This window comes from Stenotrophomonas hibiscicola ATCC 19867 (assembly GCF_000382065.1).
Classification (GTDB): Bacteria; Pseudomonadota; Gammaproteobacteria; order Xanthomonadales; family Xanthomonadaceae; genus Stenotrophomonas; species Stenotrophomonas hibiscicola.
Genome location: NZ_KB907500.1, coordinates 343,933 through 401,191 on the forward strand (window position 1 = coordinate 343,933; position 57,259 = coordinate 401,191).

Here is a 57,259-nt window from a genome sequence, read left to right on the forward strand (position 1 = left end):
CAGCGAAGGCACCCCGCCCGCGCAGGCGCCGCTTCGCGTCCGCATGGACCGGCTGATCCTGCTCAACCGGCTGGGCCGCCATGCGCAGGTGCGCGAGGAAGCCCGCGCACTGCAGGCCGAAGGCCATGCCCTGCCCGACTATGTGCTGCCTGCGGTCGGCGATTCGCTGATGGGCACCCTGCATCCGGAAGAAGCCATACCGGTGCTGCAGGCGGCAGTGGCCGGCGACCCGACACGCGATGCTTCGCATTCGGAACTGGCCTATGCCTACCTGGAGAGCGAGCAGCAGGAAAAGGCGATCAACCTCCTGCAGGCCTGGCGTGACAAGGAGCCGGCGTGGCGCTGGAGCAACGGCAAGTCACCGTACGCGAACTGGTCACGTTACGAGGCCGACCTGAATCTGGCGATGGTACGCGCCTACAGCGGCGACCTGCGCACCGCACAGCATGACCTGGAATCGATGGTCGACATCGCACCGGGCAACGGCGGCCTGCAGAGCGCGCTGGGCAACGTGTACATGATGCGCGGATGGCCAAGCATGGCACTGCAGCGCCAGCAGATGGCACATGCGCTGGACCCTCGCGACATCGAGCCGCGGCTGGGGATGGAGGAGGCCTACGTCGCCCTGCAGCGCGATGACCTGGCAAGGCCACTGCACGACGATCTTGTCGCACGCTACCCGACCCAACCCGCCGTCGAACGCATGGACCAGGCCTGGCGGGCGCATCGCGGTTGGCAGCTGAAGGCATGGACCGACATTGGTCGCAGCTCCGGCGGTGGCGGCACCTCGCCGCTGGGCAACAACGACCGTCACTACGGCATCGAAGTGCAGACACCGGTGCTCGACGACCGCTGGCGGTTGTTCGCCTTGGCCGACAGGCGCTCGGTCGACTTCCAGGACCAGCGCATCGACCCGCTGTGGCTGGGCGCGGGCGTACGCTACCGCTTCGGCCAGCTGGATGCGGAAGCGGCGGTACTGCGCGCCAACGACCACATTGGCGATACCGGCCTGCGCATCGGCGTGGGTTGGCAGTTCAACGATTACTGGCATGCCGGGCTGGTGGCCGCACGCAATGACCCGGAAGCCTCGATGCAGGCGCGCGTGGCGGGCATCACCGCTGACAGCGTGAGCGCGCAGGTCGACTACCGGCGCAGCGAGCTGACCCACTGGATGTTCGGCGCCAGCCGCTTCCGCTACGACGACGGCAACCACCGCGAGCTGTTCAGCACCAGCATCGAACAGCGCCTGCTGACCCGCCCGCGCTGGTTGATCGACGGCCTGGCCAGTGCCTACACCAGCCGGGGCAGCCGCGACGACACGCCCTACTTCAACCCGAAGCGCGACCGCATGGTCGAGATCGGGCTGCGCATCGACCAGCAGCTGTGGCGGCACTACGAGCGCCACTTCCGGCACCGCCTGACGGTCTCGCTGGGTGACTACTGGCAGGACGGCTTCGGCAGCGCTCTGGTCCCTTCGGTGTCCTACATGCACGAATGGCAGCTGGGCCAGGGCCGCGTGTTCGAGTACGGCGTGCGCTGGTCGCGGCCGGTCTACGACGGCCACCGCGAGCGTCATATCGGCTTCGAAGCCGCACTGCGCTGGGGAGAGTGACATGGCCCGCATCCTGCGACTGATCGTGCTCCTGCTGCTGGCCGCCACGCCGCCGGCGTTCGCGCAGCAGGCCCTGCATCTCGATGCCACTGACAACGGCCTGCTGATCCTCAGCTACCACGACATCCGCGACCGGGTCGCGGCCAAGGGCGATGCCGATACCTATGCGGTGAGCACGCAGAACTTCGCCGCACACCTGGACTGGCTCGGCGCGCATGGTTATCACCCGGTCTCGCTGTCGCAGGTGATCGATGCCTCGCAGGGGCGGGCCACGCTGCCGCCCAAGCCTGTGCTGCTGACCTTCGATGACGGCCTGCGCAGCATCTACGACGAGGCCTTCCCATTGCTGCAGGCCTACCGCTACCCGGCGCTGGTGGCGGTGATCACCGATTACGTGGACATGGCTCCGGGCCGCACCATCGACTACGGCTACCGCCCGTTCGGCCGCGATGACTTCGTCACCTGGGCGCAGCTGAAGCAGATGCACGACAGCGGCCTGATCGAAGTGGCCAGCCACACCGACGACCTGCACCACGGAGTGCTTGCCAATCCGCAGGGCAATTCGACGCCAGCGGTGGTCACCCGCATCTACCGGCCGGCCACGCGCAGCTACGAGAGCGAGGCGCAGTACGAGCAGCGCCTGCGCGCCGATCTCGGCCGCAGCGTGCAGCGCATCCAGCAGCATCTGGGCGTGCGCCCGCGCGCCATTGTCTGGCCGTACGCCGCCTACAACCAGTTGAGCAACGACATCGCCGAACAGCTGGGCATGCCGGTGTCCTTCGATCTGGAAGGCCGCAGCACGCCAGTGACCAGCGACCTGCATGGGCTGGCGCGCTTCCTGGTCAGCGACAACCCGACCGTGGAGGGCCTGGCCTACGAGCTGCGCCGCGATGTCGCGCTCGATGGCATCCGTGCCCTGCAGATCGACCTGGATGATGTCTACGACGCAGACCCGGCGCAGCAGGCACGCAACCTCGATGTGCTGGTCGAGCGGGTCAAACGCATCTCGCCCACCCACGTCTACCTGCAGGCCTTCGCCGATCCCGACGGTAACAACACCGCCGATGCACTGTACTTCCCCAACCGGCACATGCCGATGCGTGCGGACCTGTTCAGCCGGGTCGCCTGGCAGCTGAAGTCGCGCGCGGGGGTGAAGGTCTACGCATGGCTGCCGGTGCTCGGCTTCGAGCTGCCCGAACCCGTGCAGCGCAAGGCACTGGCGATCCGCAACGGCGATCCCGATGGCATGTACCGGCTGGACTTCACCAATCCGAAGGCCCGCCAGATCATGCTCGACATCTACGAGGACTTGGCGGTCAACTCGTACTTCGAAGGCCTGCTCTTCCATGACGATGGCTATCTACGCGACACAGAACTGCCGACGCTGGCGGCCGGCGACGATGGCAGCGCTCGCACCCGGGCGCTGATCGACTTCACCCTGGCCCTGCGCGACAGTGCGCAGCGTTGGCGGCCGAAGCTGGCCACGGTGCGCAACCTGTACGCGGAGCCGGTGCTGCGTCCGCAGAGCGAGGCCTGGTTCGCGCAGCGCCTGGACCTGTTCAACAAGGCCTACGACCAGACCGCACTGATGGCGATGCCGTGGATGGAAGGCAGCAGGCATCCGGAACGCTGGCTCGACCAGCTGCTGGCCGCGGTGCGCGCGCACGATCCCCAGTTGCAGCACACCCTGTTCGAACTGCAGACCGTCGATTGGCGCAGCGGGCAACCGATTCCCGCCGAGCGGCTGCGCGCGCAGATCCGCCAGCTGCAGGCGCAGGGCGTGCACCACTTCGCCTGGTACCCGGATGACTTCATCGCCGGCCAGCCTTCCACCCATGATGCCCGCGCGGCGATGTCCGCCGGCAACTTCCCGTACCCGGAGAAGTGACATGGACATGCATCCGCTGCTGCAGGTCCTGTTCCAGTTCGCCTTCTACTACCCGATGGTGATGGCGTTCTTCTGGATGTCGGGCGGCCTGTATTACTACTTCCGGCGCGAACGCCATTCGCGCCCACGCAACGACCCGCCGCTGATGGTCGATCCACCGTTCGCGAGCCTGTTGATTCCCTGCCACAACGAGTCCGCGAACCTCGACGACACGCTCGGCGCGGCGCTGGCACAGCGCTATCCGGCCGACTACGAGGTGATCGCCATCGACGATGGCAGCAGTGATGACACCGGCGCCCGGCTCGACGTGCTGGCGGCGAAGCATCCGCGGCTGCGCGTGCTGCACCTTGACCGCAACCTCGGCAAGGCCAACGCGCTGCGCATGGGTGCGCTGGCGGCCCGCTCGGAGTACCTGGTGTGCATCGATGGCGATGCCATGCTGGAGGAACACGCCCTGCACTGGATGGTCTGGCACCTGGTCAGCGGCAACCGCGTCGGTGCGGTCACCGGCAACCCGCGCATCCGCAACCGTTCCACCCTGCTTGGACGCCTGCAGGTGGCCGAATTCTCCTCGATCATCGGCATGATCAAGCGCGCGCAGCGCGTGTACGGGCGCATCTTCACCATCTCCGGAGTGATCGCAGGCTTTCGCCGCACCGCCCTGCACCAGGTCGGCTGGTGGTCGGACGACATGGTGACCGAGGACATCGACATCAGCTGGCGCCTGCAGCGGGCGCATTGGGACATCCGCTACGAACCCAACGCGCTGTGCTTCATCCTGATGCCGGAAACGCTGAAGGGCCTGTGGCGGCAACGGCTGCGCTGGGCGCAGGGTGGCGTGGAAGTGATGCTGCGGCATGCGCGTTCACTGCTGCACTGGAAGGAGCGGCGCATGTGGGGCGTACTGCTGGAGTACGTGCTGAGCGTTATCTGGGCCTACACCATGTTGTTCATCGTGGTGCTGTGGGTGCTGGGCAAGCTCATCGACATGCCGCCGCAGCTGTACATCGCCAGCCTGCTGCCGCAATGGCATGGCGTGATCCTGGCCCTGGTCTGCCTGATGCAGTTCGCCAGCAGCCTGATCATCGACCGTCGTTACGAAACACAGATTGGACGCAACTACTTCTGGGTCATCTGGTACCCGATGGCGTACTGGCTGATCAGTCTTTCCACCACCCTGGTGGCGTTGCCGAAGACCCTGCTGCGCCGTCGCAGCAAGCGCGCCACCTGGACCAGTCCCGATCGGGGGATCCGATGAACGCACAACGCCCGTCCAACCGCTTCGACTCGCGGATGATCCGCAAGCCGCATCGCCAACCACGCTTCCAGCGCACCGCCTGGGGCTTCGTCACCCTCGCGTTCTGGGGGTTCTACTTCTACCTGTGGGCACCGTTGGTGACCCTGTTCTCGTGGCTGATCGGCGGCCAGCTGGCCTGGCAGCAGCTGTACGAACGGCAAAGCCACTTCGACCCCTATGTGCTGGTGGCACTGCCGCTGATGCTGCTGTGTGCCAGCGTGCTGCTGATCGGCTGGGCCGAGTACAACCGCGCGCGCTTCCGTGGCCACGAGCGACGCCTGCCGCGACCACTGGCCAGCCTCAATGAAGTCGCGGCCGATCTGGGTGCCAGCACCGGCCTTGCCGAGCGCCTGCTGGGCTGCAAGGCCGCCACGCTGCACATGGACGATCACGCGCGGCCGATCGGTATCCGCCGCGAGGTGGTGTGACGCCCCGGTAGTCGCCGACCCGGGTCGGCGCTTGCTTTGGTAGCTGCCGATCCTGGTCGGCGCTTGGGCCTGGTGGGCGCCGACCTTGGTCGGCACCGGGGTCTACCGCGAAGTGCATCCGCGCATCGCGTGGATCTACTTGCGCGTCTGCCCTTCGCCGCGCACGACAAATCGTTCGACGGTGAGTGCTTCCAGGCCCATTGGGCCGTACGCATGCAGGCGCGTGGTGGAAATGCCGATCTCGCTGCCCAGGCCCAGCTGGCCACCGTCGGAGAAGCGCGACGAGGCATTGACCATCACTACCGCCGAGCGCAGCGCGGTGACGAAGCGCTCGGCATGGCCGGCGTCTTCGGTGGCGATCACTTCGGTATGGTCGGAGGTATAGGCACGGATGTGCGCGATGGCCGCCTCGAGGTCATCAACCACGCGCACGGCCAGCACCAGGTCGAGGAACTCGGCAGCGTAGTCGTCTTCGCTGGCGGCGGTGCTGCCCGGCAGCAGCGGCTGCGCGTTCGTGTCGGCGCGCAGCTCCACGCCACGCTCACCGAGCGCCTGCGCCACGCGCGGCAGGAAGGCTTCGGCCACATCACGATGCACCAGCAGGGTTTCCAGCGAGTTGCAGGCCGACGGACGGCTGCACTTGCCGTCCACCAGAAGGTCGATGGCTTTGCCGAGGTCGGCGCTGGCATCCACGAACAGGTGGCAGACACCCTTGTAGTGCTTGATCACCGGCACCCGCGCATGCTCGGCAACGAAGCGGATCAGGCCTTCGCCGCCGCGCGGAATCGCCAGATCGATCAGTTCATGCAGCTGCAGCAGTTCCAGCATTGCTTCGCGGCGCAGGTCGGTCAGCACGGTCACTGCCGCCGCCGGTACGCCATTGGCCTGCAGGGCGCCGGCCAGCGCCTGGGCGATGGCGGTGTTGGAGTGGATCGCTTCGGAACCACCGCGCAGGATCACGCCATTGCCGGCCTTCAGGCACAGCGCGGCCGCTTCGGCGGTCACGTTCGGGCGCGCCTCGTAGATCATCGCGATCACGCCCAGCGGCACGCGCACCTTCTGCACGCGGATGCCGTTTGGACGCACATCGTCGCGGGTGATCTGGCCGACGGGATCGGGCAGCGCGGCGACCTCTCGCACGGCTTCGGCCATCGCGAACAGGCGTGCCGGGTCCAGCGCCAGGCGGTCGAGCATGGCACTGCCAATGCCTTTCTCGCGCGCAGCGGCAAGGTCGCGCGCATTACCGGCCAGGATCAGCCCGGCATTCACTTCCAGTGCCTGGGCCATCGCCAGCAGCAGCGTGCGGCGCGTCGCACTGTCGAGGCCGGCAACGGTCTGGGCCGCGTCACGGCAGGCACGCGCCTGCGCTTCGATGTCGCTCATCGGCGAGTCCTTCAATCCGGTCATGGCAGCACCAGGTCGTCTCGATGGACGACGCTACCGCCGTAGTTGTAGCCCAGCACGGCCTCGATGTCGCGCGAATGGCGGCCGGCGATCCGGCGCACATCATCGGCCGCGTACTGGCTGACTCCGCGCGCCACGCAGACGCGGCCCTGTGGCGCGTTCCAGCACACCTGCACCATGTCGCCACGGCGGAACATGCCCTCCGCGCCGGTGATGCCGCCGGGCAGCAGCGAGGCGCCCTTCTCGCGCATCGCCTGCGCCGCGCCGGCATCGATCACGATCGCACCCTCGACCAGCGGCGCGTGCCGCAGCCAGTGCTTGCGTGCCGCCTCGCGGCTGCGCGCAGCGTGAATGCGGGTGCCGAACAGGCGGTCCTGCGCCAGCGCGCGCACCACGTCACCGCTGCGGCCGTTGAACAGATAGGTTTCGATGCCAAGGCGCCCGGCCTTCGCCGCCGCCTCCAGCTTGGTCCGCATGCCGCCGGTACCAGCCCGTGAGCCGGCGCCACCGGCCATCGCCAGCACCTCGTCACTCAATTCCGGTACGTCGTGCAACGGCCGCGCGTCGGCCACGGTGCGCGGGTCGGCGCTGTACAGGCCGTCGATATCGGTGGCGATGAACAGTGCATCGGCATCGACCAGCGCCGCCACCGTCGCCGCCAGGTTGTCGTTGTCGCCAAGCTTGAGCTCGTCCACCGACACGGTGTCGTTCTCGTTGACCACCGGCAATGCTCCCAGCCGCAGCAGTTCGTTGAGCGTAGCGCGTGCGTTGAGGTAGCGGCGGCGGTTGCGCAGGTCGTCATGGGTCAGCAACACCTGCGCCACCGGACGCTCGAAGAAGCGCTGCCAGAGCCCGATCAGTTGGGCCTGGCCGAGCGCGGCCAGCGCCTGGCGCGCCGCCATCGCCGCACCGGGCTCATCGGCCCGCGGCAGGATCGCGCGCCCGGCCGCAACCGCACCGGACGACACGATCACCACCTCACGTCCGGCCAGTACATTGGCAGAAACGAACTGTGCCAGGCCCAGCGCGTGGCGGGGCGACAGGCCGCCGCCATCGGCGGCGAGCAGGCTGCTGCCCACTTTCAGCACCGCACGCCGCCACGGCGGCAGCGCCTGTTCCGGGAACGGCGAAGCGACGTGGCTGGCATGCAGAGTCATCAGTCAGGGCCTCAGCGGGTGTTCCATTCGTGCACGGTCAGGTCGGAGGCATGCATCGTCACCAGCGGATCGGTGGCGACGATGGCCTGCGCCTGCGCCAGGCTGTCCACGTTGCACAGCACATAGGCGCCACCACTGCCGTCGGCGAAACCACCAGTCAGCTGCAGCTTGCCCTGCGCCTGCAACGCATCGAGGAAATCGCGGTGCGGCTGCACCGCTGCATCGTTGAAGTCCGGCCGGCGCATCGCCATCACCAGGTAGACAGTGCCCGCCATCAGGACAGCGCCTGCCAGCGCGCGCGCAGTTCGTCCAGGCGCAGGTCGGCGGCCGAACCCGGCGACACGCGCGCGGCGAGGCTGCCTTCCGGGGTACGCCCCTGCCCTGCACTGTCGGCACCGGCAGCTGCGGCCTTGTAGGCCTCACGGAACGGCACGCCGGCCACGGCCGCTTCCACCGCCACGTCGGTGGCATACATGCCCGAATCGATGGCCGCACGCAGCTTGTCGTCACGCCATTCCAGATTGGCCAGCAGCGCCGGCAGCAGTTCCAGCGCGGCCAGGCCACGGCCGAAGCCGTGGAAGATGGCCCCCTTGGACGACTGCAGGTCGCGATGGTAGCCGGACGGCAGCGACAGCAGCTGCTCGATCTCGGTGCGCGCGGCGGCGACGCTGGCGTGGGTGGCACGCATCAGCTCGATCACATCCGGATTGCGCTTGTTGGGCATGATCGAACTGCCGGTGGTGTACTGCGCCGGCAGCGCGACGAAGCCGAACTCGGCGCTGGTGAACAGTGACAGGTCCCAGGCAATGCGGCGCAGGTCCAGCGTGGCGCCACCGAGCGCTTCCAGTGCAGCCAGCTCGAACTTGCCACGCGACAGCTGCGCATAGATCGGCGAGATCTGCATGCGCGCGAAGCCGAGCGCCGCCGTGGTGTGCTCGCGGTCCAGCGGCAGGTTCACGCCGTAGCCGGCAGCGGTACCCAACGGATTGGCGTCGACCAGCGCATGGGTATCGCGGGCGCGGATGGCGTTGTCGATGAAGGCCTCGGCCCAGCCCGCCCACCACATGCCGGCCGAGGACACTACGGCGCGCTGGATGTGGGTGTAGCCGGGAATCGGCAGGTTCTTCTCGGCCTGTGCGCGGTCCAGCGCAACCTTGGCCGCTTCGGCGCTGAGCTGTGCCACGCGCTGCAGCTTCTCCTTCAGCCAGAGGCGGGTGGCGACCAGGATCTGGTCGTTGCGGCTGCGGCCGGTGTGGATCTTGCGGCCGGCATCGCCGAGGCGTTCGGTCAGGCGCGCTTCGATCGCCGAGTGGCCATCCTCATACTGGGTATCGAGCACGAAGCGGCCTTCGCGGAAATCCTGCGCCAGGATCTCCAGTTCGCGCAGCAGGCCGTCCAGCTCGTCGGCACTGAGGATGGCGATGTGCTGCAGGCCTTGTGCATGTGCGGCGCTGGCAGCGATGTCATGCAGGAAGAACTCGCGGTCGAGGATCACGTCGTCGCCGGCGAGGAAGGTCTGGATCTGGGCGTCGACGGCGACGCCGGGCTTCTGCCAAAGAAGGTCTGCCATGGGGGCTCCGGAATGCGTATTCAGTGCGGGATCGACGTCAGTTCGTCGATGCCAAGCGCGAGGTTGAGGTTCTGCATGGCCTGGGTGGCCGCGCCCTTCAGCAGGTTGTCCAGGGTCGCCACCACCACGACCCGCTTGCCGCCCGGGGCCAGGGTGAAGCCACCGACCTGGGCACCGTGGCGACCGGCAATGCGGCTGACCCACGGCGCTTCATCCACCACGTCGATCAGGGGTTCGCCGGCATAGGCCTGCTGGAAGCGCTCGACGATCTGCTCGCGGGTCTGCACCCGGTTCAGCCAAAGATTGGCGGTGAGCGTGATGCCACGGAAATGCGGCGCGACGTGCGGCATGAATTCGACCGCCACGCCCAGCTGCACGGACACTTCGCGCTCGTGCACGTGGTTGGTCAGCGCGTAGGGCATCAGGTTGTCGGCCAGCAGTTCGACGTTGTTCTTGTCCGACGGCGTGGTACCGGCACCGGAGTAGCCGGAGACACCGAAGCACTGCGGCGGACCGGCCAGCAGGTCCAGCAGCGGATGCACCGCCAGCTGCATGGCGGTGGCATAACAGCCCGGGTTGCTGATGTGCTTCTGGCCGTTGTAGCGGCCACGGGTCAGCTCCGGCAGGCCGTAATACCAGCTGTTGTCGAAGCGGTAGTCGGCCGAGAGGTCGACGATGACGGTGTCCGCCTTCTCCGCCTCCAGCGCGGCCACGAACGGCGCGGCCAGGCCGTTGGGCAGGGCCAGGATCACCGCATCCACGCCCTTGGCCGCCACCGCGTCGGCGTCCAGGTTCTCGTACTGCAGATCGCCCTGGAATTCCGGGTGATGGTCGGACAGGCGCTGCCCGGCGCGCTCGCGCGAGGAGACGAAAGCCAGTTCCAGCCGCGGATGGGCGGCCACCAGCTTGATCAGCTCGGCGCCGGTATGGCCGCGGGCACCGACGATGCCAAGGGTAAAGGTCGAATCGTTCATGCGTGGCTGTCCAGGCGGTACTGCAGGTGGCGCTTCACGCCCTGCCATTCCGCATCGATGATGGAGAAGATGACGGTATCGCGCGGCGTGCCATCGGCATGCCGCTTGTGGTTGCGCAGCACGCCATCCTGCTTGGCGCCCAAGCGCGCGATGGCGGTGCGCGAGGTGACGTTGAACCAGCTGGTTTCCAGTACCACGCTGATGCAGCCCATGGCCTCGAAGGCGTGCTGCAGCAGCAACAGCTTGGCTTCGGTGTTGGCGCCGGTGCGCTGCACGCGCGGCGTGTACCAGGTGTAGCCGAGGCTGAGCCTGGGCACGCTGGCATCCATGTCGTAGAAGCGCGTGCTGCCGATGATGTCACCCGCCGCATCACGGATCACGAACGGCAGCACCTTGCCTTCGCTCTGCGCCTGCAACGCGGCCCGCACATAGGCCTCGGCCTGTTCCGGCGATGGCACCTGGGTGTACCAGAGCTGGTCCAGGCCGCTGCCTTCAAGCGCATCGCGCAGGCCGGGCACGTGCTCCATCTGCAGCGGCTGCAGGGTTACGTGCTGGCCGCGCAGGGTAGGAACCGTGTTCCAAGCATCGAGGTTGCTCATTGCTCAGCCCTGCAGGCTCGGGGTGCGCTGCGCGCAATGATCGACATAGGTCTTGATCCGGTCGATGCCATCGGCACCGAACCAGAATACCTTCCACTGATCCTGCTTGTAGCAGCCATCGGACTCGGCGTAGTAGAAGTGATTGATCGGGTTGCCATGGCGCGAGCGCCAGAACAGCTGCGGCGTTTCTTCCAGCATCACGTTCCAGACCGCACGGCCGAGGCCTTCGCCCTGTGCGTCGTCGAGCACGGCGAACTTGTCCAGGTACACGCCTTCGGCCTCGTCGGTGAGGATGACCGCGGTGCGGTAGTTCTCGCTGACGTAGGCGCGCAGCAGCCTGGTCTTCTGGAAATAGTCCGGCACCAGGGTGCGGCCGAAGCTGGATTCGATCAGGCCCTTCAGGCGCGGCAGGTCCAGTTCGTTCCAGGCGGTGGCGCGCAGCACTTTTTCGCCCTTGCGCACCAGCGTGCCCGAGCCCTTGTGGGTGAACAGTTCCTTGGCCAGGTCGGCCGGGCGGGTGATCGACACCGACGATTCCAGCGGCAGGCGATCGAGCAGATCCTTGATCTGTTCGATCTTCACCTTCATGCCGCCGTGGATCCACGGCTGCGCGATCAGGTGGTCGTACTCGGTGGACAGGTTGATCGAATCGATCACGTTGCCCGCCTCGTCCAGCAGGCCGCCGGTGCCGGTCAGGAAGATGATCTTGTACGGCTGCAGTTCCTGCACCAGCTCGTTGGCGGCGAAGTCGGCGTTGACGTTGAGGATCTGGCCACCGGCGGTTTCACCCAGGCTGGTGATGACCGGGATCGAGCCCGCACGCAGGCTGGCCTCGATCGGCGCCAGGTTGACCTTCTTCACCTCGCCGACCAGGCCGTAGGTATCCACGTCCAGGTACTCGGCCTCGAACACGCCACCGGTGATCGAGGTGGCGCGCGCGCCGTTCTGCTGCAGCGCCTCGACCAGGCGCAGGTTGGACTGCTGGAACACCCGGCGCACGATCGCCAGTGCTTCCGGCGAAGTCACGCGCAGGCCGTTCACGGTCTGCTTGTCGATGCCGGCCGCCGACAGCTCGGCATCCAGCTGCGGGCCGGCGCCGTGCAGCACGATCGGGGTCAGCCCGACTTCCTGCAGGAACGACAGCGAAGAGGTCAGCGCGTCGAGATCGTCGCGCAGCACCGCGCCGCCGACCTTGACCACGGCGAAGCGCTTGGCATCCAGCTGCGAAAAGCGCTTGAGGTACTGGCTGATCTCCTTCGCGCTGGCCATGCTGGAAAGCAGGCGCACGATGGTCTGGCGGGTCTGGCGGTGGGGCTGGAGGGCAGGAGACATTTAGGTTTCGTCGGAAAGGGAAGAATCAGGCGCCGGCGGCGATGATGCGGTGCACGGCGTCGGTGTAGCGCTGCAGCTGGTCCAGCGTCACGAACTCATCGGCGGTGTGGGCCTGGGCAATATCGCCCGGGCCAAACACCAGGGTGGTGTAACCGGCGGCGGAGAACAGCGAGGCCTCGGTCCAGAAGTCCACGGCGTTGCCGATCGGCAGCTCAAGCGCGTCGGCCACATCGCGCGCCAGCAGGCGGCGGTTCTCGGCTTCGGCGATGTCGCCGGCCGGCAGGCTGGGGCCACGGAAGGTCTCGGTGAATACCGCCGCTTCCGGCTCGGCGAACCCGGCGAAGGTGGCCAGCAACGCGTCGATGTTCATCGACGGCAGCGGCCGGAAACCGAAGCGCACTTCGGCAGCGGGCGCGATCATGTTGGCCTTGATGCCGCCTTCGACGCGGCCGATGTTGAAGCGCAGGCCGGTCAGTCCGCCAAAGCGCGCCGACGCCAACGATTCCACATGGTCCAGCGCACGGTTGCCCCAGCGCATGGCCTGGTGCAGCGCGCTGGCGGCGGCATCCTGCTTGCCCGAGGCGTGCCCGGCGCGGCCGGCGAACTGCATCAGCACAGAGCTGATGCCGCGATGCGCCAGCACCGCTTCGCTCATGGTCGGCTCGGCCACCAGCACCGCTTCATACGGCAGGCCACGGGCCAGGAACGCGGCGATGCAGCGCGGATCGTTGGCTTCTTCATCGCTGGAGAACAGGAAGGCCGCGTCACCGTCGCTGGCATTGGCTGCGGCCACCAGTGCGGCGGCCGCGCCCTTGATGTCACACACGCCCAGACCGACCACGCGGTCGTCCAGGCGGCGCATCTCGTGCGGGTCGGCGCTCCAGTGCGGCGAATCGGGCACGGTATCAAGATGTACGTTGAACAGGTACTTCGGCGTCCCGCGCACGGCGTACAGGCTGACCGCACCGGCGCCGTGGTCGATCACCTCGACGTTGAAGCCGGGCAGGTTCGCGCGCAGGTAATCGAAGATGCCACCGGTGGTGATCGCGCGCGGCGGGTTGCGGGTGTCGAAGGACACCAGGACCTGCAGGTGATCGAGCGTCTGTTCAAGCATGAAACAAAGATCCTGTGGAATTCCGCCGGGCATGGCCCGGCGCTACCGTGATGCGTCTGGTGGAGAGCCCCCTTCTTGTTGAAGGGGGCGCGCCAACGGCGCAGGGTTAAGGTGGAATGCGCGAGAGACGCGCGCGCAATTCAATCGCTCAGCGATTGACTTGCGCGTAAAGCGTCGAGCTCATACCGAACAGCTTGATGAAGCCTTCAGCCTCCTCCACGCCCCAGTCGGCCGACTGCGCGTAGGTGGCACCCTTGGTGTTGAGCAGGTGCGGCGACTTCACGGCCACCGCATCGACGCGGCCACCACGGGTTTCCAGCACCACTTCACCGTTGACCTTGGCCTGCGAGGACTTCAGGAAGGCTTCGATGTCGGTCTTCAGCGGGTCGTGGTAGAAGCCTTCGTACACCAGCTCCACCCACTTGCGCGCCACGTCCGGCTTGAAGCGGTTCTGCTGCTTGGTCAGCACCGCATCTTCCAGCGCGCGGTGTGCGGCCAGCAGCGAGACCAGGCCCGGGGCCTCGAACACGATGCGGCCCTTCAGGCCGATCACGGTGTCGCCGGTGTACACGCCGCGACCGACGCCGTACGGGGCGAACAGCTTGTTGAGCTGGGCCAGGATCTGGTCGCCCGGCAGCGCCTTGCCGTTCAGTTCAACCGCTTCGCCTTCAATGAACTTCAGGGTGACGGTCAGCGCCTGCTCCGGCCACTCGCTGCGCGGCGAGCACCAGCCACGCGCACCTTCGCCCGGGGCTTCCCAACGGTCGATCTCGCCACCGGACATGGTCACGCCCAGCAGGTTCTCGTTGATGGTGTAGGCCTGCTGCTTGGCGCGCACGCCGAAGCCGCGCTCTTCCAGGTATTTCTGCTCGTAGGCACGGGTCTGGGTGTGTTCCTTCTGGATCTCGCGGATCGGCGCGATGATCTGGTAGTCACCCAGCGCCTTCACGGCCAGGTCGAAGCGGACCTGGTCATTGCCCATGCCGGTGCAGCCGTGGGCGATGATGTTGGTGCCCAGTTCGGCGGCACGCTTCAGCGCGGCATCCACGATCAGGTAGCGGTCCGACACCAGCAGCGGGTACTGGCCCTGGTAGCCTTCGCCGGCCCACACGAACGGCTTGACGAAGCCTTCCCAGATCGCCGGGCCACCGTTCACAGTGACATGGCTGGTCACGCCCAGCTCGGCGGCACGCTTCTCGATGAAATCGCGCTCTTCATCATCCACGCCGCCGGTGTCGGCGAACACGGTGTGCACGTTGTAGCCACGCTCCTGCAGGTAGGGCACGCAGAAGCTGGTATCCAGGCCGCCGGAGAAGGCGAGAACGACGTCTTTATTGCTCATGGGGAGGGTATGTCCTGGTAGCGCCGGGCCGTGCCCGGCGGAAATGATTGAATCGGAAAAAATCAGCGCCCGGCAACCGCGGCCATGATCGCCTTCTGCACGTGCAGGCGGTTCTCGGCTTCGTTGATGGCGATGCACTGCGGCGAATCCATCACCGCATCGGTGGCCTTCACGTTGCGACGCAGCGGCAAGCAGTGGCTGAACACACCGTTGTTGGTCAGCGCCATCTTGCGTTCGTCGACGATGAAGTGCTTGAACTGGTCGCGGATCGGCTTTTCCGGTTCCCAGTTGCCGAAGAACGGCAGCGCTCCCCAGCTCTTGGCGTAAACCACGTCGGCGCCGGCGTAGGCGCTGTCGACATCATGGCTGATCTTCAGCGAACCACCGCTCTCGGCCACGTTCTGCTCGGCCCAGCCCATGTAGCGCTCGTCGAGGATGTAGTCGGCGGTCGGGCAAAGCAGTGTCACGTCCATGCCCATGCGGGTGGCGATGGTCAGCGCCGAGTTGGCCACGGCGGTGTTGAGCGGCTTGGGGTGGTAGGTCCAGGTCAGCACGTATTTCTTGCCACGCAGGTCCTGGGTGCCGAAGTGCTCCTGCAGCGCCATGATGTGGGCCAGCTCCTGGCACGGGTGGGTGATGGTCTCCATGTTGATGACCGGCACCGGCGAATACCTGGCGAAGCTGTTGAGGACGATGTCCTGGCGGTCGTACGCCCAGTCCTGGAACTTCGGGAACGCACGCACGGCGATGATGTCGCAGTAACGGCCCAGCACCTTGGCCACTTCCGCGATGTGTTCCTCGGTATCGCCGTCCATCACCGTGCCGAGGTTGAACTCGATCGGCCAAGCATCCTTGCCCGGCTGCAGCACCACCGCATGGGCGCCGAGCTGGAACGCGCCCAGTTCGAAGCTGGTGCGGGTGCGCATGGACGGGTTGAAGAACACCAGCGCGATCGACTTGCCCTTGAGCTGGTCGCCGAGCTTGTTGCGCTTGAACAGCGCGGCCTGGGTCAGCAATGCGTCGAGATCGCTGCGGCTCCAGTCCTGGGTGTTCAGGAAGTGCTTGGGGGACATCTTCTTTCCTTGCGTGGCGGCGCCGGGTTCGACGCGGTGGAAGGGAAAACAGGAAGCAAAGGTGAAACGAAAAGGTTGCAGTTGCAGCTTTCAGAACGCGGAAACGAAAAAACCCAGCCGGCGGGCTGGGTTTTTTTCGGACGAACAGCAAAAAGCTCCGGTTACCCAGCGAGAATGTGGGGTTCCGGTCGACGCGCACGCGAGGTCATGCCCGACGCCTGTCGGGCTGCGCTGCTGTCGTGCTGGAAGTCGGTGAGCTTCATGGCCGAATATCTTTGCATGCGGCCGTGACCGGCGCAAGGGGCCGGGGTCGCAGAATCAGGGATTGCCGGCGGCGCCCTGCTCAGGACCGACCCAGGGGGTGATCGACACCCGGATCTTGAGCCGGTTGCCCGGGTCTTCCGGCAGCCGCGACCGATACTTGGTGCCCTTGTAGACGTAGTCCACGTCGTAGGCGATGGGCCGGCGGAATTCACGCCCCACCGGCACGATGCGGCAGTCACGGGTCAGCATCGGGCCATTGTTGGCAGGCGCCGGGGCCGGCGTTTCGGGGCCGGCCTCTTCGGAGGGCTCCTCGTCGCTGCGCTTGAATATCGAGCGCACCGAGTCCCAGAAACGGCTGATCCGGCCCTTGTCCTCGACCGGCTCCTCGCCGGTCACGTTGACCGGGGCCAGGGTGCGGGTCGACACCGGCTCGCAATGCTCCTCGGTACGGGTCGCGCGCAGGGTCTGGAATACCGGCTCGACGTTCAGTACCTGGGCGTAGTCGAACTTCACGTTCTCCACGATCACCACCCGGTTGCGGGGCTCGGCCTCCTGCGCCAGCACCACGGCGGGCAGCGCCGACAGGCAGGCCAGGGTCAGCAATGCGGTGGATTTCAGTGGCGACGGGAGCAAGGACACGGCGATAGTGTAGGCAGTGGCGAGCGCAAGGGGCTGAACATTACCCGTCCACGCCGCTCCTGCCCACCCCACCCTGGCTCCCTCCGGCGTCCACCGGTGGCAACCAGCGCCCCCAAAGGGAGCGACACGTTCTAAAATCACAGACTTGTCCCCCAGCCACAGCCCCATGACCCTGCGCCTGCACAACAACCTGACTCGCCAGCTCGAACCGTTCACCCCGCTCGACCCGGCCTGTCCGACCCTGTATGTGTGCGGCCCCACGGTCTACAACTACGTGCACATCGGCAACGCCCGTGGCCCGGTGGTGTTCGGGGTGCTGGCCGACCTGCTGCGGCGGCGTTTCGGCGCACTGCGCTACGCCCGCAACATCACCGACGTGGACGACAAGATCAACACCGCCGCGCGCGAGCAGGGGGTGCCGATCAGCACCATCACCGACAGGTTCGCCGCCGCCTACCGTGAAGACATGGCCGCGCTGGGCGTGGTGCCGCCTGACATCGAACCGGAAGTGACCGCGCACATGCCGCAGATCATCACCATGATCGAGCAGTTGATCGCCAGTGGTCATGCCTATGCCGCCGAAGGCCACGTGCTGTTTGCGGTGGCCAGCTTTGAAGGCTACGGCAAGCTCTCGCGCCGTGATCCGGAAGAGATGCTGGCTGGCGCCCGCGTCGATGTCGCCCCCTACAAGCGTGATCCGGGCGATTTCGTGCTGTGGAAGCCATCCAGCGACGACCTGCCCGGCTGGGAATCGCCCTGGGGCCGTGGCCGCCCGGGCTGGCACATCGAATGCTCGGCGATGGCCGCCGCCCACCTGGGCGAGACCATCGACATCCATGCCGGCGGCGTCGACCTGCAGTTCCCGCACCATGAAAACGAGATCGCGCAGAGCGAATGCGCGCATGGCGGCAGGATCTTCGCCCGCTACTGGCTGCACAACGGCATGCTCAACTTCGGCGGCGCCAAGATGAGCAAGTCACTGGGCAACATCGAGCGCGTGCATGACCTGGTTCGCCAGCATCCGCCGGAGGCACTGCGCCTGGCCCTGCTGTCGGCCCACTACCGTCAACCGCTGGACTGGTCCGATGCGCTGATCGAACAGTCGGTGCGTACGCTGGACCGCCTGTACGGCACCCTGCGCGAACTGGCCTCGGTCGAGGCCAGCGCGGTGATTCCGGCCACGGTCGAAGCGACCCTCGACGACGACCTCAACACCCCGCAGGCGCTGGCCGAAGTGGCCCGCATCGCGGCCGAGGCGCGTCGTGCCACGGACCCGGCCGAACAGTCGCGCCTGAAGGCCGAGCTGCTCGGTGCCGGCCTGGCGCTGGGCCTTCTGCAGGCCGATCCGGCGCAGTGGTTTGGTACCGCTGCGGGCGCTGACGGCGACGATGGCCGTATCCAGGGCCTGATCGACGAGCGCGCTGCGGCCAAGAAGGCGCGCGACTTCGCCCGTTCCGATGCCATCCGCGACCAGTTGGCCGCCGAAGGCATCGTGCTGGAAGACACCCCGCAGGGCGTGCGCTGGTCGCGCAAGCGCGGCTGACCTGCTGCCCTGCCCCGTGGCCGGCCCGCCGGCCACGCCCCCACTGTAGAGACTGTTGTGACCGACTCCCCGTTCCCGCTTGAACCCACCGCCGCCGAGGCCCAGACCGCCATCGCCGAGGAATTCGGCTTCTTCGGCGACTGGTCCGAGCGCTACCAGTACCTGATCGACCTCGGCCGCAAGCTGCCGGCCTTCCCGGAAGAATGGAAGACCGAAGAGCATCGCCTGCTCGGCTGCCAGTCGATGGTCTGGATCGTGCCGGAAGGCAATGCGCAGTCGCTGCGCTTCCATGCCATCAGTGATTCGGCCATCGTCTCCGGCCTGATCTTCCTGGCGCTGCGCGTGTACTCCGGGCGCTCGGCGCGGGAGATCCTGGCCACCGAACCGAGCTATATCCAGGACATCGGCCTGGCCCGCCACCTGTCTCCGACCCGCAGCAATGGTGTGGCTGCGATGCTGGCCTTCATCCGCGAGACCGCGCAGACCCAGCTGCAGCGCGATCCGTCGTGAACGAGCCTGCCACAGCCGAGGACACCGCGCTGGGCCTGCTGTCCCGGCCCGGCTTCGCCAAGCTGCTGGCCTACCGCATCTTCGCGATGCTGTCCTACCAGGTGGTGGCAGTCACCGTCGGCTGGCACATCTACGAAGTCACCCGCAATCCGTTCTCGCTGGGCCTGATCGGTCTGGCCGAGGTGCTGCCGTTCTTTTGCGTGGCGCCATTCGCCGGCTACCTGGTCGACCATCTGCCGCGGCGTCGGTTGGGCATGGCGGCCTGTTCCGGGCTGATCGCCACCGCGCTGGTACTGACCAGCGTGGCCAAGGGCTGGCTGCCGTTTGAAGGCGTGTGGCCCATCTATGCAGCCATCGCCCTGACCGGCATGGTCCGCGCCTTCCTGTCACCTATCTACAACGCACTGTTCGCCCGCGTGCTGGCCCGCGATCAGTTCGCGCGCGGCGCAGGCCTCGGCGCGGTGGTGTTCCAGGCCGGCATGGTCGCCGGCCCGGCGCTGGGCGGCGTGCTGGTCGGCTTCGGCGGCAAGGGCCTCTCCTACGCGGTGGCTACGGCCTTTGCGCTGGTGGCGATGGCCTGCCTGGCTACATTGAAGGTGGAAGAACCGGTGCACACCGGTCCCGCCGCGCCGATCTTCAAGAGCATCGCCGAAGGCGCGCGCTTCGTGGTCGGCAACCGGATCATGGTCGGGGCGATGGCGCTGGACATGTTCTCGGTGCTGCTGGGCGGCGTGGTGGCGATGCTGCCGGCCTTCCTGCACGAGATCCTGCACCACGGTCCGGAAGGCCTGGGCGTCCTGCGCGCGATGCCGGCGCTCGGTTCGGTGTGCGTGGGCCTGTGGCTGGCCCGCCACCCGCTGCACCGCAATGCCGGCCGCGTACTGCTGTTCGCGGTGGCCGGTTTCGGCCTGTGCGTGATCGGCTTCGGCCTGTCGCAGCACTTCTGGCTGTCGGCGCTGATCCTGCTGTTCTACGGGGCCTTCGATGGCATCTCGGTGGTGATCCGATCGACCATCCTGCAGTTGGCCACGCCGGAAGAGATGCGCGGCCGGGTGTCGTCGATCAACGGCATCTTCATCAGTTCGTCCAACGAGCTGGGCGCGTTCTATGCAGGCACGATGGCGAAGCTGCTCGGCCTGGCGCCGGCCGTGGTGCTGGGTGGGTTTGCGGTGCTGAGCGTGGCCGGGATCACGGCGTGGAAGAACCCGACATTGCGGAAATTGAATCTGCGTGATCTGCAGTAGCGTCGGCTCGTCGTTTCCGCGACAGCCGCTTTACGTGCGCCGACGCATTGGTAGCGCCGGGCCATGCCCGGCGGCCCTTTTCCGCGACCGCGGCAGGGTGTCACTTTCTTTTCGCGAAAAGAAAGTAACCAAAGAAACGCTCCGCCATCCGCGAGCCGGCGCTGCGCGCCGGTGCCCTGTGCTCCTCGGTGAATCAGGGGACGGCGCCGAACTCGCTGCGCTCAAACAGCGGCGCCTCTTCGCCCCTGATTCCCCTGCGGTGCTCGGCTCGCTACAAGGCGGACTCAAGTCAAGAGCCGCAGCCGCGCACGCAGGCTTCGGTAGCGCCGGGCCATGCCCGGCGAGCGAAGTGGTGGTCTTTGCTCTCATCCTCCCTCCAAGCCCGCGCCTTCGGCCTGAGCCGAGCGTGGGCTCGGCTCTACATCGGCCGCGCACGCAGGAAACCGTCGAGAGCCTGCGGGTGGGTCCGGGCAGGACCGTCCGCGGCATGGATGCCGCGGCCGAGCTTACAGGGATGTACTTGCAGCGTGTCCTGCCCGGACCCACCCGCAGGCTCCACCCGATACCCGGAAGGCGCTGCTCTACACAGCCAACTCGAACCCAACAAAAAACCCGGCCGAGGCCGGGTTTTTCGCATGACCATACAACGAGCAGGAATCAGTCGCCCTGCTGCTTCTGCAGGTGCTCCCAACGCTCCTGGGCGTCGATGGTGCGCTCGGCGGTCAGGCGCGCTTCGAGGCGCTCCAGGCCGATTTCTTCGCCGGTGTCGACGCAGTAACCGTAGTCGCCCGCTTCCAGGCGCTTCAGGGTGCTGTCGATCTTGCCGATCAGCTTGCGGTAGCGGTCGCGGGTACGCAGCTCCAGCGAGTTCTCGGTCTCGCGGGTCGCGCGCTCGGCTTCGTCGCCGATGTCACGCACTTCCTCACGAAGATTCTCGATGGTCTGCTTGGACTCTTCCACCAGGTCCGCGCGCCAGTTCTGCAGACGCTGACGGAAGTACTCCTGCTGCAGCGGGCTCATGTATTCCTCTTCCGAGGACGGCTTGTAGCCAGTCGGCAGGATCGGGCGGCCGGTGGCCTCGTCGGTCTTGTACTCGACCACCTTGTACTTGCTGCGCGGGGCCGGTGCAGCCGAGCGGGCGGCGACGGCCACGGCAACCTTGCCGACAGGGCGCGACACGGTCTTCGGGGCGGAATCGGATTTCACGGCGGTTTTGGCAGGCGATTTCGAAACGGGCACGGGATTCTTGGATTGCGGGGCCTTCGAAGCGGCAGGAGCGGCGGCCGGGGCCGGCTTGGAGGCCGGTTGGGCTGCTGCCACTGCCACGGTCTTGGCCGGGACAGGCTTGGCCGGAGCCGGCTTGGCAGCAGGCTTCGGTGCGGACTTCACTACTGGGGCCGGGGCCGGCTTTACGGCCGGTGCGGCAACATTCTTGGCACCCTTCTTTGCAGCGGCAGGCGTGGCGACCGGCTTGGCCGCAGCGACCTTCTTTGCTACGGGCTTGGCGACCGGCTTGGCTGCAGCCTTCTTCACCACCGCCTTCGGCGCCGGCTTGGCGGCGGCCTTCTTGGCCACCGGCTTGGCGGCAGCTTTCTTCACCGGCGCAGCCTTGCTGACGGTCTTCTTCACCGGCGCCTTCTTGCTGGCAGCGGCTGGCTTGGCCTTGGCGGGCGCAGCGGCCTTCTTCGCCACCGGCTTGGTTGCCTTGACCGGCGTTTTCTTTGCGGTGGCCTTCCTGGCCGCCGGTTGCGAGGACGCTGCCTTGGTCGCCGGCTTGCTGGCCGGCTTCTTGGCAACGGGCTTTGCCGCCAACTTCTTCACAACAGGCTTGGCGGTTTTCTTGGCGGCCGTTGCGGCCTTCTTTGCAGTTTTTTTAGCAGCCACGAAACGCTCTTCCTTGGATTCCCCGGGGCCCGGGAAAGCGGGCCTTTATAGCCTACCCGACCCGCAGCAGCAACCTCGGCACCCTGCCCCATTCAGTCCTGGAGCCAAGGCGCCCAATGGGCAGTCCGACGAACACGGACCGCCTTGCGCGGTACGGAACCTGGCCAGCACCCGACGGTGCTGGTACCGGTCGCAGGCCATCGGCGACATGCGACCAACGGCCCATCCTGCACAAATGCGGCCTTCATGCCAACTGGCATAAGATGACTGGGTGATCTCGCGCCTGCTCATCGCCCTGCTGCGCTTCTACAAGCGCTTCATCAGCCCCTTGCTGGGGCCCCGCTGCCGTTTCGTGCCGAGCTGTTCTGAATACGCGATGGACGCGATCTCGCGGCACGGCCCGCTGCGCGGCAGCTGGCTGGCTGCGCGCAGGCTGGGCCGCTGCCACCCGTTCCATCCCGGCGGCTTCGACCCCGTGCCCGAGTCCCCCAACGCCCCCTCTTGCCGTTGCACAGGAAAACATTGACATGTCCTCCACCCTCATCACCAATGCCCGCATGGTCAACGAAGGCCGCACCTTCGACGGCGACCTGCGCATCGAGAACGGCCGCATCGCGCAGATCGGCAACGGGCTGGCGCCGCGCGACGGCGAGCAGGTGGTGGACGCGGCCGGGCGCTGGCTGCTGCCCGGCATGATCGATGACCAGGTGCACTTCCGCGAACCGGGCCTGACCCACAAGGGCGACATCGCCAGCGAATCGGCGGCCGCCGTGGCCGGTGGCCTGACCAGCTTCATGGACATGCCCAACACCAACCCGCCGACGCTGGATTCAACCATCCTGGAAGCCAAGTACGAGCTCGCGCGCGGCCGCGCCTGGGCCAACTACGGCTTCTACCACGGTGCCAGCAATGACAACCTGGACGCGATCCGTGCGCTGGACCCGAAGAAGGCCCCGGGCGTGAAGGTGTTCATGGGTGCTTCGACCGGCAACATGCTGGTCGACAACCCGGAAACGCTGGACGCGATCTTCCGCGAATGCCCGACCCCGATCATCACGCACTGCGAAGACACGCCGATGATCGATGCCAACCTGAAGGCCTTCCAGGAAAAGTACGGTGATGCGCTGACCCCGGACATGCACCCGGACATCCGTTCGCGCGAAGCGTGCATCAAGTCGACCCGCCTGGCGATGTCGCTGGCACGCAAGCACGGCACCCGCCTCCATGTGCTGCACATCTCCACCGCCGACGAGCTGGCGCTGTTCGAGAAGGGCCCGCTGATCCGCGCCGATGGCAGCCGCAAGCAGATCACCGCCGAAACCTGCGTGCACTTCCTGCACTTCGCGCGCCCGGACTACGCGACCAAGGGCAACCTGATCAAGTGCAACCCGGCGATCAAGGAAGTGTCCGACCGCGAGGCAATCACCGCTGCACTGGCCGATGACGTGCTGGACGTGCTGGCCACCGACCACGCGCCGCACACCTGGGAAGAGAAGCAGAAGCCCTACGCGCAGGCGCCGTCGGGCCTGCCGCTGGTGCAGTACGCACTGGTGGCCGCGCTGGAGCGGGTGCACGAAGGCAAGCTGACCCGCGAGCAGGTGGTGCAGAAATTCGCACATGCGCCGGCGCAGCTGTTCGACGTGGAAGAACGCGGCTTCCTGCGCGAGGGCTACTTTGCCGACCTGGTGCTGGTGGAGGACGTGCCGTTCACCGTCAAGCGCGAGGACGTGCTGTCCAAGTGCGGCTGGTCGCCGTTTGAAGGCACCACTTTCCGCTCGCGCATCGCCTCCACCTGGGTCAACGGCCAGCTGGTGTGGGACGGCAGCAAGCTGGTGGGCGAACCCGCCGGCCAGCGCATGACCTACGACCGCTGATGCGTTCGGCACTTCTGTTCGGAGCGCTGCTGCTGGCCGCGCCCCTGTTCACCGCACCGTCGGCGCAGGCACAGGACGGCATCGGCAGCCTGATCGACAGCCGCGTGGTGTTCCCGGCCAGTGCGTCACAGGGCGCGCTGGTGATCGGCAAGGTGCCCGCTGGCAGCCGCGTGCAGTACGCCGGCCGCCAGCTGCGGGTGAGCGGCTATGGCAGCGTCGTGTTCGGCATCGGCCGCGACGAGAAGGGTCCGCTGCACGTGCAGGTGCAACGCCCCGATGGTGGCAGCGAGACCGCAACCATCGCGGTGACGCCGCGCGACTGGCCCACCGAGCGGGTCAACGGGGTGCCACCGAAGACGGTGAATCCGCCGGCGGCGATTGCCGAGCGGATCAAGCGCGAACAGGCGCAGGTAACCGCTGCACGTTCGCGCGACGACGACCGTACCGACTTCACCCAGACCTTCATCTGGCCGGTCCAGGGCCGCATCAGCGGCCGCTTCGGCAATGCGAGGGTGTACAACGGCCAGCCCGGTGCCGGTCATTCCGGCATGGACATCGCGGTGCCGACCGGCACGCCGGTAAAGGCACCGGCCGCCGGCATCGTCACCTTCGCCGGCCCCGACCTGTACCTGACCGGTGGCACGCTGCTGCTCGACCACGGTTTCGGGGTCAGCTCCAACTTCCTGCACCTGTCGCGCATCGACGTAAAAGTCGGCGACCGTGTGGAGCAGGGCCAGGTGATCGCTGCCGTCGGCGCCACCGGCCGTGCCACCGGCCCGCACCTGCACTGGGGCATGAACTGGTTCGAGACCCGTATCGACCCGCTGCTGGTGCTGGACCGCAAATAACGCCCATCGCCCGGTGCAGCGGTGAGCCACTGTTGTAGAGCCGAGCCCACGCTCGGCTGCTGTCGCGCAGAGATGAGCCGAGCATGGGCTCGGCTCTGCAGACAGCATTCAATCAACCGCGCGAGGTAGCGCCGGGCCATGCCCGGCGGAGCGCGGGATCAACCGCGGGCAGCCCACCACACACGCAGCAGGGTGCGCACCGGGGTTGCTTCGATCGGCTTGCCTGCGGCCTGCGCGGCCACACGGGCACGTGCCAGGCTGGACCACACGCGGCGCGGGCGCGGGCCGGGCACGCGGGTGCCCCACCCCTTCAACAGATGCTGCGCCCAGCGCTGCGCAGCGGTGCTGGCATCACCGTCCAGCAGGCTGCGCGGCACACCGGCCACGCCGGCATCCTGCAGGCGCTGGGCCAGGGTCTGCAGCTGCACCGCGCGACCGGCACCGGTGCGCGGCTTGTCCGCGAACAAGGTTGCCTCCACTGCGGCTACGGCCTCGGCGTAGTTGGCCAGCGCGCGCTCGGCGCCGGCTGCATCGGGCGCGACGGTGCGTGCTTCAACCAGATCCGGCAGCGCTTCGGCCAACTGCGCCCACGGCGCACGCACCGGCTCCAGCAGCCGGCCCAGCGGATGGCGCGAACGATGCCCGGCCCAACTGCGCAGCTCCTCGCCCCACCACGCCAGCTTGGCGTCGGCCGGCAACGGGTCGCCGCTGGTGTTGAGCATGTCGTCGAACTCCTGCAGCAGCGCAAACCACGCCACGGCCAGCTCGCGTTGCGATTCGGCCACGAACGGGGCGGCCACCGACCATTCCGGCCAACGGCTGCGCCACTTGTCGAGGAAACTGTCCAGCGCGGTACTGCTCACTACACCATTCCTTACGGCTGGGCCGGGGTTGCCGGCCGGGTCGGCCAGAGACTGGCCAGTTGCAGAAGTTCAGCGTTCTCGACCAGCACGTCGGCCTGCCAGGCCAGCGGATCGTCGCTGTGCAGGCGGTAGCCCCACAGCGCCGCCACCGACGGCATGGCCGCGGCCCGCGCGGCGATGATGTCGCGCTCGTCGTCACCCACGTACACGCAGTCTTCGGCAGCAACGCCAATGGCCTGCGCAGCGTGCAGCAGCGGCAGCGGGTGAGGCTTGCGCTCGGCCAGGCTGTCACCGCCGACCAGCACCGCGCAACGCTGCTGCCAACCATGTTGCGGCAGGATCAGACGCGCCAGGTACTCCGGCTTGTTGGTGACGATGCCCCACACCGTACCGGCCTCATCCAGCGCGGCGAGCATGCCGGCCACGCCGTCGAACAGCACTGCGTGCTGGCCGATCAGCGCTTCGTAGCGCTGCAGGAATTCTGGGATCAGCGCGTCGCGTGCGGCGACGTCCAGTTCCGGGAAGGCAGCCGAGACCATCGCCCGCGAGCCCTTCGACACCACCGGGCGCAGTGCGGCCGGATCGATGGGTGCACGACCACGTTCGGCCAGCATCGCGTTGCAGGTAGCGACGAAGTCCGGCGCGCTGTCCAGCAAGGTGCCATCCAGATCGAACAGCACCGCGCGCGGGAAGCGTGCAGAGGTCATGCCGGCTTGACCGCGTAGGCCAGATAGTTGATGTCGGTGCGGCTGCTCAGGCGGGCATGGTTGCGCCACGGCTCGTAAGCCATGCCACTGACATCCACCAGCTGCACATCAGCCTCGCGCAGCCAGCGCGCCAGCTCGGCCGGCTTGATGAATTCCTGGTAGTGGTGCGTGCCCTTGGGCAGCAGGCGCGCCACGTACTCGGCGCCGACGATCGCCACCGCGAACGCGGCGGCGGTGCGGTTGATGGTCGACAGGAACAGGTGGCCGCCCGGCTTCAGCAGGCGATTGCAGGCGTCGATGATCGCGCCCGGGTCGGGCACGTGCTCAAGCATTTCCATGCAGGTGACCACATCGAAACTGCCCGGCTGCTCGGCGGCCAGATCCTCGGCGGCCTGCACGCGGTAGTCGACCTTGGCGCCGCTTTCCAGCGCATGCAGGCGCGCGACCTTCACCAGCTCCGGGGCCAGGTCGATGGCGGTGACGTCGGCGCCGGCCTGGGCCAGCGCTTCGCTCAACAGGCCGCCACCGCAACCGATGTCGAGCACACGTGCGCCGCGCAGCGGCACGCGGTCGGCCACGTATTTCAGGCGCACCGGGTTCAGCGCATGCAGCGGCTTCTGCGGGCCGTCAGCGTCCCACCAGCGGTTGGCCAGCGCGGCGAACTTGTCCAGCTCGGCCTGATCGAAATTGGAGGAAGCGTGGGGGGCAGTCATGAGGGGTCCTTGCGGCGCCAGGGATCAGGCGCGGATATGACGGATGCGCTCGCGCCACTGGCGCGCGTTGGCGATGATGCCCGGCAGGTCCATGCCGACCAGCTCGCGCTGCACCAGCTTCGGCTTGCCGGCGATCCAGACGTCGCTGACCTGCTGGCGGCCGGTGGCGTACACCAGTTGCGACAGCACGTTGTGCAGCGGCTGGGTTTCCAGCGCAGACAGGTCGACGCAGACCAGGTCGGCCTGCTTGCCGACTTCGATCGAGCCGATGCGGTCACCGAAGCCCAGCGCGCGTGCGCCACCCAGCGTGGACGCGCGCAGCGTGGTTGCCGCATCCAGTGCAGTGGCGTCGTCGGCCACGGCCTTGGCCAGGATCGCTGCGGTGCGGTTCTCGCTGAACATGTCCAGGTCGTTGTTGCTGGCGCAGCCATCGGTACCGATCGCCAGGTTCACGCCTGCGCGCTGCAGGGCGCAGGCCGGGCAGAAACCGGAGGCCAGCTTCAGGTTGGATTCCGGGCAATGCACCACGCTCACGCCGCGCTCGGCGCACAGGTGGATTTCCGCATCGGTCAGCTGGGTCATGTGCACCGCAATCAGGCGGTCGTTGACCAGGCCGAGCCGATCCAGCCGCGCCAGCGGGCGCTGGCCGTGCAGCCTGATCGAATCGTTGATTTCCTGCGCGGTCTCGTGGGTATGCAGGTGCACCTGCATGTCGAGCTGGTCGGACAGCATCCGCACCCGCTCGAAGTTGGCATCGTTGACCGTGTAAGGCGCATGCGGCGCGAACGCGGTGGCGATCAGCGGATCGGTGCGCCACTGGTCGTGCAGTTCACCGGCCTTGGCGAAGTACTCGTCGTCGGTCTTGGCCCAGGCGGTGGGGAAATCGATGATGACCGCGCCCACCAGCGCGCGGAAACCGTGTTTCTTGTAGACCGCGGCCTGCACGTCGCCGAAGAAGTAGTTCTCGTTGGCGCAGGTGGTGCCGCCGCGCAGCATCTCGGCGATGGCCAGGGTGGTGCCGTCGGCAACGAATTCGGGGCCGATCACCGCCGCTTCCACCGGCCAGATGTGCTGCTGCAGCCAGGTCATCAGCGGCAGGTCGTCGGCGACGCCGCGCAGCAGGGTCATCGGGTTGTGCGTGTGGGCGTTGACCAGGCCCGGCATCAGCGCGGCCTCGGGGCGACTGACTACCTGGGCGGCACGGAAGCGCGCGCGCGCCTCGGCACGCGGCAGGATGGCCACGATCTCGCTGCCACGCACTGCGACGGCATGGTCTTCCAGCACCACCGCATGCGGCTCGATCGGAACGACGTAACCGGCTTCGATGAGCAGGTCGCAGGCTTCGGGGAGGTGCGGGCTATCGCTCATGCGGGCTCACTGGCTATTGGAGAAGGGCCTGGCGGGAGGCGGTAGCGCCGGGCCATGCCCGGCGGCTGTCCGCTGCGGCGCCATGGGCGCCAGCAACGGGTTCCGGGTTATGCCCGGAAAGCCGAGCATGGCTCGGCTCTACAGGTAATCCGGCTGCGCCGGATTACTTGACGCGTGCGGAGTACTCGCCCGAACGGGTGTCGACGCGGATCACTTCGTCCTGGTTGACGAACAGCGGCACGCGGACCACGGCGCCGGTTTCCAGGGTGGCCGGCTTGCCGCCGCCGCCCGAGGTGTCGCCACGGACGCCCGGATCGGTCTCGGTGATCTTCAGCTCGACGAAGTTCGGCGGCTGCACGAAGATCGGCTCACCGTTCCACAGGGTGACCACGCAGGACTCTTCGCCCTTCAGCCACTTCTCGGCGCCGCCCATGCCGGCCTTGGTGGCCTGGACCTGCTCGAAGGATTCCGGATCCATGAAGTGCCAGTACTCGCCATCGCTGTACATGAAGTTCATGTCGGTGTCGACGACGTCGGCTGCATCCAGCGAGTCGGTCGACTTCATGGTCACTTCCTGGGTACGGCCGTCCTTGATCAGGCGGTACTTCACGCGGGTGAAGGCCTGGCCCTTGCCCGGCTTGACGTATTCGGTGTCGATGATGACGGCCGGTTGGTTGTTGACCAGGATCTTCATCCCGTTCTTGACGTCGTTCATGCCGTAGCTGGCCATGCGTAAACTCCTGAGTGGCAGAAACGCCGCGGGTGCGGCGAGCCGTTAGAATGGAAAGCCCACCGGGTGCCGGTGGGCGACTGTTTTTCTGCCCCCATGATAACCGCAGGCCCCCTCTCCATGCAGCTTTCCGCCTTCCCCCGGCCCCAGTCGCCAGGCGCGCCCGCGCGCTGGCAGCAGCTCTGGCGCCAGGCACTGCGCGACCCACAGGCCCTGCTGGCCCGGCTGCAGCTGGACCCGGCCGCGCTGGGCGTCTCGGAAGCGGCCATGGCCCAGTTCGCGCTGCGCGTGCCGGAGGGCTTCGTGGCCCGCATGCGCAAGGGTGATCCGGCCGATCCGCTGCTGCGCCAGGTGCTGCCGATCGACGAGGAAATGCGTCCCGCGCCCGGGTTCAGCTTCGATGCGGTGGGCGATGGCGCGGCCAAGAAGGCCACCGGCGTCATACAGAAGTACCGTGGCCGCGCCCTGCTGGTCGCCACCGGCAGCTGCGCGATCAACTGCCGCTACTGCTTCCGCCGCCACTTCGACTATGGCGCGGAGAACGCCGCCAAGGGTGGCTGGCAGGAGGCCGTAGCCGCCATCGCCGCCGACCCGGACATCGACGAGGTGATCCTGTCCGGTGGTGACCCACTGTCGCTGGCCACGCACAAGCTGGTCGAACTGACCGATGCCCTGCGCCCCATCCCGCATATCCACCGCCTGCGCATCCACACCCGGCTGCCGATCGTGCTGCCCGAGCGCGTGGACGATGAGCTGGTCTCCTGGCTGGGCAGTCTGCCCTGGCCGCTGGCGATCGTGGTCCACGCCAACCATGCCAATGAATTCGACGCCAGCGTGGACGCGGCGATGGCCCGCCTGCGCGCTACCGGCGCCCAACTGCTGAACCAGGCGGTGTTGCTGCGCGGGGTCAATGACAGCGTGCAGGCCCTGCAGGACCTGAGCGAGCGCAGCTTCGACGCCGGCGTGCTTCCCTACTACCTGCATCAGTTGGACCGGGTCGAGGGCGTGGCCCACTTCGAAGTGGATGACGCCCAGGCCAAGGCGCTGATTGCCGGCCTGACCGCGCGCCTGTCCGGTTATCTGATCCCGAAACTGGTGCGCGAACTGCCCGGCGACCCGAGCAAGCGTCCGCTGTAGCCCCAAAAAAGGGGACGGAGGGGATTAAGTCGCAAATGCACAAGCGACTTAATCCCCTCCGTCCCTTTTTTTTGTGTCGGTCAGAGGCCCGATTCGATCATCCGCACCACTTCGGTGGCGGTCACCGGATGACTCAGCCAGTAGCCCTGGCCAAGATCGCAGCCGCGCTGCACCAGCAGCTCGAACTGTGCCTGCTGCTCGATGCCCTCGGCCACCACGGTGATGCCCAGTGCGTGGGCCATGGCGATGATCGCCGTGGTCAGCGCCAGATCGTCGGGATCGCGCTGCATGTCGGCCACGAAGCTCTTGTCGATCTTCACCCCGTCCACCGGTACCTGGCGAAGATGGCTGAGACCGGAGAAGCCGGTGCCGAAATCGTCCAGCCAGACCTTCACGCCGGTGCGGTGCAGCTTGTCCAGCAGCTGTGCGGCCACCATCTCGTCGCCGATCACGGCGGTTTCGGTCAGCTCCAGATGCAGGCGCGAGGCCGGTAGCCCGGACTCATGCAGGCACTGCGCCACCAGTGCCGGCAGTTCGCCGCCGCGCAACTGCCGTGGCGACACGTTGACCGACACGAACAGGTCGTCCCCGGCCGTCCCGGGCGGCCATTGCGCGGCCTCCATGCAGGCCGCACGCAGCACCTTCGGGCCGATGACTTCGATAAGGCCACTCTGCTCGGCCACCTCGATGAACACCGAAGGCGGGATCGTGCCCAGGGTCGGGTGCTGCCAGCGCAGCAGCACTTCAACGCCGACCATGCGGCGGTCGCGCATGCGGAAGATCGGCTGGTAGGCCAGGCGCAGTTCGCCGCGCTCCCAGGCGCCGCGCAGCTCCTGTTCCATATGCACGCGACGCTCGACTGCATGGTCCATCGCCCGGCTGTAATAGCGATAGCAGTTCTTGCCCGCCATCTTTGCCTGGTACATGGCAATGTCGCCGTTCTTCAGCAGGGTGGTGGCATCGGCCGCATCGTCAGGGAACAGGGTCACGCCGATCGAGGTACCCAGGAACAGTTCCCGGCCCTGCACCACCAGCGGCTTGCCCAGCTCCCGCACCAGCACTTCAGCCAGCAGCCGCGCATTTGCGGCCACATCACCATCGCCCACCAGGATCACGAACTCATCTCCGCCGAAGCGCGCCAACAGGGCTTCATCGCCCCCGGCTTCGGTGACCGCGCGATCGATACGCTGTGCAAACTGCAGCAGTGCTTCATCGCCAGCTTCGTGGCCAAGGGTGTCATTGACTCGCTTGAAGTCGTCGATATCGGCGAACAACAGGCCCAACCGGTGATTGGCGGCACGGGCAGCCATCAACCGATGATCAAGCGCCTCGCGGAATGCCAGCCGGTTGGTCAGCCCGGTCAACGCGTCGGTATAGGCCATGCGCCGCACTTCGCGGTCATGGCGGGCGATCGCATCACGCATGCGGGCAAAACCGCGCACCAGTTCACCCACCTCGTCGTCGCGGGTGTTCTCGGCCAGCGGCGTCTGGTAGTCGCCCGCCTCGATGCGACGGGCAGCGACGGCGAGATCACGGATCGGCGCAACCAGAGTACGCTGCACGTACAGGATCACGACCACGCCGATCACCACCAGTAGGCCCAGCATCAACAGCAGCCAGCCCAGGTGACGGCTGCCGACCTGCTGCAGGCGTTCGCCCAAGGTGGCGTTGGCTGCCTGCTCGCGCTGCTGCACCTCATCCAGCGCCATGCCGACGCGGACGCCGCCAATGCGCTGGTTGCCGACCATGATCGGCATGGTGTTGTCGAGCACCTTCGGCGACTCCTGCACGACCAGCGCCTGCGCAGCCGCGGCCCTGGGTGCAAGAGGATCAGCCATCGGCTGGCCGAAACCGGATACTTCGACCGAGCCGTCGTGAACCAGCCGGCCGCGTTCGTCGAACACCAGCACGTAGCGCACCACGGGCTGGCGCGCAGTACTGCGCACCAGTACGCCAACCTGGTCCAGGTCACGGTAGTACAACGGGTTGGCCAGCGCATCGGACAACTCGCGCGCCATCGCCTCGCCGCGGCTGCGCACGCTGCGGTCGAACAATTCATGGATGACGCCACCGCTGAGGTTGCGCACCTCGCCCTGCATCGCCGCTTGCCGCCCCAACAACACTGCCAGGATCGCGATCACCACGACCATTGCCCCGCCCATCGCGAGCAGGAACCGGGCCTGCATCCCCGAGCCAAGCCACTTCATTCCACTTCCATCCGCACGCGCGTCAATCCTTGTTTCAATTCATCCAGCCGCTGCTGCGCATGCGCATCGACGCGGTGGAACCCGGAAGTGCCAAAAAACCGATGCAGCGCTCCCCGTGCCCTCGGGTCGCCGGCCGCCTGCAGCAGCACTTCCTGCAGGCGATCGCGCACGCGTGGATCAAGGTTGGCGCGGACCATCTCCACCGCACGCGGGTAGGGTTCGGTGCGCAGCAGCTCGCGGAAGTCGCGCCGGAACGCTGCTGGCATCCGCCGTTCGTCATTCCAGTCCACGCTGCTCACTGCTCCCACGTCAACCACCCCCTTGTGCACGAACGTCGCGATGTTCAGCTCGCTGCGTGCAAATACGTAGCCCACGCTATCTGGGCCCGGCATTTCCCATGCACCGGCCAGGATCTGCGGCGACAGGCCTTCCTGCAGCAACGTCATCACCGGCACCAGGTAGGCACTGGTGGACGACGTGTTCTGCAGGGCCAGGCGATGGCCCCGCAGATCCTGCATGCGCTGGATCGGGCTGTCGCGGCGCACGAAGAAAACCGTCTGGTACTCCCGCACACCGTTGCGCTCGGTCAGCAGCAGCGGACGGGCGCCACTGCGCTGGCCCAGCGCCACCGCCGTACCCGAGGTTTCCGTGACCCAGTCGACACGACCGCGCCGCAGATAGCTGGCCATCTGCTGTGGATCGCGTGCCATCAGGATCCTCCCCTCCTTGATGCCAACGTCGTGCATGCGCCCCACCACGTAATCCAGCAAGGGCTGAAGCTGCTCGTGGTGGGCCTTGGGATCATCGCTGATCCGGCCCAGCACCAGCACGTGGTCCGGTGCTGCACGCACCGTCCCGGCCAGCAGGACCATGGCCAGGCTCAGCAGTCCCCCCTGCATTGCCTTTCGCAGACCCGACACAGGCTTCATCCCCCCCTGGGTATCCAGACAGACTACCCGAAAAAATGAGAACGTCGTCAGCTGTCCTTGTTGCCTGCTTGTGCCAGTCGCGCCATGCGCTGGGTGTCGGCGAGGATGCCGCGCAACAGGCGCACTTCCTGCTCGCTTGGCTCGCTACGCAGGAACAGGCGGCGCAGCTTGCGCATCGCCGATTCCGGCGCGCGGCCCTTGTGGAAATCGATCTCGTCCAGCGTGTCGCCGAGCTGGGCGAAGAAGCTCTCCATCTGCTCATGGCTGGCGGCCTGTTCGCGGAAGCCGGGCTCGGGATTGGGGGCCGGCTGCGCGCCCAGCAGCTGCATGCGCGTTTCATAGGCCAGCACCTGTACGGCGGCCGCCAGGTTGAGCGAGCTGAACTCAGGATCGGACGGGATGTGCACCGCCGCATGGCAGAGCTGCAGTTCCTCGTTGGTCAGGCCGGTGCGCTCACGACCGAACACCAGCGCCACCTCGGCGCCCTCGCCCGCCTTGGCCACCGCGCGGGCGGCGGCATCGGCCGGCAGGTACTCCTCCAGCTGCACGCGGCGGGCACGCGCGGTGCAGCCCAGCACCAGGCGGCAATCGGCCACGGCCTCGGCCAGGGTGGCGACCACCGGGGCGTCCCCCAGCACATCTTCGGCCCCGGCCGAGCGGCGGAAGGCCTCCTCGTCCAGAGGCTTTTCGGGAGCGACCAGCACCAGGCGGGCCAGGCCCATGGTCTTCAGGGCACGGGCGGCGGCCCCCATGTTGCCGGGATGCTGGGTACCGACCAGGACGAATCGGAGGCGGGTGGCGGCGGGAAACTGGGACATGAACAGGGAAAAGGTCGAGCTGGACGATGACCAATGGTAAACTGTGCGGCCGGCCACTGCGCCGGACCCGCTCTTTTCCCCCGCCAGTCCATCTCTTCTGCCTTTCCGGGAGCCAACGCCATGCAGAAACCCGCCGTCACCGTCATGGTCAAGGCCGCCCGCCTCGCCGGCAACGTCCTGTTGCGCAACATCAACAAGCTCGAGGCACTGAACGTCGTGCAGAAGGGCCGGATGGACTACGCCAGCGAAGTGGATGCGGACGCGGAAAAGGTCATCGTCAAGGAACTCAAGCGCGCTTACCCGGACTACGGCATCTTCGGTGAAGAAGGTGGCGTGCAGGGCGAGCGTCGCCAGATGTGGGTCATCGACCCGCTGGACGGCACCAGCAACTACCTGCGTGGCGTGCCGCACTACTGCGTGTCGATCGCGCTGGTCGAGAACGGCGAGCCGACCGATGCGGTCATCTTCGATCCGCTGCGCAATGAACTGTTCACCGCCAGCCGTGGCGCGGGTGCCGTGCTGAACGACCGCCGCATCCGCGTGGCCGACCGCAAGGACCTGGAAGGCACCATGATCCACACCGGCTTCGCGCCGCGCGAGCGCAGCCGCGCCAGCGCCCAGCTGAAGGCGGTGGACGCCCTGCTGGTACACGGCGAGGACATCCGCCGCACCGGCTCGGCGGCACTGGACCTGGCCTACGTGGCCTGCGGCCGCGCCGACGCCTACTTCGAAGCCGGCGTGAAGGCGTGGGACATCGCCGCCGGCCTGCTGCTGGTCCGCGAGGCGGGCGGCAAGGTCTGTGACTTCAAGGGCGCGACCCTGGGCCGCATGGACAACCGTGGCCCGGAGACCCACCAGATCGTGGCCGGCAACCTGAAGGTGGCCGAGTCGCTGCAGAAGGTGCTGGTGAACACCGGCTACGCCGCCGAGTTCGACGCAAAGTTCTGAGGTTCCGCGTAAGGCGGTTCATGGAGACGGCACCTGCGAAGGTGCCGTTTTCGTTTGTGCGCACGGAGAGTCGTTTCCGCGACCGCGGAGGGGTGTCACTTTCTTTGCTCGTGCAAAGAAAGTGACACCCCTCCGCGGTCGCGGAAATGATCCTAGGCATCGCCTGGCGCCAACAATGCGTGCGCGCGCAAAACAAAAACGCCCGGCGCGAGGCCAGGCGTTCCTGCACTGCTTTACGAGCGAAAGCTCACGCCACCGTCGACGCCCGCAGCGCGGCGATGCGCTCTTCCAGCGGCGGGTGGCTCATGAACAGCTTCTTGGCCGTCGAACCGGCAATACCGAACGCGGCGATCTGGGTCGGCAGCGTGCTCTGGCCGTGGTTGAGCTGCAGGCGCTCCAGCGCGGCGATCATCTTCTGGCGGCCCGCCAGCGAGGCACCGCCTGCATCGGCGCGGAACTCGCGGTGGCGCGAGAACCACATGGCGATCATCGTCGCGAACAGGCCAAACACCATCTCCAGCACGAACACGATGATGTAGTACGCGAAGCCACGGCCGCCGCCTTCGCGGTTGCCCGACAGCGCGCTGTCGATGATGCCGCCGACCACGCGGGCCAGCACGATCACGAAGGTGTTCAACACGCCCTGCAGCAGCGCCATGGTGATCATGTCACCGTTGGCGACGTGGGCGATCTCGTGGCCCAGCACCGCTTCGGCCTCGTCTTCGCTCATGTTGTGCAGCAGGCCGGTGGACACCGCCACCAGCGCGTTGTTGCGGTTGGCACCGGTGGCGAAGGCGTTGATCTCCGGGCCGTCATAGACCGCGACTTCCGGCATGCCGATGCCGGCGGCCTTGGCCTGGCGCTCGACCGTGGCCAGCAGCCAGCGCTCGGTCTGGTTGCGCGGCTCGGTGATCACCACCGCACCGGTGGAGCGCTTGGCCATCCACTTGGACAGCAGCAGCGAGATGAAGGAGCCACCGAAACCGAAGATGCCGGCCATCACCAGCAGGCCGCTCATCGAACGCGCGTCCACGCCCAGGATCGACATGACGATGCCGGCCAGGATCAGGACCGCGAGGTTGGTCGCCAGGAACAGGGCAATACGGGTGAACATGGGAAAATCCGGCTCGGAAGGGGTCGATATCCGTCAATTTGCGGTGCGCTCAGCTTGAATTCAAGCGCCAACCTGACCGACGATTCAGCCTGCATGACCGCCATTGTTCCCTGCGGCCGCTTCGCGCCCTCGCCGACCGGCCTGCTCCATCCCGGATCCCTGCTCGCCGCCTTCGGCAGTTGGCTGCTGGCCCGCCACCATGGCGGCCTGTGGCGGCTGCGCATCGAAGACGTCGATCCGCCGCGCACCGTGCCCGGTGCCGCCACATCACAGCTGCAGGCGCTGGCCGCGTTCGGCCTCGCCCACGACGGCCCGATCCTCTGGCAGAGCACCCGCGGCGAGGCCTACCAGGCCGCACTGGACGTGCTGCTGGCCAGCGATCTGGCCTTCATCTGCCACTGCAGCCGCAGCGAGTTGGCCGCCAACGGCGGCATCCATCACCGCTGCGTTGCGCGGCAACCGCGACCGGACCCTGCCGTCCGCTTCCGCGTGCCACCGGGCAGCGTCGTGCACTTCAATGATGGCCTGCGCGGGCCGCAGCACCAGGACGTGCATGCCGAAGTCGGCGACTTCGTGCTGCGCCGTGCCGACGGCTGCTGGGCCTACCAGTTGGCCGTGGTGGTCGATGACGCCGAGCAGGGCGTGACCGAAGTGGTGCGCGGCGCCGACCTGCTCGACTCCACCGCGCGGCAGATCCTGCTGCAGCAGGCGTTGGGGCTGGCGGTGCCGCGCTACTGGCACCTGCCGCTGCTGCTCGATGCCCCAGGCCACAAGCTGTCCAAGTCGCTGGCGGCGCTGCCGGTGGACAGTTCGCGCCCGCTGCCAGTGCTGCGCCGGCTCTGGGAGTTGCTTGGCCAATCACCTCAAGCGCTGGAACCTGCCTGCGATCTGGATCCGCTGCTGGCGGCCGCCCGGCAGGCCTTCGACCCGGCACGGCTGCCACGTGGCGACATCCTGTTGCCGGCCGGCGCACTTTCCGCGCCGATGTTGCAGAATCCCCCTTCCCCCACCTGATTCCGGACAGCATTCCATGACATCTCGCGTCGCACTGGTCACCGGCGGAACCGGCGGCATCGGTACCGCCATCTGCCAACGCCTGGCCGACCAGGGCCACCGGGTCGCCACCAACTACCGCGACGAGGCCAAGGCCCGCGTCTGGCAGCAGGCGATGACCGAGCGCGGCTACCACGTGGCGATCTTCCCGGGCGATGTCTCCGATCCAGACAGCGCCGAAGCGCTGGTGCGCGCCGTCGAGGCCGAGCTGGGCCCGGTCGAGATCCTGGTCAACAACGCCGGCATCACCCGTGACACCACCTTCCACCGCATGCGCGCGGACCAGTGGCACGATGTGATCAACACCAATCTCAACTCGGTGTTCAACGTCACCCGGCCGGTCATCGAAGGCATGCGCCGCCGCGGCTGGGGCCGGGTCATCCAGATCAGCTCGATCAACGGCCTGAAGGGCCAGTACGGCCAGGCCAACTATGCTGCGGCCAAGGCCGGCATGCACGGCTTCACCATCTCGCTGGCCCGCGAGAACGCCGGCTTCGGCATCACGGTCAACACCATTTCGCCCGGCTACGTCGCCACCGACATGGTGATGGCAGTTCCGGAGGACGTGCGCGCCAAGATCATCGCCGACATTCCCACCGGGCGCCTCGGCAAGCCGGAAGAAATCGCCTATGGCGTGTCCTTCCTGGTGGCCGAGGAAGCCTCGTGGATCACCGGCAGCAACCTGGACATCAACGGCGGCCACCACATGGGCTGGTGAGCCGCGCAGGGGGCGCCGCGGCATGCACCGGCGGCCCCTGCCGATGGTCATGCTGCGCAGCACGCAAACCCTTGTTGCGCAACATGATCGCCCCTGAAAGCCAAGCCTGGCGGGGGCTGGGGCGGTTGCAACCGCTGCTGCACTGCGCCATGCTGCGCGTCTACTGTGACGAGTACCGCTTCATGGCTGCGACCCGCATCATCAAGAAGTATCCGAACCGCCGTCTCTACGACACCGAGATCTCCAGCTACATCACCATCGAGGACGTGCGGCAGCTGATCCTGGACGGTGAAGACTTCGAAGTCCGCGACGCCAAGAGCGGCGACGACCTCACGCGATCGGTCCTGCTGCAGATCATCGCCGACCAGGAACAGGACGGCGAACCGATGCTGTCCACGCAGCTGCTGAGCCAGCTGATCCGCTTCTACGGCGATTCCCTGCAGGGCTTCATGGGCAACTACCTGGAGCGCAGCATGCAGGTCTTCCTCGACCAGCAGCAACAGTTCCGCCAGCAGATGGGCAACCTGCTGGGCCAGACCCCGTGGGCGATGATGAACCAGCTGACCGAGCGCAACCTGGAGCTGTGGCAGGAATTCCAGCGCAGCATGGGCAGCGGCTTCGGTGGCCCGCGCCCGGGCGGCACCGGCACGGGCACCGGCAACAAGCCGAACGAACCGGGCACCGGCACCGGCAGCAAGACCCGCCGCTGAGCCGCTTCACAGGCTGATACGAAAACGGCGCGCCCCTGGCGCGCCGTTCTGTTTGGCATCGCGCCAACGATGCGTCAGCGTTTCGCCTTGCACCCCGTGCACACGCGCTCGACCTTGTACCCCTTCGCCTTCAGCTTCTCGACCACGCCATCACTGCCCAGCAGGTGCAGCGTGCCGACCACCACCAGCGTACCGCCCTGCCCGGCCTGCAGGTACGGCTGCAGCTTCGGCACCCAGGCATCGTTGCGCCCGGTGTTGATGCGCTGGTACAGCTGCGGGTACTGCTGGCGCATCTCTGCCGCCATCTTGGTCCACAGCAGGCGATCATCACCGCGGCGCCACGCATCATGCAGCAGCCGCGCCTGCTCATCGGCCTTGCCGGCCTGGTCCAGTGCTTCGGCCAGCATCTGCCGCTGTTCCTGCAGCGTCATTCCGTCAAGCATGCCGATCTGGGTATCAATGTCCTCCAGTCCCGCCGTCTTGCGGCCGGTCTTCTGCGCGCGCTCCATGAAGTGGCGGTCCAGGCCCAGCGCCGGGTCCAGGCCGAGCTTATGCATCTGCCCGATCGAAATGCTCAGGCCGACGAACCAGGGCTTCATGCCCTGCATCTGCGCCAGCGGCAACTGGTTCTGGGCAGCAAAGGCCTGCAGCTTCTGCCAGGTGGCCGCATCCAGATCACGCTTCAGCTCGCTGCCATCGGTGCGGATCGCCGCCTGCACCATGCGGCTGGCCAGCTGGGGCGACTGCATGTCTTCCGGCGACAGTTCGAACACTACCCGCTGTGAGGCCTCGAACGCCTGTTCGACATCGGGCGACAGCGGGTAGTCCTGCGGCTTCAGCAGGTGGAAGGAACCGAGCAGGTAGAGGCGTGAGTCGCCTGGGCCAGTCACTTTCCACAGCAACGGCACCGGCGGCCTGGCCGCCGCTGCGCCAGCGGTGTCGGCTTGCAGGGTACGTGCTGCAACCAGCGGTGCCAGCGCACAGGCCGCCAACAGAACGGCGGCACGCAACAGTGATCTGATCGGCATCTCAGCCTTCTCCTTCAGGCAGGTGGTAGGCCTTCTCGCCCGCTTCCACGCGCAGGTCCAGCCGGTTTTCAGGCGGCGCCAACGGGCAGGTTGCATAGGCGGTGAACGCACACGGTGGGTTGTAGGCATGGTTGAAATCGATGCGCACCGTACCATCGGCGCCTGGCGCATCGGTGTCCAGGTAACGCCCAGCCGGATAGCTGCCGCGACCGCTGGTGCGGTCGGCGAAGATCAGGAACAGCGGCTGCCCGGGTGCACCTATCGCCTCCAGCCGCCAGTTGCGGCCATCACGCTGGAACTCGACCGCGCCCGCGTTCGGCATCTCGGTGGTCAAGCCAGTGATATCGACGATCGGCAGGGTCTTGCCTGGCGGGTGCGCGATGAAGCGCGCCTGCACCTGCCAGTCAGGACCGCCCGGCCAGTACTCCAGGCCGGCGAACCCACGGCGTGCAGGCGCATCGGCGTGCTTGACCCGCAGCGCATCGCGCGGACCGCGACGGATGATGCTGAGCTGGCCTTTGCCACCATCGAAGGCCAGCAGCGTCGGCTGCGGATCCTTGTCGGTGTCGATGCGGATGCGGCCGCGCACCGGTTTGCCCCCATGGCTGACATCCGTACCGGCTTCGGGAGTGAACCACCATTGGCTGCCTTCGCGGCGCAGCAGGCCCAGCTTGTCCGGCCCCACCGCCAGGCGGATGCCATTGGTCGCGCCACTGCCGACAAAGTGCGATCTGTTCTGCAGCCAGTGCAGGCCGACCAGCGCTGTCCAACCGTCCGGGCGGGTCAGGTCCTGATAGCGTGCCACCCGCCACTGCTGCTGCCCGGCGGCATAGGACGGATCCTCCGCGGCCGAAGCCGGTGCCGGCGGCGGCGCGGGGCTGCAGGCGGCCAACACCATGGCGACCAGCAGGCCGCCCATTCCCCGATAACGCATCGATGCTCCCCTCAACGTCCGCGCAGGAACCAGCGGTCGATCTCCGCCAGCGAAAAACGGGCCCAGGTCGGCCGGCCGTGGTTGCATTGGCCGGACCTCTCGGTGATCTCCATGTCGCGCAGCAGCGCGTTCATTTCCGGCACGGTCAGGCGACGGTTGGCACGCACCGCGCCGTGGCAGGCCATGGTCGACAGCAGCTCGTCGCGCGCGCTGGCCACGCGGCGGCTCTGGCCGTGCTCGCGCAGGTCGGTCAGCACGTCGCGCAGCAGGCCTTCCGGTTCGGCATGCGCCAGCAGTGCCGGTATGCTGCGCACGTGCAGTGAACCGGGGCCGGCACGGGTCACTTCGAAGCCGAGTGCGGCCAGCGTGTCGGCTTCGCTTTCGGCGGTATCGGCCTCGCGCTCGCCCACCGCCAGCGTGATCGGCACCAGCAACGGCTGCGACTGCAGGCCGATGCCATCGTGCGCGTTCTTCAGCCGCTCGTAGCCGATGCGTTCGTGGGCCGCATGCATGTCGACCACGATCAGGCCTTCGGCGTTCTCGGCCAGGATGTAGATGCCATGCAGCTGCGCGATCGCATAGCCCAGCGGCGGCACGCCTGCGTCGGCACTGGTTACCGGCAGTCCGTTCTCGGTCGGCATCGGCGGCAGCGCAGCACCGCGCTCGGCGCCGGCCGGCGTGGCATACAGCGCGGCATAGGCAGCCGGTGCATCGGCCACCTGCAGGCCCAGGGGCTGCTGCGGGCGCCAGCCGGAAAAGCCACCGCCGCCTGCGCCCGAGCCGGCACCGGGCGCAGGCCCACGCACCAGCCCGAAACCCGATGCGCCCGCGCTCGATGCCATCGATGCAGCAGCGGCGTCCACCGGATGCACCGGACCCGCACCGATCTCCTGCGCCGACATGCCCGCGCGGGTATCAGCCAACGCGTCCTTCAGCGTGCGATAGACGAAGTCATGCACCAGCCGCGAATCACGAAAGCGCACCTCGTGCTTGGCCGGGTGCACGTTGACATCAACACGGGTCGGGTCCAGTTCGAGGAACAGCACATAGGCCGGCTGCCGACCGTGGTACAGCACATCGCCGTACGCCATCTTCACCGCGTGGGCGACGCTGCGATCGCGCACCGAACGGCCGTTGACGTACAGGTACTGCTGGTCGGCGCTGGCACGCGAGTAATGCGGCTGCGCGATCCAGCCATGCAGGCGCAGGCCGGCGCCACTGTGATCCACGCGCACGGCCTGGTTGGCGAAATCCTCGCCCAGCGTTTCTGCCAATCGCGTATCGGAATACAGATCGCCCGGCTTGTAACGGCGCGAGGCCTTGCCGTTGTGGGACACGCGCAGTTCGACGTCCGGCCGCGCCAGGGCCAGCGAGCGCAGCCATTCTTCGATATGGCCCAGCTCGGTGCGCTCGGCGCGCAGGAACTTGCGCCGCGCCGGTACGTTGTAGAACAGCTCGCGCACTTCCACCGTGGTACCCGGCGCATGCGCGCGCGGCGTCACCTCACCGATCTTTCCGCCTTCGATCTGCAGCGCGGAACCATGCTCGTCATGTGCGCGACGCGAGGCCAGGGTGAAGCGACTGACCGAGGCGATCGACGGCAGCGCTTCGCCACGGAAACCGAGCGTGGCCACCGATTCAAGATCGTCCAGATCGGCGATCTTGCTGGTCGCGTGGCGCGATACCGCCAGCGGCAGCTGCTCCGGCGCGATGCCACTGCCGTTGTCGCGGATGCGGATCAGGCGTACACCGCCCTCTTCAAGATCGATATCTACGCGGCTGGCACCGGCGTCGATCGCGTTCTCGACCAGCTCCTTGACCACCGAAGCGGGACGCTCGACCACTTCGCCAGCGGCGATCTGGTTGATCAGGATCTCCGGCAAGGGCCGGATCGGGCGCGGACCGGGCGCGCTCATGGGAGATGATGGGCAGCAGACTTCATGGGTCGATGATAGCGGAGCGCCCGTGGGTAGAGTCGACTGTCAGTCGACTGCTCTCCGCCCGGGCGCCGAAAAGCCCCGCGCTGCGCACGTAGTCAACCAACAGTCGACTCTACCGCGCTCTACAGGAAGCGGATTACTTGCTGCCGCCGGCCATGGTGGCTGCGGCGTCGATCTCGGCCTGGGCACGGGCCGCGTACAGCGTGCCCGGCGGTGGCTGGCGGCTGAAGAAGGTGTGCACGCCATCGAGCACGGCACCGGCGATCTTGCGCTGGTAGGCCGGGTCGGTCAGGCGACGCTCTTCATCCGGGTTGGAGATGAACGCGGTTTCCACCAGCATCGCCGGCATGTCCGACGTACGCAGCACCGCGAAGTTGGCGCGCTCGATGTTCGGCTTGTGGTTGTTGCCGATCCGCTTAAGGCCGCCCAGCACGTGGCCGGCGGCGTCTTCGGACGCCTTCATGTAGCCGCTCTGCGCCAGGTCCAGCAGCACATTGGCAAGCGTGCCCTCGGTCTGCTGCAGGCGAACGCCACCGACCAGATCGGCCGCGTTTTCCTTGTCTGCCAGCCAACGGGCGCGCTGCGAAGAGGCGCCCTTGGTCGACAGCACGTACACCGACGAACCGGTGGCCGAACGGTTCTCGGCCGCGTCGGCATGGATGGAAATGAAGATGTCTGCCTTGTTCGCACGCGCCTTCTGCGCGCGCATCGGCAGCGGAATGAACACGTCACTGTCGCGGGTCAGGTAGGCCTTCAGGCCCGGCGTCGCATTGACCTGACGGGCCAGTTCCCGCGCCACCGCCAGGGTGACATCCTTCTCACGCTTGCCGGTCGGGCCGATCGCGCCCGGATCCTGGCCTCCGTGACCGGGATCGATGGCCACCACCAGATGGCGCATGCCGGCCTGCATGCGGATGCGGGAGGCATCACTGGGCATGGCCGGGCGCGGCGGTTCCACCGGCGTCGGTGCCGGCGCAGGCACCGTGGCCGGCGGCGTGGTCACCACCGCTGCGGTGCGCTGCCCAGCGAGGATCGCGGCCGGCGAGGAAGAAGGCGAACTGCTGGCCACGGTACCCGCCGCCGCGACCTGGGCCGGCGCGGTGGATGGCGCCGGGGTAGGCGTGGCCGGCGCGGCGGCGGTGGCACTGGCCTGCTGCCGCACCTGGGCAGTCAGCAGCGCCGTGGCACGCGCGGCATCGGTACGCGCCTGCGCGCTCTCCGCCGGCGTCGGCGTCGGTGCGGGCGTGTTGGCCGGCGCCTGCGGCGGCACCGCCGGCGTCGCTGCCGGACGGCTGGCGGCCACGGCCGGGCCATCGCCCGGCCATTCGATCACCAGCTTGGATTCATTGCCCTCGCGCTGCATCTGTGGGCGGAACGGCGCCACCGATTCAGCAAGGTCGAAAACGACACGGAAGGTACCCGGCACCGGCTGTCCGGTGCGCACCGCGGTGACCACGCCCTGCGCCGCCGGCATTTTCAGGTTGCGTACGGCGCTGGAGTCCGGGAAATCGACCACCAGGCGGTTCGGTCCGGCCAGCGACAGCGTCTTGTAACCGCCACTGCCCACCAGCGAGATCTCGGCACGGGTGCCGGTGGCACCGGTATTCAGCAGGACCTGGCGAATTTCACCGGCCCACGCGCTGACGCTCGCCAGACCCAGTCCGACGGCGGCACAGATGGCGATGAGACGGTTCCCCGGGCGCATGGCTCAGGATTCAATCACCGCGCTGAACGGAATGCAACACCTTTTTCCTTAATAATCCGTAACCTGCCGGTGTTTGTTCTCGTCAGCCGACAGATATGGCCTGCAAGTCGCCTCCTTGGGGAAGCCGTTTCAGCCATTCATGCCCTGCGTCGCTGGCGCCAGTGAGACGAACGCGACGCCCTTGTCCCTCGATCTCCAGCGCCACCACCAGGTCGGTTGGCGGCAGCGCACCGGCACCGCGTTCCGGCCATTCAACCAGCCACAGTACCGCGCTGCCCTCGTCCAGCCCGAGGAAATCGAGTTCGCCGGCCTGCCCGATCCGGTACAGATCCAGATGCCAGGCCTCGCCACCGCCGGCCAGCGGATAGCGCTCGACCAGGGTGTAGGTCGGGCTGCGGATGGCGCCCTGGACACCCAGCGCGCGCAGCAGTGCGCGGGCCGTGGTGGATTTGCCGGCCCCCAGGTCGCCGCGCAGTTCGACCAGCGCCTGCGGCGGCCGCGTGGCCGCCAGCCATTGCCCGAGCAGTTCAGTGGCATCGCTGTCGGCAAGGAAGAAATCGATCATCGGGAAAGTTCCGGGTTGGCCAGTCGCCGCAACGGCGACAGCAGATCAGTAGGAAGCAGGCCGCGCGCGCCATCGGCGGCTGCGGCGTCGCCCGCGAGCCCATGCAGCAGCGCACCGGCCGCGGCGGCGTCGAAGGCGGCCAGGCCCTGCGCGCGCAGGCTGGCGATGATGCCGGTGAGCAGATCGCCCATGCCTCCCACGGCCATGCCGGGATTGCCTGCAGCGATCAGGCGTGGCGCCTGCCCGGGCGCCGTCACGATGCTGCCTGCGCCCTTCAACACCACCACGGCGTGGAAGCGTTCGGCCAACGCCTGCGCACAACGGTAGCGATCGGCCTGGATGTCAGCGGTACTGCAGCCGAGCAGGCGCGCGGCCTCGCCCGGATGTGGCGTAAGGATGGCGTCCGGCAGCGCGCGCGGATCCTGCGCCAGCAGGTTCAGTGCATCGGCATCGACCACCAGCGGTCTGGCGCTGGCCAGCGCCCGCGCAAACAGCGCGCGCGCCCATTCGTCCTGGCCCAGGCCCGGCCCGATCGCCACCACCCTGGCCTTGTCCAGCAGCGCCGGCAGCACATCGCCGTCTTCCAGCGCATGGGTCATCGCCTCCGGCAGGCGCGCCAGCAACGGGCCGACGTGATCGCGGCGGGTGCCCAGGCTCAGCAATCCGGCGCCGGCACGCAGCGCGGCCTCGGCCGCCATGGCGATGGCACCGCCGCTGCCATGGTTGCCGCCGACGCACAGCACGTGCCCGGATTCGCCCTTGTGGCTGTTGGCGCGGCGCGGCAGCAGCAGTGCCGGCAAGCGCGCCTGGGTCCAGTGCTCCACGGCGGGTGACACGCCCTGCCATGCGGCCGCGGGCAGCTGCAGCGGCGCCAGCGCCTTCCGCCCGCAATGATCCAGCGCATCGCCGGTATACAGCCCGCGATGCGGCACGATGAACTGCAGGGTCAAAGCGGCCTTCACCGCCACGCCCGGTACTGCACCGCGATCAGCGTCGACGCCACTGGGGACGTCCAGCGCCAGAACCGGTGCCGCCTGCGCGTTGAGGGCGACGATCAGCGCCTGCGCCACACCTTCCGGCACGCGATCGAAGCCCAGACCGAACAGGGCATCGACCCAGATATCGGCCTCGGGCAGCACGCCGTCGAAATCGGTGAGGGTGCCGCCACCGGACTTGAATTCCGATGCGGCACGCTGCGCCAGCGACGTCGCCGGTGGCTTGCCCGGCAAGGCGATCACCGTCACCGTACGCCCGGCCTTCCGTGCATGGCGGGCCAGCACCAGGCCATCGCCGCCGTTGTTTCCTGCGCCAACCACCACGCCGATCCGCTGCGCTTGTGGCCAATGCTGCAGCAGGCACTGCCAGGCGGCGTGGCCGGCCTGCGCCATCAGGCTCCAGCCGCCCTCGGCAGCCAGTGCCGAGGCCTGCGCATCAAGCGCACGCGCGGCAGCGGAATCGAACAGAGCGGCAAGGTTGGCCATGCGGGGATTTTATACTGGTGCATATGTCTCCCGCCCCCGCCCCTGTCGATCCGGCCCAGGCCGTACAGCGCATCCGCGAACTGGCGCGTGCGCATGGCTTCCAGCGCTGCGGCATCGCCGGCATCGAGCTGGGCGAGGACGAGGCGCACCTGGCCGACTGGCTGGGCCAAGGCCTGTACGGCACGATGGACTGGATGGCGCGCCACGGCACCCTGCGCGCGCGCCCGGCCGAGCTGCTGCCCGGCACGGTGCGGGTGATCTCGGTAGGCATGGACTACAGCCACAAGGACGACACCGAAGCCTGGGCAACCCTGGCCGACCCGGGCCGCGCCTACGTGGCCCGTTACGCCTTGGGCCGCGACTACCACAAGCTGATGCGCAACCGCCTGCAGAAGCTGGCCACGCAGATCAACGATGAAGTGGCACCGCTGGGCTACCGGGTATTCGTCGATTCGGCGCCGGTGCTGGAGCGCGCACTGGCGCGCAACGCGGGGCTGGGCTGGATCGGCAAGCACACCTGCCTGATCGACCGCAACGGCGGTTCCTGGTTCTTCATCGGCGAGATCTACATCGATATCCCGCTGCCGATCGATGCGCCGGCTACGGCACACTGCGGCACCTGCACGCGCTGCATCGATGTCTGCCCTACCCGCGCGATCACCGGCCCGCAGCGGCTGGACGCGCGGCGCTGTATTTCCTACCTGACCATCGAGCACGACGGTGCCATCCCCGAAGACATGCGGCCGTTGATCGGCAACCGCATCTACGGCTGTGACGACTGCCAGCTGGTCTGCCCCTGGAACAAGTTCGCCAAGCGTACCGACGAAGCCGATTTCCGCGCGCGCAACAACCTCGATACCGCGCGCCTGGACCAGCTGTTCGCCTGGGACGAAGCCGAGTTCCTGCGCCGCACCGAAGGCAGCCCGATCCGGCGCAGCGGCCATGAGCGCTGGCTGCGCAACATCGCCGTGGCGCTGGGCAATGCGCCGTCCTCGGCCGAAGCGCTGGCTGCCCTGCAGACCCGCATCGACGATCCCTCGCCGCTGGTGCGTGAACACGTGCAGTGGGCACTGGGCCAGCACACGGTGCGCTGACGTGCGATCCTGAGCCCCCGTTCCGCCCGCAGCACGCCGTTCCCATGCAGCCACGCAACAACGACATCCTCACCCCCAGCCAGCTCAACACCCTGGCCCGCGACCTGCTGGAAGGCAGCTTCCCGGCGATCTGGGTCGAGGCCGAACTGGGCAGCGTGGCGCGTCCCGCCTCCGGGCATCTGTATTTCACCCTGAAGGACGCACGTGCGCAGCTGCGCGCGGCGATGTTCCGAATGAAGGCGCAGTATCTGAAGTTCGTGCCGCGCGAAGGCATGCGCGTGCTGGTGCGCGGCAAGGTGACCCTGTACGACGCCCGTGGCGAGTACCAGATGGTGCTGGACCACATGGAGGAAGCCGGCGAAGGCGCACTGCGCCGCGCCTTCGAGGAGCTGAAGGCACGGCTGGAGGCCGAAGGCCTGTTCGACCCGGCACGCAAGCGGCCGCTGCCGGCGCACGTGCAGCGCCTTGCGGTGATCACCTCCACCACCGGCGCCGCTGTGCGCGACGTGCTGAGCGTGCTCGGCCGCCGCTTCCCGCTGCTGGAAGTGGACCTGCTGCCGACCCTGGTGCAGGGCAGCAGCGCCGCTGCACAGATCACCCGCCTGCTGCAGGCCGCCGATGCCAGTGGCCGCTACGACGTGATCCTGCTGACCCGTGGCGGCGGTTCACTGGAAGACCTGTGGGCCTTCAACGATGAAGCACTGGCCCGTGCGATCGCCGCCAGCCGCACCCCGGTAGTGTCGGCGGTGGGCCATGAAACCGACTTCAGCCTGAGCGACTTCGCCGCCGACCTGCGTGCACCGACGCCATCGGTGGCAGCCGAGCTGCTGGTACCGGACCAGCGCGAACTGGCCCTGCGCCTGCGGCGCACCGCGGCACGCATGGCGCAGCTGCAGCGGCACACGATGCAGCAGGCGATGCAACGTGCTGACCGTGCCCTGCTGCGCCTGAACGCGCAGAGCCCGCAGGCGCGACTGGACCTGTTGCGCCGCCGCCAGCTCGATCTGGGCCGGCGCCTGCATGCCGCGTTCAACCAGCAGCAGGAGCGCCGTGCTGCGCGCCTTCGCCATGCAGCGGCGGTCCTGCGCGGGCACCACCCACAGCGCCAGCTCGACACGATGCAACGCCGCCTGGCCGCCCTGCGCGGACGACCGCAGGCAGCGATGCAGCGTCTGCTGGAACGCGATGCGCTGCGCCTGCGCGGGCTGGCGCGTTCGCTGGAAGCGGTCAGCCCGCTGGCGACTGTAGCGCGCGGCTACAGCATCCTGACCCGCAGTGACGATGGCACGCTGGTGCGCCAGGTCGATCAGGTACAGCCCGGCGACGCATTGCAGGCGCGCGTGGGCGACGGCGTGATCGACGTGCAGGTCAAGTAAAGGGGTTCGGCAGGGCTGCGCCCTGCACCTGCAGAGGCAAATGCAACAGCCGAAGCAACAGCGAAAGCGGCTCTGGACTGCTGATAGCTTGGCGGGGTGGTGTGGCTGTGCAGGACACGCCGTAAACCCATCCCTGGGGGCTCGATGGCGCCATCCATGGCGCCAACGGTCCTGCACAGCCACACCGCCCCACCCTCGACAGTGTCCCGATGACGGTCGGTAGATCCACGCCATGCGTGGATGAATCTCTTTCAGATATCGAATCAATTCGGGGTCAGATCCGTTTTCCTGCGGAAAACGGATCTGACCCCAAGCGCCATTCCGGCAGATCGCGGACATCTGTCGAAGGCGGGGTGGGTCCGGTTGCGGGGGCGTGAGCCGCATGGATGCGGCGACCGAGCTTACATGGACGTACTTGCAGCGGCCCCCGCAACCGGACCCACCCCGCCATCCCACGGAATGCACGCTGTTGCTGTTGCTGTTGCTGTTGCTTCGGCAGGTGCAGGGCTGCAAGCCCTGCCGAACAACCCCCTACTTTGCCTGCTCGCAGAACTTCTGCCGGTACTCGAGTGCCTTCGGCATCAACGCCTGCAGGTTCTGGATACGGGTACCCGGGTTCGGGTGAGTCGACGCGAACTCCGGCGGTGACTGGCCACCACTGGCCTGGCCCATGCGCTGCCACAGCGGCACCGCCTCGCGCGGGTCGAAGCACGCCGCCGCAGCCAGCATCAGTCCCACTTCATCGGCCTGCGTCTCGTGGCTGCGCGCATAGGGCAGCAGATACCCGTAGCCCATCGCCGACATCATCATCTGTTGCTGCTGCGCATCCATGCCGCTGGCGGCGCCGGCCATCTGCCCGATCTGGGTCAGCTTCTGCTGCGCCATCCGCTGCGCACCGTGGCGCAGCAGCGCATGGGCAATCTCGTGGCCCATCACCACCGCCATCGCGTCGCGCGTGCGCGCCACCGGCACCAGGCCGGTATAGACCGCCATCTTGCCACCAGGCAGGCAGAATGCGTTGGCCTGTTCAGATGGGATCACGTTGACTTCCCACTGGAAATCACGCGCGAAATGCGCCGGCTGAACGCCGTGCTCCTGCGCCAGTGCAGTCTCCACCACATCAACCTTGGCAATCAGGCGCTGGGCGATGTCGCGCACATCGCGCGCGATCGGCGCGTTGGAGTCCATCGGCGGCTCCTCCGAGAGGATCTGCTGGTAGGCCTGCAGGCCCAAGGCGGTCTCCTGGCGGGCGTCCAGGCTGCTGTCAATCATCACCTTCTCGCCAGTGTAGGGGTCCACCGTGCGATTGGAAAACCAGTAGAAGAGCGCATAGCCGGCGGCCAGCAACAGCACCCACCAGCGGATGTTGCCAAACAGGCCGCGACGCTGCGGGCCTTGGGGCGAGCGGGAAAAGGGATCATTGCGCATCAGGTGTCGTCCAGCAGGCCCCGCCGGCCGGCGGGCACGGCGCAATCTTAGTGCGCGGGCGCCAGCAGCGGGTGAAGCCCGGTGCCGCTCAGATGCCCCGCACCAGGCGGAAACCGATGCGCGCGCTGGTGGTGTCCGAATCCTGCGACTGCCGCCACGCCGCACGGGTCTGCTCCGGCGCGTTGGCCCAGTTGCCCCCGCGGATCACCCGTGCGCGGCAGCCCGGGTTGAACCAGGCCGCGCCATCGGAGGGCGCGCGCCGGTAGCTGGCATGCCAGCAATCGGCCACCCACTCGCTGAGATTGCCCGCCATGTCGTGCAGGCCGAAGGCATTGGCCTGGAAACTGGCCACCGGCGCGGGCCCCCACCAGCCATCGCCATAGCCGATGAAGGCGTTGTGCCAGTGCCGTCCCGATGGCGAGACATCCTTGCTGCCAGTGAAGTTGCCAGCACCGGGCGGCGGCGTGCCGGCGGCGCCCCACGGATAGCGGCCACTGCTGCCGGCGCGCAGCGCGTATTCGAACTCGGCCTCGCTGGGCAACCGGTAGCTGCGCCCGGTCTGCTCGGACAACCACGCCGCATAGTTTTCGGCATCGCGGATACTGACATGCATCACCGGCGAATTGGCCATCGCGAGGCCACCGTCGTAGTCCGAACGCCAGTCCACGCCGCTGCGGCGGATGAAGTTGCCGCTGCGTTCGTCATAGACCACCGAATGGCCGCGACGGGTCGCACGCGGGCGCGCATTGGTCGCCTTCACGTAGCGCTGGAAATCGCTGACCGTCACCTCGGTGATCGCCATCGCGAAGCCTCGATCAAAGCGTACATAATGCGATGGCCGCTCGGCATCGCTGGCGCCCGGCTCGGCATCACCGGCCCCCATCTGGAAGCCGCCGTGCGGGACCACCACCATCTGCGGCCCGCGCCCGCCATCGCGCATGGCATCGCTGAATACCTGCCCCGGGCGGAAGCTGCCGTAGTGCGTGGCCAGGTCAATGCGCTCACGCAGCTGGGCCACCACCGGGTCTCCCGGCAGGGCGATGCGCAGGGCCTCGGCCAGTTTCTCGCGTGCCGGCTTCAGGCCCTGCGGCGTGGACAGGTCGCGCAGGCCGTCATCGCGCAGCTGCAGCAACACCGCCGCACGGATCTGCTCGATGCGCTCGAACGCGTCGGCAATGGTCGGCGATGAGTCGCGCACCTTGCTGGCTTCGGCCAACCAAGTGCCCGCGCTGGCGAAATCGCGCGCGCGTGCAGCATCTTCGGCGCGGCGGATCAGCCCGCTTTCGGCTGCGGCCAGTCCCTGCCGCGCACGGCTGTTGTTCCCATCCAGTGCCAGCGCCTCGCGGAAGTTGCCAATAGCCCCGTCCCCGTCTTCGCCGATCCGGCCCGAGCGCAGGTCCTCTTCACCAGCGCGGTTGTAAGCCACCACCCGCTGGGCAAGCTCCACCCGTCCCTGCAGCGCGCGCACCTTCCCGTCCTTCGGCGCCAGCGTCAGCAGAACCAGCGCCTGGCGGCTGGCCTCGGCCAGCGCCTCGCGCTGCCTGAGCGGCCGCACCAGCAGCGCATCCGCCTGCTGCTGCAGCCGCTGGCGGGCACGCTGCAGGCCTTGGCGGGCCTGGCGGTCATCCGGATCCTCTTCCTGTACCGCCAGCCACAGTGGAATGGCGGCATCGGCATCCTGGTACAGCCGGCCCTCGTTGAAGGCCTGCCCGGCCGCGCGGCGCAACTGCGCCAGGCTTCGCCCCTGTCGGTCCACCCGCGGCGGCGTCCATTGCTGCACATCCTCGGCGGCATCCTCGCCGGCGATGGTCACGCTGCCCTGCCCGGCCTGTGGACGCTCGTCGCTGTCCGTGTTCGCAGACAGGCGCGTCCCTTCCCCGGCACTCGGGTCCACTGCCGTGGGGGGCGACGGCGTGCAGCCGGCCAGGGCCACGGCCACGGCGGTGCACAGCACGGACGACAGCGGAAAACGCAAGCAGGATCTCCTTCGGCAGGGACGCGCACCGACGTTAGGCTATTCTCCCCTGCCTGAGCAAACCCGAGTAGTAGGCCCTGACCCGTGGCAACCTGGATCACCACCCCCGCCGAGCTGGATGCGTACTTCCAGCAGCGTCCGGCCCGCATCGGCCTGGACACCGAATTCATCCGTGAACGCACCTTCTGGCCGCAGTTGGCTTTGGTGCAGATGGCGGTCGGGCAGGACATCCTGCTGATCGATCCGCTGATTCCCGGCATGACCGAGGCGCTGGCGCCCTGGCTGGCCGATGAATCGATCACCAAGGTGATGCACAGCGCCAGCGAAGACCTGGTCGCCTTCAAGTGGACCTGCGGCGTGTTGCCGCGACCGCTGTTCGACACACAGATCGGCGCCTCGCTGGCCGGCATTGGTGGCGGCATGGGCTACCAGAAGCTGGTCGCGGAAATCACCGGCGTGGCGCTGGCCAAGGGCGAAACCCGCTCGGACTGGATGCGCCGTCCACTCTCGGAGTCGCAACTGCAATACGCCGCCGACGACGTCGAGCACCTGTTCGCGCTGCATGACGCCATTGATGCCAAGTTGCAGGCACTGGGCCGCCAGCAGTGGCTGCACGACGACGGCGAGCGCCTGCTGGCCAGCGTCGCCAATGACGAGGACCGCTGGCCGCATCTGGCGATGCGCTCAGCGCAGTTTCTCGATGCTCCCGCGCAGCGCCGCCTGCTGCGCCTGCTGCGCTGGCGTGATGTGCAGGCACGCAGCAGCGACCGCCCGCGCAGCTGGATCCTGGACAACGAACTGGCCGCCACGCTGGCACGCACGCCACCGGCCGATGCCGCCGCGCTGGCCACGCTGTTTGAACAGTTCCCGAAGGCACCGCGCAAGCTCGCCGGCGCGGTGTGGCAGGCGCTGGACACGCCGCTGGCCGATGAGGCCGAGGCACCGCTGGCGTTGCCCGCCAACGACACCAACAAGCAGGCACTGAAGAGGCTGCAGGACGCCGTTGCCGAGCGCAGCCGCGAGCTGGGCCTGCCGGATGGCGTGCTGGCCTCGCGCAAGCATCTGGAAAGCTACCTGGAGCGCCGCCAATGGCCGGCCGCTCTGGCCGGCTGGCGCCAGCAGGAACTGGAGTCGCGGCTGCAGGCGCTGCTGCCGGCACGCTGAAGCAGCGGGCACGGCGCCGGATTGCGGTCCGGCTACCGTCGAAGGCCACGAAAAAGAGCGACGCGGATCACCGGGCCGCCCTTTGCATTCCAGCAGTGCGATGGCGGGAAGACCCGCCACCGTGGCAACGCCTTACCAGTTCATGTTCAGCGAGACACCGACGGTGCGCGGTTCGTTGTAGACCGCGGCCATGTAGTTCTCGATCACACCCTTGAGGTTCTTCTCGTTGGTGATGTTGCGCGCGAACAACGCCACTTCGTAGGCACCGTAATTGCCCGAGTAGCCGATCTTCAGGCCACCTTCGAAGTCACCCTTGGAGTTGAACTCCTTGCTGTCGTACAGCACGAAGCTGGTGTAACCCTGCTTGTTCCAGTCGGTGGACACGAACATGGTGCCAGCGTCGCTGACCGGGAAGTCGTAGCGGGCAGCCAGGTTCACGTTGTACTTCGGTGCGTTCGGCAGCGGGTTGCCGTCGATCTGCGCGAAGGTGTTGGCGCCGACCTTGATGGTCGGGTCATTCACCGTGCACACCACCTGGCCGTTGAGGCCGCAGACCTGTGCGTAGACGCGCTTGTCCTTGATTTCGCTGTGCAGCAGGCTCAGGCCGGCGCTCAGGGTCAGGTTCGGGATCGGGCGCAGCTCCATGTCCGCTTCGAAGCCGTAGGCCCTGGCCTTGTCGGCGTTGAACAGCACGCCGTTGCCGTCCGAATCGTTGCCGTTGAGCTGGATGTCGTTGACGGTGTAGGTGAACGCGGTGGCGTTCAGGCGCAGGCGGTTGTCCCACAGGCTGCTCTTCACGCCCGCTTCCCAGGACAGGATCGTCTCGGAATCGGCGGTGGTGAAGTCGGCATTGAACACGGCCGAGCGGCCCTGGATGGTCGGGCCGCGGAAGCCGCGGGCGACCTTGGCATAGACGCTGACGTCCGGCGTGACCTGATACATCGCGCTCAGATCCCAGCTCGGGGTGGTGTCGGACATCTTGACGTCGGTGCGGCCCTTGTAGATGACCACGCCAGCGGCAGTGTCAGCCGTCTTCAGCAGGCGGGTGTGCTTCTCGTCCCGGGTCTGGCGCAGGCCGGCGGTGACGGTGAACTTTTCGGTGAAGGCATAGCTCAGCTGGCCGAAACCGGCCCACGAGGTGTTCTTGTTGCGCAGGCGCACCCAGTTGTTCGGGTTACGTGCCGGGCCCTGCAGGAACCACGCGCGCTGGTAGAAGTCGGTGGTGTCGCTGCCGTTGAAGTAGAACGCACCGGCCTGCCACTGCAGCGCGCGGTCGTCATGGCTGGCCAGGCGGAATTCCTGGGTCCACTGGTCCAGGTCGCGGATGCGGCCCATCGACTGGCCGTAGCCGTTCGGCACGCCGTTGACCGGGAAGTTCGCCGCGGCGCCACCGTCGGTGTCACCACGGCTGTAACCGGAAGTGGTCTCGTAGGCGGTGATCGAGGTGAAGTCGATCGCACCGAAGTCGTAGCGTGCCTTCACCGAGCCGCCGTAGGTCTTGTAGGCCTGCGGGTTGTTGTCGGCCTCGTCGTAGGCGACCTTGTCGCGCGGCACGTCGGTCTTGTTCGAGCCCTTGGTCAGCGCACCGCGCAGGAACAGGGTCGAGGTGCCTTCATAGTCGCGGGCGTGGGCCGAGGCCAGGATCGAGAGCTGGTCGCTCGGGGTCAGCAGCAGCTGGGCGCGCACGTTGCGGTCGTCGAAGCCGCCCATGGCGTTCTTCTTCGGGCTGACCGTGCCATCGGCGCTCGGGCCCTTGTAGGTGTTGTCGACGTAGTCATCGCGGTGCTGGTACAGCGCCGACACGCGGAACGAGGCGATGTCGTTGATCGGGCCGCCGAAGCCGCCGTCGATCGACACGCTGTTGTAGGTGGCGTAGCTGGCGCTGACGCGGCCGGTGTAGTCCTGGGTCGGCTTCAGGGTGTCGAACTTGACGATGCCGGCGGTGGTGTTGCGGCCGAACAGCGAGCCCTGCGGGCCGCGCAGCACTTCCACCTGGTCTACGTCATAGACCGGGTTGGACTTCAGCACCACGTGCTCCAGCACCACGTCGTCCTGGATGATCGACACCGGCTGCGAGGCTCCCAGGTAGAAGTCGATGTTGCCCAGGCCGCGGATGTAGAAGCGCGGAAAGATCCGGCCGGTGGTGGTTTCCGCATACAGGCTCGGCACGCGGCCGGACAGTGCCAGCAGGGTGTCGTCGCCGCCGGCGGTGAAGTCGCGCATGCGCTCGCCCTGCACCACACCCACCGAGACCGGCACTTCCTGCAGGTTCTGCTCACGGTGTTCGGCGGTCACGGTGATCGTGTCCAGGCCGGTTGGGGTCGGCGCGCTGTCCTGCGCGGCGGCACCGAAGCTGCCCGCCAGGGCCAGGCCAGCACAGGCCAGGGCCAGCGGGTGACGGCGGAAGGAAACAAAGGAAGACGACAGACCCGACAGGCGGCGGGAATCGGAATGGGAGGGCATGGAATGCTCTGAGGAGGCGTCCGTGCGGCCTGCGCGAGCCGGGCGGCAAAAGGGAGGAGAACTGCGCAAGCGGCCATTATCCCCCAAATTGTTACGATTTCGTTGCGCAGCACCCAAACCCGGCGAAACAAGCGCTTTCGGCACAGTTACAGGGCATTCCGCACGCCCTGAAGGCTTGACTCAGGGCAGCGGGGTCAACGCGACATCGACCATCGCCAGCAGGCGCTCGCGGCTGATGCCGTCACGCGCCTGCACCGAGATGCCATGCAGCACCGTGGCGAAGTGGTCGCCCAGCGCCTGCACCGCCGCGTCGTCGGCCAGCTCCCCCTCGGCCTGCGCCTGCTGCAGCCGCGCGATGATCGCCGCCGTGCGCTGGCGACGATGACTGGCCAGCCAGTCCCGCACGCCTTCGCCATCGGGCGACACGCTGCTGGCCGAGGACACCACCAGGCAACCATGCGGGCGCCCGCGACGGGTGTAGGTCATCACCGCCTCGCGCAGCATCGAACCGATCGCCTCACGCAATGTTGCCTGCTCCAGCGCGCGCGGCGCGAAACCGCCCTCGCCTTCTTCGTACAGCGCCACGGCTTCGCGGAACAACTGCTCCTTGCTGCCGAACGCGGCGTAGATGCGTGCAGAGGCAATGCCCAGTGCTTCGACCAGTGCCGACATCGACGTGCCTTCATAGCCGTGCTGCCAGAACAGCAGCATCGCCTTGCGCAACGCCTGGTCCCTGTCGAATTCGCGCGGTCGCCCTGCCATCTGCCTGCCTGCTCCAGTGAGGCGCGCAGTGTAACGCGGGTGTTGACCATCGCGAGAGTCGCGCCTATTCTTTGTCGACCGACAAATAATTGGAGCAACACATGCAGACCCTCAAGGGCCCCAGCCTGCACCTGGCGCAGTTCGCCGGCGACCAGGCCCCGTTCAACTCACTTGCCAGCATTGCCGCGTGGGCCGCCGGCCACGGTTTCAAGGCGCTGCAGATTCCCGCGTGGGATGCACGCCTGTTCGACCTGGCCACCGCCGCCGACAGCCAGGACTACTGCGACGACATCCGTGGCACCCTGGCCGAGCACGGCCTGCAGGTCAGTGAGCTGACCACCCACATCCTCGGCCAGCTGGTGGCCGTGCATCCGGCCTACGATGAACTCTGCGATGGCTTCGCGCCGGAAGCACTGCGCGGCAATCCGCAGGCCCGCACGGAATGGGCACAGCAGCAGCTGCACCTGGCCGCTCGCGCCTCGCGCCGTCTTGGGTTGCAGGACATGGGCACCTTCTCCGGCTCGTTCGCCTGGCCCTACCTGTTCCCGTTCCCGCAGCGCCCGCCGGGCCTGATCGATGCCGCCTTCGATGAACTGGCCCGCCGCTGGCGGCCGATTCTCGACAGCTGCGAGGACAATGGCATCAACCTCTGCTACGAGATCCATCCCAGCGAAGACCTGCACGACGGCACCAGCTTCGAGCGCTTCTTCGAGCGCGTCGGCCAGCACGAGCG

The 57,259-nt window shown here is 67.4% G+C and carries 50 protein-coding genes (2 of these 50 running past the window's edge); 19 read left to right on the forward strand and 31 right to left on the reverse strand.

Annotation, left to right across the window (positions count from 1 at the left end):
- The 4 genes in view from pgaA to pgaD are tightly spaced (at most 1 nt apart) and all read left to right on the forward strand, a layout consistent with a single transcriptional unit that may run on beyond the window.
- Positions 1-1,612 carry the 3' portion of a poly-beta-1,6 N-acetyl-D-glucosamine export porin PgaA gene (gene pgaA / locus G370_RS0110055; RefSeq protein ID WP_019660490.1) on the forward strand. It extends 416 nt beyond the left edge of the window, so only the last 1,612 of its 2,028 coding nucleotides appear in the window; its start codon lies beyond the left edge, outside the window; its stop codon occupies positions 1,610-1,612.
- Between the two features lies 1 nt (position 1,613).
- The gene (pgaB, locus tag G370_RS0110060) at positions 1,614-3,500 is read left to right on the forward strand and encodes a poly-beta-1,6-N-acetyl-D-glucosamine N-deacetylase PgaB (RefSeq protein WP_019660491.1); all 1,887 of its coding nucleotides are present in this window, start codon (positions 1,614-1,616) and stop codon (positions 3,498-3,500) included.
- A 1-nt stretch (position 3,501) separates the two neighbouring features.
- Positions 3,502-4,758 carry a poly-beta-1,6-N-acetyl-D-glucosamine synthase gene (pgaC, locus tag G370_RS0110065; RefSeq protein WP_005414000.1) on the forward strand — a complete coding sequence of 419 codons (1,257 nt, stop codon included), beginning with the start codon at positions 3,502-3,504 and terminating at the stop codon, positions 4,756-4,758.
- Positions 4,755-5,225: a poly-beta-1,6-N-acetyl-D-glucosamine biosynthesis protein PgaD gene (pgaD, locus tag G370_RS0110070; protein ID WP_019660492.1), complete on the forward strand. Its 471-nt coding sequence runs from the start codon at positions 4,755-4,757 to the stop codon at positions 5,223-5,225. The genes pgaC and pgaD overlap by 4 nt, the downstream gene beginning before the upstream one ends.
- A gap of 135 nt (positions 5,226-5,360) precedes the next feature.
- Here pgaD and G370_RS0110075 read toward each other — a convergent pair whose 3' ends face one another.
- The 11 genes from G370_RS0110075 to G370_RS0110125 all read right to left on the reverse strand — a co-directional run bounded on the left by G370_RS0110075 (position 5,361) and on the right by G370_RS0110125 (position 16,672).
- Entirely contained in the window at positions 5,361-6,632 is a 1,272-nt protein-coding gene (locus G370_RS0110075) for a glutamate-5-semialdehyde dehydrogenase (RefSeq protein ID WP_019660493.1), read from the reverse strand.
- Positions 6,629-7,786 (reverse strand): glutamate 5-kinase, encoded by a 1,158-nt coding sequence (gene proB / locus G370_RS0110080; protein WP_019660494.1) that lies wholly within the window; start codon positions 7,784-7,786, stop codon positions 6,629-6,631. The genes G370_RS0110075 and proB overlap by 4 nt, the downstream gene beginning before the upstream one ends.
- Before the next feature lie 11 nt (positions 7,787-7,797).
- Positions 7,798-8,061, reverse strand: coding sequence for a YciI family protein (locus tag G370_RS0110085; RefSeq protein ID WP_019660495.1), 264 nt, complete (start codon positions 8,059-8,061; stop codon positions 7,798-7,800).
- Complete coding sequence (argH, locus tag G370_RS0110090) at positions 8,061-9,356, reverse strand: argininosuccinate lyase (protein WP_019660496.1); 1,296 nt, start codon at positions 9,354-9,356, stop codon at positions 8,061-8,063. The genes G370_RS0110085 and argH overlap by 1 nt, the downstream gene beginning before the upstream one ends.
- 20 nt (positions 9,357-9,376) lie before the next feature.
- Positions 9,377-10,330, reverse strand: coding sequence for an N-acetyl-gamma-glutamyl-phosphate reductase (argC, locus tag G370_RS0110095; protein WP_019660497.1), 954 nt, complete (start codon positions 10,328-10,330; stop codon positions 9,377-9,379).
- Positions 10,327-10,929, reverse strand: a complete 603-nt coding sequence (locus G370_RS0110100) for a GNAT family N-acetyltransferase (protein WP_019660498.1) — start codon at positions 10,927-10,929, stop codon at positions 10,327-10,329. The genes argC and G370_RS0110100 overlap by 4 nt, the downstream gene beginning before the upstream one ends.
- Before the next feature lie 3 nt (positions 10,930-10,932).
- Positions 10,933-12,261 carry an acetylglutamate kinase gene (locus tag G370_RS0110105; RefSeq protein ID WP_019660499.1) on the reverse strand — a complete coding sequence of 443 codons (1,329 nt, stop codon included), beginning with the start codon at positions 12,259-12,261 and terminating at the stop codon, positions 10,933-10,935.
- Positions 12,262-12,286: 25 nt separating this feature from the next.
- Complete coding sequence (locus G370_RS0110110) at positions 12,287-13,375, reverse strand: acetylornithine deacetylase (protein WP_019660500.1); 1,089 nt, start codon at positions 13,373-13,375, stop codon at positions 12,287-12,289.
- 148 nt (positions 13,376-13,523) lie between these two features.
- Positions 13,524-14,717, reverse strand: a complete 1,194-nt coding sequence (locus G370_RS0110115; protein WP_019660501.1) for an argininosuccinate synthase — start codon at positions 14,715-14,717, stop codon at positions 13,524-13,526.
- A 62-nt stretch (positions 14,718-14,779) separates the two neighbouring features.
- Positions 14,780-15,790 carry an N-acetylornithine carbamoyltransferase gene (locus G370_RS0110120; protein WP_019660502.1) on the reverse strand — a complete coding sequence of 337 codons (1,011 nt, stop codon included), beginning with the start codon at positions 15,788-15,790 and terminating at the stop codon, positions 14,780-14,782.
- 318 nt (positions 15,791-16,108) lie between these two features.
- Complete coding sequence (locus tag G370_RS0110125; RefSeq protein WP_026347073.1) at positions 16,109-16,672, reverse strand: glycine zipper 2TM domain-containing protein; 564 nt, start codon at positions 16,670-16,672, stop codon at positions 16,109-16,111.
- Positions 16,673-16,859: 187 nt separating this feature from the next.
- Between G370_RS0110125 and cysS the strand changes: the two genes are divergently transcribed.
- Genes cysS through G370_RS0110140 form a run of 3 tightly spaced genes read left to right on the forward strand, consistent with a single transcriptional unit; the run spans position 16,860 to position 19,990 of the window.
- A complete protein-coding gene (gene cysS, locus G370_RS0110130) occupies positions 16,860-18,236 on the forward strand; it encodes a cysteine--tRNA ligase (RefSeq protein ID WP_019660504.1) in 1,377 nt (458 codons plus the stop codon).
- Between the two features lie 57 nt (positions 18,237-18,293).
- Positions 18,294-18,746 (forward strand): SufE family protein, encoded by a 453-nt coding sequence (locus G370_RS0110135; RefSeq protein ID WP_019660505.1) that lies wholly within the window; start codon positions 18,294-18,296, stop codon positions 18,744-18,746.
- Positions 18,743-19,990 carry an MFS transporter gene (locus tag G370_RS0110140; protein WP_019660506.1) on the forward strand — a complete coding sequence of 416 codons (1,248 nt, stop codon included), beginning with the start codon at positions 18,743-18,745 and terminating at the stop codon, positions 19,988-19,990. Before G370_RS0110135 ends, G370_RS0110140 begins: the two co-directional genes overlap by 4 nt.
- Positions 19,991-20,647: 657 nt before the next feature.
- Here G370_RS0110140 and dksA read toward each other — a convergent pair.
- Positions 20,648-21,874 carry an RNA polymerase-binding protein DksA gene (dksA, locus tag G370_RS0110145; RefSeq protein ID WP_019660507.1) on the reverse strand — a complete coding sequence of 409 codons (1,227 nt, stop codon included), beginning with the start codon at positions 21,872-21,874 and terminating at the stop codon, positions 20,648-20,650.
- A 271-nt stretch (positions 21,875-22,145) separates the two neighbouring features.
- Here dksA and yidD point away from each other — a divergent pair, with 271 nt between their 5' ends.
- Genes yidD through G370_RS0110160 form a run of 3 tightly spaced genes read left to right on the forward strand, consistent with a single transcriptional unit; the run spans position 22,146 to position 24,596 of the window.
- On the forward strand, positions 22,146-22,400 hold the full coding sequence (gene yidD, locus G370_RS1000000121335) for a membrane protein insertion efficiency factor YidD (protein ID WP_014037867.1): 255 nt from the start codon (positions 22,146-22,148) through the stop codon (positions 22,398-22,400).
- Position 22,401: 1 nt separating this feature from the next.
- Complete coding sequence (locus G370_RS0110155; RefSeq protein ID WP_019660508.1) at positions 22,402-23,748, forward strand: dihydroorotase; 1,347 nt, start codon at positions 22,402-22,404, stop codon at positions 23,746-23,748.
- Positions 23,748-24,596, forward strand: coding sequence for a M23 family metallopeptidase (locus G370_RS0110160; protein WP_019660509.1), 849 nt, complete (start codon positions 23,748-23,750; stop codon positions 24,594-24,596). The genes G370_RS0110155 and G370_RS0110160 overlap by 1 nt, the downstream gene beginning before the upstream one ends.
- A gap of 158 nt (positions 24,597-24,754) precedes the next feature.
- Here the strand turns inward: G370_RS0110160 and G370_RS0110165 are convergent, their stop codons facing one another.
- From G370_RS0110165 to efp, 5 genes are all read right to left on the reverse strand, one after another.
- Entirely contained in the window at positions 24,755-25,459 is a 705-nt protein-coding gene (locus tag G370_RS0110165; RefSeq protein WP_019660510.1) for a squalene/phytoene synthase family protein, read from the reverse strand.
- A gap of 11 nt (positions 25,460-25,470) precedes the next feature.
- On the reverse strand, positions 25,471-26,166 hold the full coding sequence (locus G370_RS0110170; protein ID WP_019660511.1) for a phosphoglycolate phosphatase: 696 nt from the start codon (positions 26,164-26,166) through the stop codon (positions 25,471-25,473).
- Positions 26,163-26,879: a bifunctional 2-polyprenyl-6-hydroxyphenol methylase/3-demethylubiquinol 3-O-methyltransferase UbiG gene (ubiG, locus tag G370_RS0110175; RefSeq protein WP_019660512.1), complete on the reverse strand. Its 717-nt coding sequence runs from the start codon at positions 26,877-26,879 to the stop codon at positions 26,163-26,165. Before ubiG ends, G370_RS0110170 begins: the two co-directional genes overlap by 4 nt.
- A 24-nt stretch (positions 26,880-26,903) precedes the next feature.
- Positions 26,904-28,247 (reverse strand): TRZ/ATZ family hydrolase, encoded by a 1,344-nt coding sequence (locus G370_RS0110180; protein ID WP_019660513.1) that lies wholly within the window; start codon positions 28,245-28,247, stop codon positions 26,904-26,906.
- Between the two features lie 163 nt (positions 28,248-28,410).
- Entirely contained in the window at positions 28,411-28,977 is a 567-nt protein-coding gene (gene efp, locus G370_RS0110185) for an elongation factor P (protein ID WP_005410381.1), read from the reverse strand.
- Between the two features lie 96 nt (positions 28,978-29,073).
- On the opposite strand from efp, the gene epmB reads away from it, so the two are divergent.
- Complete coding sequence (gene epmB / locus G370_RS0110190) at positions 29,074-30,114, forward strand: EF-P beta-lysylation protein EpmB (RefSeq protein ID WP_154081333.1); 1,041 nt, start codon at positions 29,074-29,076, stop codon at positions 30,112-30,114.
- 80 nt (positions 30,115-30,194) lie between these two features.
- Here epmB and G370_RS0110195 read toward each other — a convergent pair whose 3' ends face one another.
- The 3 genes from G370_RS0110195 to G370_RS0110205 all read right to left on the reverse strand — a co-directional run bounded on the left by G370_RS0110195 (position 30,195) and on the right by G370_RS0110205 (position 34,068).
- Positions 30,195-32,321, reverse strand: a complete 2,127-nt coding sequence (locus G370_RS0110195) for a putative bifunctional diguanylate cyclase/phosphodiesterase (RefSeq protein ID WP_019660515.1) — start codon at positions 32,319-32,321, stop codon at positions 30,195-30,197.
- A complete protein-coding gene (locus tag G370_RS0110200; protein WP_032955316.1) occupies positions 32,318-33,220 on the reverse strand; it encodes a phosphate/phosphite/phosphonate ABC transporter substrate-binding protein in 903 nt (300 codons plus the stop codon). The genes G370_RS0110195 and G370_RS0110200 overlap by 4 nt, the downstream gene beginning before the upstream one ends.
- 77 nt (positions 33,221-33,297) lie before the next feature.
- The gene (locus G370_RS0110205; RefSeq protein WP_019660517.1) at positions 33,298-34,068 is read right to left on the reverse strand and encodes an RNA methyltransferase; all 771 of its coding nucleotides are present in this window, start codon (positions 34,066-34,068) and stop codon (positions 33,298-33,300) included.
- Between the two features lie 120 nt (positions 34,069-34,188).
- On the opposite strand from G370_RS0110205, the gene G370_RS0110210 reads away from it, so the two are divergent.
- Positions 34,189-35,016, forward strand: coding sequence for an inositol monophosphatase family protein (locus G370_RS0110210; RefSeq protein ID WP_005417749.1), 828 nt, complete (start codon positions 34,189-34,191; stop codon positions 35,014-35,016).
- 247 nt (positions 35,017-35,263) lie between these two features.
- Here G370_RS0110210 and htpX read toward each other — a convergent pair whose 3' ends face one another.
- Positions 35,264-36,130, reverse strand: a complete 867-nt coding sequence (gene htpX / locus G370_RS0110215) for a protease HtpX (RefSeq protein WP_019660518.1) — start codon at positions 36,128-36,130, stop codon at positions 35,264-35,266.
- A 93-nt stretch (positions 36,131-36,223) separates the two neighbouring features.
- Here htpX and gluQRS point away from each other — a divergent pair, with 93 nt between their 5' ends.
- The 3 genes from gluQRS to phaR all read left to right on the forward strand — a co-directional run bounded on the left by gluQRS (position 36,224) and on the right by phaR (position 38,611).
- Complete coding sequence (gene gluQRS, locus G370_RS0110220; protein ID WP_019660519.1) at positions 36,224-37,144, forward strand: tRNA glutamyl-Q(34) synthetase GluQRS; 921 nt, start codon at positions 36,224-36,226, stop codon at positions 37,142-37,144.
- 16 nt (positions 37,145-37,160) lie between these two features.
- Entirely contained in the window at positions 37,161-37,901 is a 741-nt protein-coding gene (gene phbB, locus G370_RS0110225; RefSeq protein WP_019660520.1) for an acetoacetyl-CoA reductase, read from the forward strand.
- A gap of 182 nt (positions 37,902-38,083) precedes the next feature.
- Positions 38,084-38,611, forward strand: coding sequence for a polyhydroxyalkanoate synthesis repressor PhaR (gene phaR / locus G370_RS0110230; protein WP_026347074.1), 528 nt, complete (start codon positions 38,084-38,086; stop codon positions 38,609-38,611).
- Positions 38,612-38,685: 74 nt separating this feature from the next.
- On the opposite strand, the gene G370_RS0110235 is transcribed toward phaR, so the two are convergent.
- The 6 genes from G370_RS0110235 to G370_RS0110260 all read right to left on the reverse strand — a co-directional run bounded on the left by G370_RS0110235 (position 38,686) and on the right by G370_RS0110260 (position 46,264).
- Entirely contained in the window at positions 38,686-39,639 is a 954-nt protein-coding gene (locus G370_RS0110235) for a TraB/GumN family protein (protein WP_019660522.1), read from the reverse strand.
- Between the two features lies 1 nt (position 39,640).
- The gene (locus tag G370_RS0110240; RefSeq protein ID WP_019660523.1) at positions 39,641-40,573 is read right to left on the reverse strand and encodes a DUF1684 domain-containing protein; all 933 of its coding nucleotides are present in this window, start codon (positions 40,571-40,573) and stop codon (positions 39,641-39,643) included.
- An 11-nt stretch (positions 40,574-40,584) separates the two neighbouring features.
- A complete protein-coding gene (gene mutL / locus G370_RS0110245; protein WP_019660524.1) occupies positions 40,585-42,489 on the reverse strand; it encodes a DNA mismatch repair endonuclease MutL in 1,905 nt (634 codons plus the stop codon).
- Positions 42,490-42,649: 160 nt separating this feature from the next.
- Positions 42,650-44,218, reverse strand: a complete 1,569-nt coding sequence (locus tag G370_RS0110250) for an N-acetylmuramoyl-L-alanine amidase (protein WP_019660525.1) — start codon at positions 44,216-44,218, stop codon at positions 42,650-42,652.
- A gap of 82 nt (positions 44,219-44,300) precedes the next feature.
- Positions 44,301-44,783, reverse strand: coding sequence for a tRNA (adenosine(37)-N6)-threonylcarbamoyltransferase complex ATPase subunit type 1 TsaE (gene tsaE, locus G370_RS0110255; protein ID WP_019660526.1), 483 nt, complete (start codon positions 44,781-44,783; stop codon positions 44,301-44,303).
- Positions 44,780-46,264 (reverse strand): bifunctional ADP-dependent NAD(P)H-hydrate dehydratase/NAD(P)H-hydrate epimerase, encoded by a 1,485-nt coding sequence (locus G370_RS0110260; RefSeq protein ID WP_019660527.1) that lies wholly within the window; start codon positions 46,262-46,264, stop codon positions 44,780-44,782. Before G370_RS0110260 ends, tsaE begins: the two co-directional genes overlap by 4 nt.
- A 23-nt stretch (positions 46,265-46,287) precedes the next feature.
- Here G370_RS0110260 and queG point away from each other — a divergent pair, with 23 nt between their 5' ends.
- Both queG and xseA read left to right on the forward strand, forming a co-directional pair.
- Positions 46,288-47,358 carry a tRNA epoxyqueuosine(34) reductase QueG gene (gene queG / locus G370_RS0110265; RefSeq protein WP_019660528.1) on the forward strand — a complete coding sequence of 357 codons (1,071 nt, stop codon included), beginning with the start codon at positions 46,288-46,290 and terminating at the stop codon, positions 47,356-47,358.
- 44 nt (positions 47,359-47,402) lie between these two features.
- A complete protein-coding gene (xseA, locus tag G370_RS0110270; protein ID WP_019660529.1) occupies positions 47,403-48,734 on the forward strand; it encodes an exodeoxyribonuclease VII large subunit in 1,332 nt (443 codons plus the stop codon).
- A gap of 531 nt (positions 48,735-49,265) precedes the next feature.
- On the opposite strand, the gene G370_RS0110275 is transcribed toward xseA, so the two are convergent.
- Both G370_RS0110275 and G370_RS0110280 read right to left on the reverse strand, forming a co-directional pair.
- Complete coding sequence (locus tag G370_RS0110275; protein WP_019660530.1) at positions 49,266-50,162, reverse strand: M48 family metallopeptidase; 897 nt, start codon at positions 50,160-50,162, stop codon at positions 49,266-49,268.
- 88 nt (positions 50,163-50,250) lie between these two features.
- Positions 50,251-52,137: a formylglycine-generating enzyme family protein gene (locus G370_RS0110280; RefSeq protein WP_019660531.1), complete on the reverse strand. Its 1,887-nt coding sequence runs from the start codon at positions 52,135-52,137 to the stop codon at positions 50,251-50,253.
- A gap of 84 nt (positions 52,138-52,221) precedes the next feature.
- Between G370_RS0110280 and rnd the strand changes: the two genes are divergently transcribed.
- On the forward strand, positions 52,222-53,301 hold the full coding sequence (gene rnd / locus G370_RS0110285) for a ribonuclease D (protein ID WP_019660532.1): 1,080 nt from the start codon (positions 52,222-52,224) through the stop codon (positions 53,299-53,301).
- 132 nt (positions 53,302-53,433) lie between these two features.
- Here rnd and G370_RS0110290 read toward each other — a convergent pair whose 3' ends face one another.
- A complete protein-coding gene (locus G370_RS0110290) occupies positions 53,434-55,764 on the reverse strand; it encodes a TonB-dependent receptor (RefSeq protein ID WP_019660533.1) in 2,331 nt (776 codons plus the stop codon).
- A 180-nt stretch (positions 55,765-55,944) separates the two neighbouring features.
- A complete protein-coding gene (locus tag G370_RS0110300) occupies positions 55,945-56,526 on the reverse strand; it encodes a TetR/AcrR family transcriptional regulator (protein ID WP_010486565.1) in 582 nt (193 codons plus the stop codon).
- A gap of 101 nt (positions 56,527-56,627) precedes the next feature.
- Between G370_RS0110300 and G370_RS0110305 the strand changes: the two genes are divergently transcribed.
- Positions 56,628-57,259, forward strand: the 5' portion of a protein-coding gene (locus G370_RS0110305; RefSeq protein ID WP_019660534.1) for a sugar phosphate isomerase/epimerase family protein. 424 nt of this gene lie beyond the right edge of the window; 632 of the gene's 1,056 nt are visible here — the first part of the coding sequence; the start codon lies at positions 56,628-56,630; its stop codon lies beyond the right edge, outside the window.

Coding starts and splice junctions, on each gene's coding strand:
- pgaB (WP_019660491.1), top strand. CDS start 1,614: ATGGCCCGCATCCTGCGACTGATCGTGCTCCTGCTGCTGGCCGCCACG.
- pgaC (WP_005414000.1), top strand. CDS start 3,502: ATGGACATGCATCCGCTGCTGCAGGTCCTGTTCCAGTTCGCCTTCTAC.
- pgaD (WP_019660492.1), top strand. CDS start 4,755: ATGAACGCACAACGCCCGTCCAACCGCTTCGACTCGCGGATGATCCGC.
- G370_RS0110075 (WP_019660493.1), bottom strand. CDS start 6,632: ATGACCGGATTGAAGGACTCGCCGATGAGCGACATCGAAGCGCAGGCG.
- proB (WP_019660494.1), bottom strand. CDS start 7,786: ATGACTCTGCATGCCAGCCACGTCGCTTCGCCGTTCCCGGAACAGGCG.
- G370_RS0110085 (WP_019660495.1), bottom strand. CDS start 8,061: ATGGCGGGCACTGTCTACCTGGTGATGGCGATGCGCCGGCCGGACTTC.
- argH (WP_019660496.1), bottom strand. CDS start 9,356: ATGGCAGACCTTCTTTGGCAGAAGCCCGGCGTCGCCGTCGACGCCCAG.
- argC (WP_019660497.1), bottom strand. CDS start 10,330: ATGAACGATTCGACCTTTACCCTTGGCATCGTCGGTGCCCGCGGCCAT.
- G370_RS0110100 (WP_019660498.1), bottom strand. CDS start 10,929: ATGAGCAACCTCGATGCTTGGAACACGGTTCCTACCCTGCGCGGCCAG.
- G370_RS0110105 (WP_019660499.1), bottom strand. CDS start 12,261: ATGTCTCCTGCCCTCCAGCCCCACCGCCAGACCCGCCAGACCATCGTG.
- G370_RS0110110 (WP_019660500.1), bottom strand. CDS start 13,375: ATGCTTGAACAGACGCTCGATCACCTGCAGGTCCTGGTGTCCTTCGAC.
- G370_RS0110115 (WP_019660501.1), bottom strand. CDS start 14,717: ATGAGCAATAAAGACGTCGTTCTCGCCTTCTCCGGCGGCCTGGATACC.
- G370_RS0110120 (WP_019660502.1), bottom strand. CDS start 15,790: ATGTCCCCCAAGCACTTCCTGAACACCCAGGACTGGAGCCGCAGCGAT.
- cysS (WP_019660504.1), top strand. CDS start 16,860: ATGACCCTGCGCCTGCACAACAACCTGACTCGCCAGCTCGAACCGTTC.
- G370_RS0110155 (WP_019660508.1), top strand. CDS start 22,402: ATGTCCTCCACCCTCATCACCAATGCCCGCATGGTCAACGAAGGCCGC.
- G370_RS0110160 (WP_019660509.1), top strand. CDS start 23,748: ATGCGTTCGGCACTTCTGTTCGGAGCGCTGCTGCTGGCCGCGCCCCTG.
- G370_RS0110170 (WP_019660511.1), bottom strand. CDS start 26,166: ATGACCTCTGCACGCTTCCCGCGCGCGGTGCTGTTCGATCTGGATGGC.
- ubiG (WP_019660512.1), bottom strand. CDS start 26,879: ATGACTGCCCCCCACGCTTCCTCCAATTTCGATCAGGCCGAGCTGGAC.
- G370_RS0110180 (WP_019660513.1), bottom strand. CDS start 28,247: ATGAGCGATAGCCCGCACCTCCCCGAAGCCTGCGACCTGCTCATCGAA.
- efp (WP_005410381.1), bottom strand. CDS start 28,977: ATGGCCAGCTACGGCATGAACGACGTCAAGAACGGGATGAAGATCCTG.
- epmB (WP_154081333.1), top strand. CDS start 29,074: ATGATAACCGCAGGCCCCCTCTCCATGCAGCTTTCCGCCTTCCCCCGG.
- G370_RS0110195 (WP_019660515.1), bottom strand. CDS start 32,321: ATGAAGTGGCTTGGCTCGGGGATGCAGGCCCGGTTCCTGCTCGCGATG.
- G370_RS0110200 (WP_032955316.1), bottom strand. CDS start 33,220: ATGCAGGGGGGACTGCTGAGCCTGGCCATGGTCCTGCTGGCCGGGACG.
- G370_RS0110205 (WP_019660517.1), bottom strand. CDS start 34,068: ATGTCCCAGTTTCCCGCCGCCACCCGCCTCCGATTCGTCCTGGTCGGT.
- G370_RS0110210 (WP_005417749.1), top strand. CDS start 34,189: ATGCAGAAACCCGCCGTCACCGTCATGGTCAAGGCCGCCCGCCTCGCC.
- htpX (WP_019660518.1), bottom strand. CDS start 36,130: ATGTTCACCCGTATTGCCCTGTTCCTGGCGACCAACCTCGCGGTCCTG.
- gluQRS (WP_019660519.1), top strand. CDS start 36,224: ATGACCGCCATTGTTCCCTGCGGCCGCTTCGCGCCCTCGCCGACCGGC.
- phbB (WP_019660520.1), top strand. CDS start 37,161: ATGACATCTCGCGTCGCACTGGTCACCGGCGGAACCGGCGGCATCGGT.
- phaR (WP_026347074.1), top strand. CDS start 38,084: ATGGCTGCGACCCGCATCATCAAGAAGTATCCGAACCGCCGTCTCTAC.
- G370_RS0110235 (WP_019660522.1), bottom strand. CDS start 39,639: ATGCCGATCAGATCACTGTTGCGTGCCGCCGTTCTGTTGGCGGCCTGT.
- G370_RS0110240 (WP_019660523.1), bottom strand. CDS start 40,573: ATGCGTTATCGGGGAATGGGCGGCCTGCTGGTCGCCATGGTGTTGGCC.
- mutL (WP_019660524.1), bottom strand. CDS start 42,489: ATGAGCGCGCCCGGTCCGCGCCCGATCCGGCCCTTGCCGGAGATCCTG.
- G370_RS0110250 (WP_019660525.1), bottom strand. CDS start 44,218: ATGCGCCCGGGGAACCGTCTCATCGCCATCTGTGCCGCCGTCGGACTG.
- tsaE (WP_019660526.1), bottom strand. CDS start 44,783: ATGATCGATTTCTTCCTTGCCGACAGCGATGCCACTGAACTGCTCGGG.
- G370_RS0110260 (WP_019660527.1), bottom strand. CDS start 46,264: ATGGCCAACCTTGCCGCTCTGTTCGATTCCGCTGCCGCGCGTGCGCTT.
- queG (WP_019660528.1), top strand. CDS start 46,288: ATGTCTCCCGCCCCCGCCCCTGTCGATCCGGCCCAGGCCGTACAGCGC.
- xseA (WP_019660529.1), top strand. CDS start 47,403: ATGCAGCCACGCAACAACGACATCCTCACCCCCAGCCAGCTCAACACC.
- G370_RS0110275 (WP_019660530.1), bottom strand. CDS start 50,162: ATGCGCAATGATCCCTTTTCCCGCTCGCCCCAAGGCCCGCAGCGTCGC.
- G370_RS0110290 (WP_019660533.1), bottom strand. CDS start 55,764: ATGCCCTCCCATTCCGATTCCCGCCGCCTGTCGGGTCTGTCGTCTTCC.
- G370_RS0110300 (WP_010486565.1), bottom strand. CDS start 56,526: ATGGCAGGGCGACCGCGCGAATTCGACAGGGACCAGGCGTTGCGCAAG.